The 56541-nt window shown below is 69.4% G+C and carries 54 protein-coding genes (1 of these 54 only partly in view); 12 read left to right on the plus strand and 42 right to left on the minus strand.

The features are described 5' to 3' along the window. Positions 1-201 precede the first annotated feature (201 nt). Entirely contained in the window at positions 202-1050 is an 849-nt protein-coding gene (locus Mth01_RS19125; protein WP_204017263.1) for a PP2C family protein-serine/threonine phosphatase, read from the plus strand. Positions 1051-1069: 19 nt separating this feature from the next. Here the strand turns inward: Mth01_RS19125 and Mth01_RS19130 are convergent, their stop codons facing one another. Beyond that, positions 1070-1759 (minus strand): hypothetical protein, encoded by a 690-nt coding sequence (locus Mth01_RS19130; RefSeq protein ID WP_204017264.1) that lies wholly within the window; start codon positions 1757-1759, stop codon positions 1070-1072. A gap of 129 nt (positions 1760-1888) precedes the next feature. Between Mth01_RS19130 and Mth01_RS19135 the strand changes: the two genes are divergently transcribed. Genes Mth01_RS19135 through Mth01_RS19145 form a run of 3 tightly spaced genes read left to right on the plus strand, consistent with a single transcriptional unit; the run spans position 1889 to position 5465 of the window. After that, positions 1889-3901 (plus strand): sensor histidine kinase, encoded by a 2013-nt coding sequence (locus Mth01_RS19135; protein ID WP_204017265.1) that lies wholly within the window; start codon positions 1889-1891, stop codon positions 3899-3901. Next, complete coding sequence (locus Mth01_RS19140) at positions 3894-4517, plus strand: response regulator transcription factor (RefSeq protein ID WP_204017266.1); 624 nt, start codon at positions 3894-3896, stop codon at positions 4515-4517. Before Mth01_RS19135 ends, Mth01_RS19140 begins: the two co-directional genes overlap by 8 nt. Before the next feature lie 42 nt (positions 4518-4559). Continuing rightward, a complete protein-coding gene (locus tag Mth01_RS19145) occupies positions 4560-5465 on the plus strand; it encodes a 5'-3' exonuclease (RefSeq protein WP_204017326.1) in 906 nt (301 codons plus the stop codon). Between the two features lie 16 nt (positions 5466-5481). Here Mth01_RS19145 and Mth01_RS19150 read toward each other — a convergent pair whose 3' ends face one another. From Mth01_RS19150 to Mth01_RS19175, 6 genes are all read right to left on the minus strand, one after another. Beyond that, positions 5482-8226 (minus strand): DEAD/DEAH box helicase, encoded by a 2745-nt coding sequence (locus Mth01_RS19150; protein WP_204017267.1) that lies wholly within the window; start codon positions 8224-8226, stop codon positions 5482-5484. A 68-nt stretch (positions 8227-8294) separates the two neighbouring features. Then, positions 8295-9143, minus strand: coding sequence for a twin-arginine translocase subunit TatC (tatC, locus tag Mth01_RS19155; protein WP_204017268.1), 849 nt, complete (start codon positions 9141-9143; stop codon positions 8295-8297). A 56-nt stretch (positions 9144-9199) separates the two neighbouring features. Beyond that, entirely contained in the window at positions 9200-9520 is a 321-nt protein-coding gene (gene tatA / locus Mth01_RS19160) for a Sec-independent protein translocase subunit TatA (protein ID WP_204017269.1), read from the minus strand. 9 nt (positions 9521-9529) lie between these two features. Next, a complete protein-coding gene (locus Mth01_RS19165) occupies positions 9530-9727 on the minus strand; it encodes a hypothetical protein (protein ID WP_204017270.1) in 198 nt (65 codons plus the stop codon). Between the two features lie 44 nt (positions 9728-9771). Further along, on the minus strand, positions 9772-10725 hold the full coding sequence (locus tag Mth01_RS19170) for a helix-turn-helix transcriptional regulator (protein ID WP_204017271.1): 954 nt from the start codon (positions 10723-10725) through the stop codon (positions 9772-9774). Then, positions 10722-11708, minus strand: a complete 987-nt coding sequence (locus Mth01_RS19175; protein ID WP_204017272.1) for a helix-turn-helix transcriptional regulator — start codon at positions 11706-11708, stop codon at positions 10722-10724. The genes Mth01_RS19170 and Mth01_RS19175 overlap by 4 nt, the downstream gene beginning before the upstream one ends. Before the next feature lie 38 nt (positions 11709-11746). Between Mth01_RS19175 and Mth01_RS19180 the strand changes: the two genes are divergently transcribed. After that, a complete protein-coding gene (locus Mth01_RS19180) occupies positions 11747-12826 on the plus strand; it encodes a DUF3866 family protein (RefSeq protein ID WP_204017273.1) in 1080 nt (359 codons plus the stop codon). A 27-nt stretch (positions 12827-12853) separates the two neighbouring features. Here the strand turns inward: Mth01_RS19180 and Mth01_RS19185 are convergent, their stop codons facing one another. The 8 genes from Mth01_RS19185 to prcB all read right to left on the minus strand — a co-directional run bounded on the left by Mth01_RS19185 (position 12854) and on the right by prcB (position 19586). Next, entirely contained in the window at positions 12854-13306 is a 453-nt protein-coding gene (locus Mth01_RS19185) for a DUF3291 domain-containing protein (RefSeq protein ID WP_204017274.1), read from the minus strand. A gap of 56 nt (positions 13307-13362) precedes the next feature. Continuing rightward, entirely contained in the window at positions 13363-14022 is a 660-nt protein-coding gene (locus tag Mth01_RS19190) for a helix-turn-helix transcriptional regulator (RefSeq protein ID WP_239089810.1), read from the minus strand. A gap of 29 nt (positions 14023-14051) precedes the next feature. Beyond that, positions 14052-14558 carry an inorganic diphosphatase gene (locus Mth01_RS19195; RefSeq protein ID WP_204017275.1) on the minus strand — a complete coding sequence of 169 codons (507 nt, stop codon included), beginning with the start codon at positions 14556-14558 and terminating at the stop codon, positions 14052-14054. 94 nt (positions 14559-14652) lie between these two features. Further along, positions 14653-15639 carry an FKBP-type peptidyl-prolyl cis-trans isomerase gene (locus Mth01_RS19200; protein ID WP_204017276.1) on the minus strand — a complete coding sequence of 329 codons (987 nt, stop codon included), beginning with the start codon at positions 15637-15639 and terminating at the stop codon, positions 14653-14655. Between the two features lie 72 nt (positions 15640-15711). Then, positions 15712-17070, minus strand: a complete 1359-nt coding sequence (gene pafA, locus Mth01_RS19205) for a Pup--protein ligase (protein ID WP_204017277.1) — start codon at positions 17068-17070, stop codon at positions 15712-15714. Between the two features lie 40 nt (positions 17071-17110). Then, entirely contained in the window at positions 17111-17806 is a 696-nt protein-coding gene (locus Mth01_RS19210) for a hypothetical protein (RefSeq protein WP_204017278.1), read from the minus strand. Between the two features lie 97 nt (positions 17807-17903). Then, complete coding sequence (gene prcA, locus Mth01_RS19215) at positions 17904-18743, minus strand: proteasome subunit alpha (protein ID WP_204017328.1); 840 nt, start codon at positions 18741-18743, stop codon at positions 17904-17906. 27 nt (positions 18744-18770) lie between these two features. Further along, positions 18771-19586, minus strand: a complete 816-nt coding sequence (gene prcB, locus Mth01_RS19220) for a proteasome subunit beta (protein WP_204017329.1) — start codon at positions 19584-19586, stop codon at positions 18771-18773. 195 nt (positions 19587-19781) lie between these two features. On the opposite strand from prcB, the gene Mth01_RS19225 reads away from it, so the two are divergent. Continuing rightward, on the plus strand, positions 19782-21053 hold the full coding sequence (locus tag Mth01_RS19225) for a Gfo/Idh/MocA family protein (RefSeq protein ID WP_239089811.1): 1272 nt from the start codon (positions 19782-19784) through the stop codon (positions 21051-21053). A 98-nt stretch (positions 21054-21151) separates the two neighbouring features. After that, positions 21152-21319 (plus strand): hypothetical protein, encoded by a 168-nt coding sequence (locus tag Mth01_RS19230; RefSeq protein ID WP_204017279.1) that lies wholly within the window; start codon positions 21152-21154, stop codon positions 21317-21319. 43 nt (positions 21320-21362) lie between these two features. Here Mth01_RS19230 and Mth01_RS19235 read toward each other — a convergent pair whose 3' ends face one another. Then, entirely contained in the window at positions 21363-21572 is a 210-nt protein-coding gene (locus Mth01_RS19235; protein WP_204017280.1) for a ubiquitin-like protein Pup, read from the minus strand. 215 nt (positions 21573-21787) lie between these two features. Between Mth01_RS19235 and Mth01_RS19240 the strand changes: the two genes are divergently transcribed. After that, positions 21788-22681 (plus strand): serine/threonine-protein kinase, encoded by an 894-nt coding sequence (locus tag Mth01_RS19240; RefSeq protein ID WP_204017281.1) that lies wholly within the window; start codon positions 21788-21790, stop codon positions 22679-22681. 51 nt (positions 22682-22732) lie between these two features. Here Mth01_RS19240 and dop read toward each other — a convergent pair whose 3' ends face one another. The 4 genes from dop to Mth01_RS19260 all read right to left on the minus strand — a co-directional run bounded on the left by dop (position 22733) and on the right by Mth01_RS19260 (position 28608). Continuing rightward, entirely contained in the window at positions 22733-24250 is a 1518-nt protein-coding gene (gene dop / locus Mth01_RS19245; protein WP_204017282.1) for a depupylase/deamidase Dop, read from the minus strand. A 133-nt stretch (positions 24251-24383) separates the two neighbouring features. Continuing rightward, positions 24384-25595 (minus strand): acyltransferase family protein, encoded by a 1212-nt coding sequence (locus Mth01_RS19250; protein WP_204017283.1) that lies wholly within the window; start codon positions 25593-25595, stop codon positions 24384-24386. 180 nt (positions 25596-25775) lie between these two features. Further along, entirely contained in the window at positions 25776-27539 is a 1764-nt protein-coding gene (arc, locus tag Mth01_RS19255) for a proteasome ATPase (protein WP_204017284.1), read from the minus strand. A gap of 205 nt (positions 27540-27744) precedes the next feature. After that, on the minus strand, positions 27745-28608 hold the full coding sequence (locus Mth01_RS19260; RefSeq protein WP_204017285.1) for a tRNA (adenine-N1)-methyltransferase: 864 nt from the start codon (positions 28606-28608) through the stop codon (positions 27745-27747). A gap of 87 nt (positions 28609-28695) precedes the next feature. Here Mth01_RS19260 and Mth01_RS19265 point away from each other — a divergent pair, with 87 nt between their 5' ends. Continuing rightward, positions 28696-29808: a GNAT family N-acetyltransferase gene (locus Mth01_RS19265; protein ID WP_204017286.1), complete on the plus strand. Its 1113-nt coding sequence runs from the start codon at positions 28696-28698 to the stop codon at positions 29806-29808. A gap of 22 nt (positions 29809-29830) precedes the next feature. Here the strand turns inward: Mth01_RS19265 and Mth01_RS19270 are convergent, their stop codons facing one another. The 16 genes from Mth01_RS19270 to Mth01_RS19345 all read right to left on the minus strand — a co-directional run bounded on the left by Mth01_RS19270 (position 29831) and on the right by Mth01_RS19345 (position 46800). Beyond that, positions 29831-31300, minus strand: coding sequence for an FHA domain-containing protein (locus tag Mth01_RS19270; protein WP_204017287.1), 1470 nt, complete (start codon positions 31298-31300; stop codon positions 29831-29833). 121 nt (positions 31301-31421) lie between these two features. Then, on the minus strand, positions 31422-32555 hold the full coding sequence (locus Mth01_RS19275; RefSeq protein WP_239089812.1) for a site-2 protease family protein: 1134 nt from the start codon (positions 32553-32555) through the stop codon (positions 31422-31424). Positions 32556-32641: 86 nt separating this feature from the next. After that, positions 32642-32938: a putative quinol monooxygenase gene (locus Mth01_RS19280; RefSeq protein ID WP_204017288.1), complete on the minus strand. Its 297-nt coding sequence runs from the start codon at positions 32936-32938 to the stop codon at positions 32642-32644. A gap of 1 nt (position 32939) precedes the next feature. Further along, entirely contained in the window at positions 32940-33884 is a 945-nt protein-coding gene (locus Mth01_RS19285; RefSeq protein WP_204017289.1) for an NAD-dependent epimerase/dehydratase family protein, read from the minus strand. A 101-nt stretch (positions 33885-33985) separates the two neighbouring features. Beyond that, complete coding sequence (locus Mth01_RS19290; RefSeq protein ID WP_204017290.1) at positions 33986-35209, minus strand: MFS transporter; 1224 nt, start codon at positions 35207-35209, stop codon at positions 33986-33988. Beyond that, positions 35206-36540: an amidohydrolase family protein gene (locus tag Mth01_RS19295; protein ID WP_204017291.1), complete on the minus strand. Its 1335-nt coding sequence runs from the start codon at positions 36538-36540 to the stop codon at positions 35206-35208. Before Mth01_RS19295 ends, Mth01_RS19290 begins: the two co-directional genes overlap by 4 nt. Then, positions 36537-37793 (minus strand): ATP-grasp domain-containing protein, encoded by a 1257-nt coding sequence (locus tag Mth01_RS19300; RefSeq protein ID WP_204017292.1) that lies wholly within the window; start codon positions 37791-37793, stop codon positions 36537-36539. Before Mth01_RS19300 ends, Mth01_RS19295 begins: the two co-directional genes overlap by 4 nt. A gap of 45 nt (positions 37794-37838) precedes the next feature. After that, a complete protein-coding gene (locus tag Mth01_RS19305; protein WP_239089813.1) occupies positions 37839-38774 on the minus strand; it encodes a transketolase family protein in 936 nt (311 codons plus the stop codon). After that, the gene (locus Mth01_RS19310; RefSeq protein WP_239089814.1) at positions 38753-39550 is read right to left on the minus strand and encodes a 1-deoxy-D-xylulose-5-phosphate synthase N-terminal domain-containing protein; all 798 of its coding nucleotides are present in this window, start codon (positions 39548-39550) and stop codon (positions 38753-38755) included. Before Mth01_RS19310 ends, Mth01_RS19305 begins: the two co-directional genes overlap by 22 nt. Then, the gene (locus Mth01_RS19315; RefSeq protein ID WP_204017293.1) at positions 39547-41397 is read right to left on the minus strand and encodes a M20/M25/M40 family metallo-hydrolase; all 1851 of its coding nucleotides are present in this window, start codon (positions 41395-41397) and stop codon (positions 39547-39549) included. The genes Mth01_RS19310 and Mth01_RS19315 overlap by 4 nt, the downstream gene beginning before the upstream one ends. After that, entirely contained in the window at positions 41394-42461 is a 1068-nt protein-coding gene (gene argC, locus Mth01_RS19320; protein WP_239089815.1) for an N-acetyl-gamma-glutamyl-phosphate reductase, read from the minus strand. Before argC ends, Mth01_RS19315 begins: the two co-directional genes overlap by 4 nt. Beyond that, positions 42454-43773 (minus strand): aminotransferase class I/II-fold pyridoxal phosphate-dependent enzyme, encoded by a 1320-nt coding sequence (locus Mth01_RS19325; RefSeq protein ID WP_204017294.1) that lies wholly within the window; start codon positions 43771-43773, stop codon positions 42454-42456. The genes argC and Mth01_RS19325 overlap by 8 nt, the downstream gene beginning before the upstream one ends. Further along, positions 43770-44387, minus strand: a complete 618-nt coding sequence (locus Mth01_RS19330) for a DegT/DnrJ/EryC1/StrS family aminotransferase (RefSeq protein WP_204017295.1) — start codon at positions 44385-44387, stop codon at positions 43770-43772. The genes Mth01_RS19325 and Mth01_RS19330 overlap by 4 nt, the downstream gene beginning before the upstream one ends. Before the next feature lie 29 nt (positions 44388-44416). Next, positions 44417-45262 carry a RimK family alpha-L-glutamate ligase gene (locus Mth01_RS19335; protein WP_204017296.1) on the minus strand — a complete coding sequence of 282 codons (846 nt, stop codon included), beginning with the start codon at positions 45260-45262 and terminating at the stop codon, positions 44417-44419. A 32-nt stretch (positions 45263-45294) separates the two neighbouring features. After that, positions 45295-45483, minus strand: coding sequence for a lysine biosynthesis protein LysW (locus Mth01_RS19340; RefSeq protein ID WP_204017297.1), 189 nt, complete (start codon positions 45481-45483; stop codon positions 45295-45297). 351 nt (positions 45484-45834) lie between these two features. Continuing rightward, positions 45835-46800, minus strand: a complete 966-nt coding sequence (locus tag Mth01_RS19345; protein ID WP_204017298.1) for an AraC-like ligand-binding domain-containing protein — start codon at positions 46798-46800, stop codon at positions 45835-45837. Between the two features lie 294 nt (positions 46801-47094). Between Mth01_RS19345 and Mth01_RS19350 the strand changes: the two genes are divergently transcribed. The 3 genes from Mth01_RS19350 (at position 47095) to Mth01_RS19360 (ending at position 50016) form a co-directional block, all read left to right on the plus strand. Next, complete coding sequence (locus tag Mth01_RS19350; RefSeq protein WP_204017299.1) at positions 47095-47955, plus strand: RecB family exonuclease; 861 nt, start codon at positions 47095-47097, stop codon at positions 47953-47955. A 106-nt stretch (positions 47956-48061) separates the two neighbouring features. Next, positions 48062-49336 carry a sensor histidine kinase gene (locus tag Mth01_RS19355; RefSeq protein WP_239089816.1) on the plus strand — a complete coding sequence of 425 codons (1275 nt, stop codon included), beginning with the start codon at positions 48062-48064 and terminating at the stop codon, positions 49334-49336. Next, positions 49333-50016: a response regulator gene (locus Mth01_RS19360; RefSeq protein WP_204017300.1), complete on the plus strand. Its 684-nt coding sequence runs from the start codon at positions 49333-49335 to the stop codon at positions 50014-50016. Before Mth01_RS19355 ends, Mth01_RS19360 begins: the two co-directional genes overlap by 4 nt. On the opposite strand, the gene Mth01_RS19365 is transcribed toward Mth01_RS19360, so the two are convergent. From Mth01_RS19365 to Mth01_RS19390, 6 genes are all read right to left on the minus strand, one after another. Next, complete coding sequence (locus Mth01_RS19365; RefSeq protein ID WP_275408984.1) at positions 49977-51056, minus strand: ABC transporter ATP-binding protein; 1080 nt, start codon at positions 51054-51056, stop codon at positions 49977-49979. The two genes, Mth01_RS19360 and Mth01_RS19365, sit on opposite strands and share 40 nt — an antisense overlap. Beyond that, positions 51053-52078, minus strand: coding sequence for an ABC transporter ATP-binding protein (locus Mth01_RS19370; protein WP_204017301.1), 1026 nt, complete (start codon positions 52076-52078; stop codon positions 51053-51055). The genes Mth01_RS19365 and Mth01_RS19370 overlap by 4 nt, the downstream gene beginning before the upstream one ends. Continuing rightward, positions 52075-53091: an ABC transporter permease gene (locus Mth01_RS19375; protein WP_204017302.1), complete on the minus strand. Its 1017-nt coding sequence runs from the start codon at positions 53089-53091 to the stop codon at positions 52075-52077. The genes Mth01_RS19370 and Mth01_RS19375 overlap by 4 nt, the downstream gene beginning before the upstream one ends. 77 nt (positions 53092-53168) lie before the next feature. Beyond that, the gene (locus Mth01_RS19380; protein WP_204017303.1) at positions 53169-54932 is read right to left on the minus strand and encodes an ABC transporter substrate-binding protein; all 1764 of its coding nucleotides are present in this window, start codon (positions 54930-54932) and stop codon (positions 53169-53171) included. A 56-nt stretch (positions 54933-54988) separates the two neighbouring features. Next, complete coding sequence (locus Mth01_RS19385) at positions 54989-55990, minus strand: ABC transporter permease (RefSeq protein WP_204017304.1); 1002 nt, start codon at positions 55988-55990, stop codon at positions 54989-54991. Between the two features lie 245 nt (positions 55991-56235). Next, positions 56236-56541, minus strand: the 3' portion of a protein-coding gene (locus tag Mth01_RS19390) for a cellulose synthase (protein WP_204017305.1). 216 nt of this gene lie beyond the right edge of the window; only the last 306 of its 522 coding nucleotides appear in the window; its start codon lies beyond the right edge, outside the window — the gene reads right to left on this strand; the stop codon is at positions 56236-56238.

Below are 56541 nucleotides of genomic sequence, written 5' to 3' on the forward strand. Positions count from 1 at the left end.
GTGCCACCCCGCGACGGTGATCGCCGCCGGAAGGCGACACGCGGCGACCGCCGACAGGCGGGTGTTTATTCCACCGCATAGAAGAAATCCCATCCCGGCGGTGCGGACTACTGCTACGCTCCGCGCTAGAACGATCACGTTTCGTTCCACCCCGCCCCCGTATCCGAGAGCATCCGGAGAGCGAGTTCCATGGTCGGCCTCGTGGACGGCGCGCAGCCGTCCCTCCCCCCCGCCGACGACCCCGTACCGGAGTCGTGGCGGCAACTGCACGATGTCCGGGCACGAGCCGCCGAGCGGGCCCATGTCGCCACCGGCCTGCGGGACGCGGTCCTGCCCGGGCCGACGAGCTCGAACGACCTCCCCTACGCCGGCATCGCGGTCCGCTCCGTCCCGGCCGGCGACGCCACCGGCCTGGGAGGCGACTGGTACGAGGCGGTTCAGCTGCCGGACGGACGGCTGTTCCTGGCCGTCGGCGACGTGTCCGGCCACGGAGAGCCGGCGATCGACACGATGACCCGCCTGCGACGGGCGCTGCTCGGGCTGAGCATGACAGGGGCCTCCCCGGGTCTGCTGCTCGCCCAGCTCAACGCCCTCGTGCTGGACGGGTTCGCGGACACGACCGCAACGGTGGTCTGCGGCCACTTCGATCCGGCCACGCGCCGGCTCTCCTGGGCGCAGGCCGGTCACCCCGCCCCCATCCTGGTAAGGCGCGGCGCCGCCCGCCAGCTCGCCGCCCCCGCCGGGGTCGTGCTGGGGGCGACGGCGAACCCGCCGTACGGCATGGCGGAGGTCGGGCTCGCCCCCGGCGACCTGCTGCTGATGTTCACCGACGGCCTCGTCGAACGGCGCGACCGCGATATCGGCGAGGGGGTGACACTCGCCGTCCGCGCCGCCGAGGAGGTCGCCACCGAGGAGGTGGCCGCCGACGCCGGAACGGATCCCGGCGCGGACTTCGACACGAGGCTCGACCGGTTCGTCGAGGCGGTCGGCGGGCCCGACCCCGAAGACGACGTGTGCCTGCTGGCCATGCGGCTGACCGACCCCGCGTGACACGGCCGGAGCCGGCCGTTCAGAGGGTTCGGGCGCCCGGCCGGGCGACGAGCCAGATCGACACCGCGACGATCCACAGCAGGCGCAGCTGGTTTGTGGCGAGGAAGACGGCCGATGTGTCCGGCATCAGGATGAGCGGGACGACCGCGAAGGCGGCGACGGCTCCGAGACCGAGCACGATTCGGGGCACCTGGACACCCCGGCGGCGGGCGGCGAGCCCTGCCATCGTCGCCGCCCCGATCGCCACGCCGAGCGCCAGTTGTGCCTCGACCAGTGCGACCAGCCAGCCGCGGTCGAGCAGTGCCACGAGTTCGGGTGGCACGGTCATCGCGGGCGCGGTCCGGCGGGTCAGTGGCACCGCCCAGGCGAACGCGTCGCTGACCAGCGCCCCCGCCAGGAAGAGGACCAGGGCGAGGCCGGTGACGGACGGCCAGATGCCGTCCGGGTCCCACATGCCGACGAGCCTTCGGATGCCTCCGAGGAACACCAGGAGGAGGACGTAGGACAGGGCACCGACGGCCAGCGCGGTCAGGGCGGTGGACGCGGTGGCCGGATCGGCGAGCCAGGCGGTGATCGCACCGGGCGCGTCCGAAGCCGTCACGTCCGGCAGGGTCGCGAAGGTGATGAAGTAGCCGAGCACCACTACGCCTACCAGCCCGGCGATGCCTGTGGTCAGCCGGGCGCCGCGGCCGAGGTCTGTTGAAGTCATGGCGGCAGGGTGCGCGCGGATCAGTCCCGATGTCATGAGCCGGGCAGCGGTGGGCGCCGGGAAATCCTCCCGGTCGGGCCGGGAAGTCAGCCCGTGACGAGCACCGGGGCGACCTGGTGAAATTGTGACGTGGCGGGTCGTGTGCGGTGGTGGGTGGCGGTCGTGTTCGTGCTCGGCGGCGCCCTGACGGCCCTCGCCGTCGCCGACTACGCCCACGCCGGATGGACCGGCGGCCGATGGCGGGTGCCGGCCGAGGCCGTGACCGCGATGAGCTGGCTCACCGCCGGCACGGTGACGGCGTACGCACGACCGAGGATGCCGTTCGGGTGGCTGCTCGCGGCGGGCGGACTGTGCCTGGCGGCGAGCGGAGCCTTGACCGCGCATGCGTCGCTCGCGGCGATCGACGGACGCGTCGCGGAGGCGGCCTGGACCGGCTGGGTGGGCGGTTGGGTGTTCTTCCCCCACCTCGGGGCGGCCGCCGCCGTCTATCTGCTCTTCCCTGCCGGTGACCTGCCGTCGCCCCGGTGGCGGGTCGCGCTTCCGCTTGTCGGCGCGGCCAACGTCGCCGCCGTGCTGGTGACCGCGCTGACCCCCGGTCCGCTCGCGGCCGACGGGCCTCTGGCGTCCGTCGCGAACCCGATCGGCGGCGTCGCGTGGGCGCCCTCGGCACTGCCGTTCGCGGTGGCCGCCATCAACGCCACCTTCCTCAGCTCTGTCTTCGCCATGCGATTACGGCTACGCGGCATCGACGCCCGCCTGCGGCCGACCGTGCGCCTGGTGTTCTGGCTCGCCGTCGTGAACACGGGGATCGGCCTGCTGCTGATCGAGCCGCCAGGCCCCTGGATATACGGGATGGCCGTGCCGAGCACGGTGTGCCTGACGGCCGCCGTCAGTTTCGGCATCGTCCGCGGCGCGTTGTGGGACGTCCGCGCCACGGTCGGACGCGCACTCACCTTCCTGGCGCTCACCGGCTGCGTCGTCGCGGTGTTCGTCGGCGCCGTCACCGCATCGACCATCCTTCTCGGCAACGACGTCACCGGCGTGCCGATCGCGGCTCTGATCGTGTGCATCGGGCTGACCCCCGTGCAGCGGCGGCTACGCGACTGGATCGAACGTCTCCTCTACGGTCGGCGAACCGAGCCGTACGCCGTCCTGTCGGCGTTCGGCACCACCTTGGAAGCGGCCGGCGAACCAGGTGAGGGATTGCGGCACCTCACCGAGTTGGCCGCCGCCAGTCTGCGACTGCCCTGGGTGGCCGTCGAACTGCGGGCGGCCGGTACGACCCCCGTCGCATCCGCCGGCCGACCACAGGGCAGCGTGGTTCGTCTGGCCCTGCGCCATCACGGTGAAGATCTCGGCGCCCTCGTCGTCGGGCTGCGTGCCGGGGAGACGGAGTTCGCCCCGGCCGACCGGCGGCTACTCGAGGATCTCGCGCGGCAGGCCGGAGCTGCCGCCTACGCCAGTTCGTTGACCGCCGCGTTGCGGCGGCATCGGGCGGACCTCGTGGCCGTCCGCGAGCAGGAGCGCCGACGGCTACGCCGGGACCTGCACGACGGAGTCGCCTCCACGCTGACGGCACTCGGACTGAAAACCGAGGTAGCGGCCGAGCTGCTGCCGCACCGACCGGAGCGCGGCGCGGTGTTGATCGCCGAGGTACGCGCCGATCTCGCCACGGCGCTGTCGGACATCCGCCGGGTCATCGAGGACCTCGGTCCGGCGGTGGTGACGGATCTGGGACTGCGCGGCGCGCTCGCGACGCTCGCACGGCGCTTCTCGTCGGACAACATGACGGTGACGGCCGACATCGCACCGGGAGCCGACCGTCTCGATCCCTCGGTCGAAGCCGCCGTGTACTGGATCGTCAACGAGGCCCTGCAGAATGTCGCCAAGCACGCGCAGGCATCACGGTGCGAGGTCACGATGACGGTCGCCGGGACCGATGTGGACCTGAGGATCGCCGACGACGGCCGGGGCGTCCCGCCGGACGCGACGGCCGGCGGCGGAATGCCGAACATGCGGTTGCGCGCCGAGGAGGTCGGCGGTTCCTGGTCCGTCGGCGGCCCCGGTGTCGGAACCGAAGTGCGAGCGACTCTGCCCCTGGCCGTGCCCCTGACGGCAACGGAGGAACGTCTCGATGACTGACCCGATCCGCGTCGTCCTCGTCGACGACCACCCGATGCTCATCGACGGCCTCCGCCTGGCCCTCGACGTCGAAGGCATCTCGGTCGTGGGCGTCGCAGGCACGGCCGCCGAGGCCGCGGCCCTGGTCGGCGAGCAGGCACCCGACGTCGTCGTGATGGATGTGCACCTGCCGGACGGTTCCGGCATTCACGCCCTGCCGCGTCTGCTCGCGCTACAGCCCCGCCTGGGGATCCTCATGCTGACCATGGCCGCCGACGACCACCTCATCGGTGCGGCCATGGCCGCCGGGGCGAGCGGCTACCTCCTCAAGGGAGCCTCGCGTGAGGAGATCGTGCGGGCGATCAGGGCGGTTGCCGACGGTCAGGTCATCTTCGGCTCGTCCGTCGGCCGCCGGGCGGTCGCAGGCCTGAGCTTCGCTCCGCCGTTCCCCCAGCTGACCCAGCGGGAACGTGAGGTCCTCGCACTGGTCGCCGCCGGCCACGACAACCCCGCGATCGCCCGTACCCTGCGCATCTCGGCCAAGACGGCCGCCAACCACGTCTCGGCGATCCTGGTCAAGCTCGGCGCGGCCGACCGCACCCAGGCCGCGCTCATCGCTCTCAAGGCCGGGCTGTGAACCCCGCGACACCTGCGATCGGGACACAATGGGCGGGTGCTGATGCTTCTCGACACCCCGTCGCTCTACTTCCGCGCGTTCTACGGCGTGCCCGAGTCGGTGACCGCTCCCGACGGCATGCCGGTCAACGCGGTGCGGGGGCTCATCGACATGATCGCAACGCTCGTCCGGGACCACTCCCCCACGCGGCTCGCGGCGTGCATGGACGCCGACTGGCGGCCCGCGTTCCGGGTGGCCGCGATCCCGTCGTACAAGGCGCACCGGGTGGCGACCGATGACGGGGCGGAGACCGTGCCCGACGCGCTGACCCCGCAGGTTCCCGTGATCGAGCAGGTCCTGGACGCCGTCGGCATCGCCCGGGTCGGCGTTCCCGGCTACGAGGCCGACGACGTGATCGGCACGCTCACGGCCCGGGCGTCGGGCGCGGTGGACATCGTCACCGGTGACCGGGACCTGTTCCAACTCGTCGACGACGCGAAACCCTGCCGGGCCCTTTACACAGTAAGGGGAATTCGCAACCTTCAGGTGGTCGATGAGGCGTTTGTCGGTCAGAAGTACGGAATCCCGGGCCGGGCGTACGCCGACTTCGCCACGCTGCGCGGCGACCCGAGCGACGGCCTGCCCGGCGTGGCCGGAATCGGCGACAAGACGGCGGCCGCCCTGATCACCCGGTTCGGTTCGCTGGCGGCCCTGCTGGCCGCGCTGGACGCGCCCACGACCGCGGGCGCCGCCGACACACTCCCCCGTGGCGCCCGCGGCAAGCTCGCGGCCGCCCGCGACTACCTGGAGGTCGCCCCGGTCGTGGTCAGGGTGGCGCAGGACGTGCCGGTTCCCGAGCTGGACCTGACCCGCCCGGCCAAGCCGCGCGATCCCGAGCGCCTGGTCGCACTGTCGCAGAGGTACGGCCTGGACAGCCCGCTGAACCGCCTGCTCGCCGTGCTCAGCTGAGCCGCGCCGGCCGCGCTCAGCTCACCGAGGAGTAGGCGACGACGCCGCGGCGCATGGCCTCGATCGCCTTGGCCGCGGTGTCGCCCACCTTGGCGCCGCGCGGAGAGGCGTCCTTGAGCTGGCCGAGCAGGTCGAGCAGTTGCTTGACCCAGCGCACGAAGTCGCCCGCGGCCAGGTCGCAGTCGGTGAGCACGGCGTCGAGGCTGTGGCCCTTGGCCCAGCGGAAGGCCGCCCAGGCGAACCCCAGGTCGGGCTCCCGGATGAACGACAGGCCGTGGTCCCGCTCGATCTCCTCCAGCTCACCCCAGAGCCGGACCATCTCGGCGAGCGCGTCGCGGGCCGCCCCGCCGGGGATCTTCGGGCTGCGCGTGTCGTCCGACTGCCGGGACTCGTACACCAGCGACGACACGCACGCGGCCAGCTCGGCCGGGTCGAGCCCCTCCCACACGCCCGCGCGCAGGCACTCGGAGGTGAGCAGGTCCAGCTCGGTGTAGATCTTGGCCAGGCGCCGGCCCTGCTCGGTGACCGTCTCGCCGTCCAGGTAGCCGAGCTGGTCGAGCACCCCGCAGACCCGGTCGAAGGTCCGCGCGATCACGTGGGACCGGCTCTCGACCCGGCGGCGCAGCCCCTCGGTCTCCCGGAGCAGTTTGTGGTAGCGCTCGGCCCACCGGGCGTGATCCTCGCGCTCGTCGCAGCCGTGGCAGGGATGCCGGCGCAGCTCCCGCCGCAGCCGGGCCACCTCCTCGTCCTCCACCGCGTGGTCCCGGGCCCGTTCGGGCTTGCCGAGGTCACGGTCGCCGATCTTGGCGTGCATGGTGGCGACCAGGTCGGCCCGCTCCTTCGGGGAGCGCGCGTTGAAGTTCTTCGGGATCCTGATCTTCTCGATGGGCTCGACCGGCACCGGGAAGTCCGCCGCCGACAGCCGCTTGACCTGCTTGCCGATGGTCAGCACGAGCGGAGACGGTCCCTCGCCGCGCCCGTTCACCCCGCGCCCGCTCACGCCGCGCGGGTTCACCCCGGGGTCGAGCACCACCGCCAGGCCCGCGCGGCGGCCGCCGGGCACACGGATGACGTCCCCCGGTCGCAGCACCTCCAGGGACTGTACGGCCTGCGCCCGGCGGGCCGCGCCACGCTGCCGCGACAGCTCGGCCTCCCGGTCCGACAGCCGCCTGCGCATCGCCGCGTACTCCTGGAAGTCCCCCAGGTGGCAGGTCATCGCCTCCGCATAGCCCTCGAGCGCCTGCTCGGCCTTGCGGAGCTGCCGGGCCAGCCCGACGACCGCCCGGTCGGCCTGGAACTGGGCGAAGGAGTCCTCCAGCAGCGTCCTGGCGCGGTCGCGGCCGACCTGGCCGACGAGGTTGACGGCCATGTTGTACGACGGCTGGAAGCTGGAGCGCAGCGGGTAGGTCCGGGTGCCGGCGAGACCGGCGACGCCGAGCGGATCCATGCCCGGCTGCCAGATCACCACGGCGTGGCCCTCGACGTCGATGCCGCGCCGCCCGGCCCGGCCGGTGAGCTGGGTGTACTCCCCCGGGGTGAGATCGGCGTGGGTCTCGCCGTTCCACTTGTCGAGCTTCTCGATCACCACGGACCTGGCCGGCATGTTGATGCCGAGCGCCAGCGTCTCGGTGGCGAACACGGCCTTGACCAGGCCCCTGGTGAACAGCTCCTCCACAACCTCCTTGAAGGCCGGGAGCATGCCCGCGTGATGGGCCGCCAGGCCGCGCTCCAGGCAGTCACGCCACTCCAGATAGCCCAGCACGGCGAGGTCCTCGTCGGGCAGGTGCGCGGTGCGCTCGTCGACGACGTGGCGGATCTCCATCCGCTCCCGATCCGTGGTCAGGCGCAGCCCGGCGTAGTTGCACTGCATCACGGCGGCGTCGCAGCCCGCCCGGGAGAAGATGAAGGTGATCGCGGGCAGCAGCCCCTCCGCGTCGAGCTTCTCGATCACGTCCGCGCGGTTGGAGGTGTTCACCCGCCCCGGCCTCGAATAGCCCCGCCTGCCTCGCGTCTGCGCCAGACGGGCCTCGTCCCGGGTGATCCGCATCAGCGCCGGGTTGACCCGCTGGCTGTCGTCGCCCTCGTAGACGAACAGGTCGTACATCCGCTTGCCGACCAGCATGTGCTGCCACAGCGGCACCGGGCGGTGCTCGTCGACGATCACGGTGGTGTCGCCGCGGACCTCGCCGAGCCACTCGCCGAACTCCTCGGCGTTGCTGACCGTCGCGGACAGGGCGACCACGCGGACCGACTCGGGCAGGTGGATGATCACCTCTTCCCAGACCGCCCCCCGGAACCGGTCGGCGAGGTAGTGCACCTCGTCCATCACGACGTAGGCGAGCCCGGCCAGCGTGGGCGAGCCCGCGTACAGCATGTTGCGCAGCACCTCGGTGGTCATGACCACGATCGGCGCCTCGCCGTTGACGCTGTTGTCCCCGGTCAGCAGGCCCACCCGGGCGGCGCCGTACCGGCGGACCAGGTCGTTGTACTTCTGGTTGGACAGCGCCTTGATGGGGGTGGTGTAGAAGCACTTGCTGCCGCGCTGGACGGCGAGGTGGACGGCGAACTCCCCGACAACGGTCTTGCCCGACCCGGTCGGCGCCGCCACCAGCACGCCGTCGCCCGCCTCGAGCGCCCGGCAGGCGTCGAGCTGGAACTCGTCGAGCTCGAATTCGTACAGGCCACGGAACGAGGTGAGGGCGGGCCCGGATTCGGCCTGCTGTTGACGGAATGCGGCGTAGCGTTCCGCAGGCGTACTCATACCGCCAACCCTACCGATAACCGGATTCCGGGCCGTCCCGTCTGGCGGAAAGCTCCTCGTTCAGATCCTTAGGTCTCGGGGTCGGAGGTCGTGACCGGGCCGTCGAGCTCCTCCTCGATCGCGCGGGCATGTGCCGCCTCGGCGGCGTCGCGTTTCCTGTCGCGGAAGAACATGATCGCCTGCGCGACGTAGAACAGCCCGACCATCGGCAGGGCCAGCATCAGCATGCTGATCGGGTCCTGGCTGGGCGTGGCCACCGCCGAGAAGACGAACAGCAGGAAGACGACCATCCGCTGGTGCTTGGCCACGGTGGCGAAGCGCAGCACACCGACCACGTTCAGGAACACCATCAGCAGCGGCATCAGGAACGACACCCCGAAGATCGCCAGCATGCCGAGCGTGAAGTTCAGGTAGTCGTTGATGGTGAGGAGGTTCAGCGTGTCCTCGGGGGCGAAGCCGAGGAGCAGCCCCAGTCCCTTGTCCATGATGAAGTAGGCCAGCGCAGCCCCGGCGGTGAACAGCGGCACCGCCAGTCCGAGGAACGCCACGGTGTAGCGCCGCTCGTTCCGGTACAGCCCCGGGGTGACGAACGCCCACAGCTGGTACAGCCAGAACCCGGCCGACACCACCAGGCCGAACATCAACGCGACCTTCAGGTTCACGAAGAACGAGTCGAACACCCCGTTGACGAACAGCAGGCACTTGTCCTTGTCCAGCTGGTGGGCCTGGGGGAGCCGGCAGTACGGCTGCTTCAGGAACTTCCAGATGGGTTCGAAGAAGACGAACCCGAGGACGGTGCCCGCCACCACGGCCAGGATGGCCTTGATCAACCGGTTGCGGAGCTCGCGGATGTGCTCCATCAGAGTCATCCGCCCGTCATCCGACGCGGAGGGAGTCGACCGCTTCAGCAGAGCCATCACGCTAGTCCTATGTCAAGAGACGGGTGGGAGGCCGGCGAAAGTCGGTGAGAGACTCAGCCGGGGTTCCGCTCGTTCTGCGCCTGCGCGCTGACCGGAGCCTGCGACTCCTTGAGCCGCCGGTTCTCCTCCTCCAGCGTGCGCAACCGCTCCTCGACGGACGGGCCCGCGGGCGGGAGCTGCGCGGCCGCGGCGGGCTCCGTCTTCGCCCGTACGGCGTCGTCGGCCTCCTCGTCGCTGAGCTTGCTGGTCTCCTTCTTGAACATGCGCAGCGACTGCCCCAGCGCCTTGGCGGTGTCGGGCAGCTTCTTCGCGCCGAACAGGAGGACCAGAACCAGGAGGATCAGAATCCATTCCATCGGACCAAGAGTGGGCATGTCATGTCCTTAAAGCGAGGGCCATGCTGTCTCCCCCGATCGTACGCGCAACCCGGGCGGTTCGTCCCCCTCCCGCGGCAGCATGCGCCTCGCCCGGTCCAACTCCGCGCCGAGGCCACGGGCCGCGGCGGTCATCCGTACGGCCAAGACCGCCAGGATGGCGAGCCCGGCGACCGCCAGACCACTTCCGGCGAAGATCCACATCATGCCCACCATGCTAATTGGATGCTATCGGGACGTGATGGGGGCGGTCAGCCGGCCGACATGTAGTTGGCCAGCGCCTCCTCGGCGGTGGCCGCGACCTGGTCGGCCAGGGACGCGGGAGACACCACGCGCCCGCTCTCGCCGAGCCGCAGCGCGAGCCGTACGACCCAGGACTGGTCGCGGGCGCGGAGCGCCACCCGCAGGCGGCCCTCGCCCAGCTCGGCGACCTCCTCACACGGGTAGTACTCGGCGACCCAGCGGCCGGCCGGACTGAGCTCCAGCTCGACGAGTTCGTCGCGGTCGGAGGGCCGGAAGACGCCCTCGGCGACGTCCATCGGCTCGGCCTCGGCCGGCGGATCAGCCGGCACGTCCAGGACCTCGACGTCGATGATCCGGTCGATGCGGAACATCCGCATCGCCTCGGCCCGGTAGCACCAGCCCTCCAGGTAGTGCCGCCCGTCCACCAGCACCACGCGCAGCGGGTCGACCTCGCGCGGAGTGATCTCGTCGCGCCCCGGCACGTAGTAGCGCAGGGACAGCCGCCGGCCGCGCCGGGCCGCGTCCGTGATCACCGCGTGGGCGTCGGGCGCCGCGCCGAGCTCCACGTGCACCTGGCTGCTGACCGTGGCCGCGCCCTCGCCCGCCGCCTGCTCCAGCTTGGCGATCACCCGGCCCAGCACGTCGCGGCCCTGGAACTCCGGCAGTTCGTCGAGCATGCGCAGCGCCACCAGCAGCGCGCTCGCCTCGTCCACGCCCAGCTTCAGCGGGCGGGCGATCGTGTCGGCGTTGTCGATGAGGATCTCGCCGCCGTCCCACGACACGTCGATCAGGTCACCCGGGGTGTGCCCCGGCAGCCCGCACATCCAGACGAGCTGCAGGTCGTCGATGAGCTGCTTCTCCGACAGGCCGAACAGCCGCGCCACCTCGGGGACCTGCGCCCCCGGATGCGACATCAGGTACGGCACGAGCGCCAGCAGCCGCGGCAGCCGGTCGGAACTCATCGCAGTGATTCCTTCCCCTGTGCCTCCTTCACCTGAGCCCCCTTCGACTGGGTCCCCTTCAGCCGGCGGATCACGGCCTCCCGCGCGTCCGGTGGATCGACGACCTTCGCGTGCGGGCCCAGGCTGGCGATCCAGCCCGCCAGCCGCTCGGGTTCGGCGAACATCACCTCGGCCTCGTCCCACCCGTCGGACCCGGTCCGTACGGCTCGGGCGAGGTGCCGCAGGCCCAGGCAGGTGCCCTGCCGTACCAGGACCAGCGCGACCCGCTCGACCGGCCGCTCCTGGTAGCCGACCATCGCCCGCAGATCCACGCCCTCGGGCACGGTGAACGCTCCGGGGCGGCCGACCGTCGCGACGCGGCCGGCGATCCGGCTCAGCCGGAAGACCCGGGAGGCGTCCCGGTCGCGGTCGTGTCCCACGACGTACCACCTCCCGTAGCGGCTCACCACTCCCCAGGGTTCGACGACCCGGGTGAGCACGGCCTCGCTGCCGGCCGAGCGGTAGTCGAAGGTCACCACCCGCCGGTCGCGCACCGCCTCCCACAGTGTGGGGAAGGCCGGGTCGCGGGTGTGCAGCCGCAGCTCCAGCGGGGTTTCCGCGAGGTCGGTGCGCACTCCCCCGGCCCGGAGCTTGAGCAGCGCCCCGCCGGCCGCGTCGGCGAGGCTGGCCCGCTGCCAGACCTGGGCGGCCAGGCCGAGCACGGCGGCCTCGTCCGGCTCCAGGGTGATCTCGGGCAGCTCGTAGGCCTCACGCGGGATCCGATAGCCGGGATCGTCCTCCCACGGGTCCTTGTGCACCTCGAGCGGGATTCCGATCTCGCGCAGCTCGTTCTTGTCGCGCTCGAACATGCGCTGGAAGGCCTCGTCGTTGTCCGGGTCGTAGCCCGGGACGGCATGCCTGATCTGCTCCGCGCTCAGCGGCCGGTGCGTGGCGAGCAGGCAGATCACCAGGTTGAGCAGCCGCTCGGTCTTCCGCCGTGACATAAGGCCTCCTTTCCCAGGCAGAACGCTACCCTTTCCTGGTGATCCGATGGCGCAAAGGCGAGGTGACGGGGGTCCGGCGCGAGTGGCCGGGGGCGGTGGAGCTGGAGGTCGCCACCGAGGACGGCCGCTGCCGGGCGCTGGCCTATCCCGCGCTGGTGGGCCGGCCCGAGACCGGCGACGTCGTGCTGCTCAACACGACCGCGCTCGCCATGGGCCTCGGCACGGGAGGGTACGCCATGGTGGTCGCGGTGCCCGACCGGTTGCCGGCCGATCCCACCGGTCCCGGCCATCTGGTCAAGGCACGCTACACGCCGCTGCAGGCGACCGTGGCGGGCGCGGACGAACAGGAATCGCCGTACCACGAGGCGCTCCGGGATGCGGACTCGGTCGACGGCATGCCGGTCGTGATCGCCGATCTGCACTCGGCGCTGCCCGCGATCCTGTGCGGCCTCTACTCGCATGCGGGCGATGGCGACCGGCCCCGGGTGGCGTACGTGATGCAGGACGGCGGGGCGCTCCCCGCGTGGTTCTCGATGTCGTGCGCTGAGCTGAGGGCGCGCGAATGGCTGTGCGGGGTGATCACCGTCGGGCAGGCGTTCGGCGGCGACCTGGAGGCGGTCACCCTGCACACCGGGCTGCTCGCCGCCCGCCACGTGCTCCGCGCCGACGTGGCCGTGGTGGCGCAGGGCCCGGGCAACCTCGGCACCGGCACCCGCTGGGGCTTCTCCGGCGTGTGCGCCGGAGAAGCGGTGAACGCCGCCGCCGTGCTGTCCGGACGGCCGGTGGCCGCCCTTCGGATCAGCGAGGGCGACCGGCGCGACCGCCACCTAGGGGTGTCACATCACTCGCTCACCGCCTATGGACGCGTGGCGCTGGCCCCGGCCCGGGTCGTGCTGCCCCAGCTGCCGGGTGAGCTGGGCGATCGGGTGCGCGAGCAGGCCGCGCCGCTGGCCGCGCGCCACGAGCTCGTCACCGTGCCCGTCGACGGGCTGCTCGACGCGCTCAAGGCCGCACCGGTCCGGCTGTCCACGATGGGCCGCGGCCTGGAGGAGGACACCGCCTACTTCCTGGCCTCGGCAGCCGCCGGCCACCACGCCGCCGACCTGCTCGCCCAGTGACAGCTGTCGATCAAGCCCGGGTGGCGTTCAAGCGACATCCGGGGTGGCCGGCTCGTGGAAGTCGTGGAAGGTGAACGCCTCGGGGGTCGGGCCCTGGGATCGGAGCAGGTCGAGGCGGTCCATACCCTCCTCAAGCGACGGCGTGTGCCCCTCGGGAACCCACCACATCACCGTGTACGGCTCGGCCACCCGCTGGAACCACTCCCGCCGGCGGCGGAGCACGGGCAGGTGCGGGCTGCGGTAGACGAAGTTCCACAACGCCTCGCGAGACTCCCACACCGAGAAGTTGACCAGCAGATGGTCGCCGTAGTCGTGCCTGACCGTGTCGGTCGGCTGATCACCGCCTTTGAGCCGCCAGACGAACCCGGGTGCGGCGTCGGCGATCGCGTTGATCGGTTCGAGGGCGGCGACGAAGTCGGCCAACTGGGGGGTGTCGAGGGGAGCGATCAGGTGGGCGACGTTCAACTGGGCCAGATGCATGCCTCAAGTCTAAGTCAATTTTCATTGTTTTTAGAAGACTCCTCTTCAGAAGAGCCTCAGGTGAACACGACGCAGCACTCCCCGGGGCGCGGGTCGAGCATCGCGGTCTCCTCCGCGTCCAGCGCGCTGAGCAGGCCCTGACACAGGGCGAGGTTCATCGAGCAGACGAGCAGCGGGCGGTCCTCGGACAACACATGGAAGGGGCAGTTGCGCAGCCGGATGCGCCCGTCCTCCTCGTACGGCTCGTAGCCGCGCCGCGCCAGGACCGCGGACAGAACCGCCGGCAGATCGGTCTCGGGCGGGGCATCGGCGGCCATGCGCTCCCCTGCCCGCCGGGCGGCCGCCTCGGCCTGTTCCTCGCCGCCCAGCCTCTCGACGACCTCGGCCAGGATCAGGGCCATGGTGCGGTAGTCGCGTGGCGGCAGGCTGACCGTGCGCTCGCCGGGCGCCCTCCGGTAGACCTTCGCCGGGCGGCCGCTGCCCGGCCCGGTGCGGTCGGTGAGCCGCCTGAATCCGGCCTCCAGCAGCCCCGCCTCGACCAGCTTGTCGAGGTGGAACGCGGCGAGTGTGCGCCCTATGCCGGTCGCGGCCGCCGCCTCCTCGCGGCCCACGTCGCGCCCCTGCGCGACGACGAAACGGTACAGCGCACGCCGTACGGGATCACCCAGCGCTGTGACGGAGTCGAGGTCGTCCCCGTCACGCTCATCGATCTCCACAGGCGGAGTCTAGGTCCTGCTGCAGGAGGTCACACGCTGCGAGATCGAGATGAACCGGCCGACACGAACCGGCTCAGTGCGTCCTCTATCACGGTCTCCGCGTTCGGACGAGGCTCCCATCCTCGGGTGTCGGCGCTCTTGCCGGGTTCGAGTGCCTTGTAGACCTCGAAGAAGTGGCCGATCTCGTTCAGCACGTGCGGCTGGACATCGGTGATGTCCCGGATATGGGCGAAGCGGTCATCCGTGGCGGGCACGCACAGGATCTTCGCGTCGGGACCCTTCTCGTCGTGCATCCAGAAGACGCCGACCGGTCGTACGGCGATCACGCAGCCGGGGAAGGTCGGCAGCTCGCCCAGCACCATCGCGTCCAGCGGGTCGTCGTCTTCGGCCAGGGTGCACGGCAGGAAGCCGTAGTCGTAGGGATAGGCGGTGGCGGTGAACAGCAGCCGGTCCAGGCGGATCCGCTGCCGTCCGGGATCCATCTCGTACTTGTTGCGTGATCCCCGCGGCGTCTCCACCACCATGTCGAAGCGCACGACACCCCTCCTTCAACGGAGCAAGGCCATCGTCGCCATCGTATGACCACCGCCGCCGGCACGTCCGGCGGCGGTCTTCCGCGCCTCAGAGGAGTCAGGCCGCGCCGAGGACGTCGACGACGAAGACCAGGGTGTCGGTGCCCTTGATCCCGGCGTCCTTGTTGCCGTCCTTGCCGTACCCGAGGTCCGGCGGGATCGTGAGCAGCACGCGGCTGCCGACCGGGACCCCGGCGAGGCCCTGGGACCATCCCTTCACGACCTGGTCGAGGGAGAACGACGCGGGCTCGCCGCGCTTCCAGCTGGAGTCGAACTCCTTGTCGCTGCCCCAGATCTTGCCGACGTAGTGGGCCATGATCGTCTGACCGGCCTCGACCTTGGGCCCGGTGCCCTCGATCACCGTCTTGACGACGAGCTTGTCGGACGGCTTGGCGTCGGTCTTGGTGGTCAGCGTCGGCGCCTTGTCCCCACCCGGGTTCTCCACCTTGACGCCCTTGACACCGGGGTCGACGGCGTTGCCCTCCACGGACTTCCGCACCGCCGACTCCACGTCGATCACCATCACCTGGTTGGTGGTGTCGAAGTCGACCCCCTGCTGCTTGGCCTCCTCGACCTGCTGGGGCGGCAGGACGTCCTTGGCGATGACCGCCAGCGTCCGGCTGCCCGGCTTCGCGCCGACCAGGGCCTCGTGCAGCGGCTTGGGCAGCTGCTGGCTGACGCTGACGAACTCCGCCCTGCCCTGGTCGTAGGCCGAGCCCGCCGACTTGTTCTCCTTGCCGTCCCAGGTATAGACGGTGACGCTCGCGGCGAGCACGTCCCCGTCCTTGGCCGGCGTGCCCTCACCCTCGATGATCCTGCGGGAGACCGAGGTCAGGGCGGGATTTCCGGCCGGGAAGGTGACGTCGGGCTTCTTGCCGACCTTCCCCTCGACCTTGATGCCGTCGGCGGAGGCCACCGGCCCCGACGGCGCCGCGGCACTGGCGGAGGGGCTCGCACCGGCGGTGGTCCGCTGGGCGGTGCCGCAGGCCGCGGCGAGCATCAAGGGTATGACGGTGGCGGCGGCGATTGCCGTACGGCGGCGCATGTGAGATTCCTCGGGACGACAAGTGGGTCCGGGAAACACTACCCGAACCCACCGTCTGCACGACGTAAAAGATCACATTCCTGCGATCAGCTTCTCCACTCGCTCGTCCACGCTGCGGAACGGATCCTTGCACAGCACCGTGCGCTGGGCCTGGTCGTTCAGCTTCAGGTGGACCCAGTCGACGGTGAAGTCGCGCCGTTTCTCCTGCGCCTTGCGGATGAACTCTCCGCGCAGCTTGGCTCTCGTGGTCTGCGGCGGAACCGACTTCGCCTCGAAGATCTTGACGTCGCTCGCCACCCGCTCGACCGCCCCGCGCTTCTGCAGGAGGTAGAACAGACCTCGCTTGCGGTGCACGTCGTGGTAGGCCAGATCGAGCTGCGCGACGCGGGGGGACGACAGCGGCAGATCGTACTTCTGTCTGTAACGTTCAATCATCTGGTACTTGGTGACCCAGTCGATCTCCCGCGAGACGAGGTCGAGATCGCCCGTCTCCACCGCCCTGAGCGTGCGCTCCCACAACTCCAGGACCCGCTTGCTGATCTCGTCGCCGCCGCGTCGCTCGACGAAGTCGGCGGCCTTGGTGAGGTACTCCTGCTGGATCTCCAGTGACGAGGCCTCCCGTCCGTTGGCCAGGCGGACCCGTCGCCGGCCGGTCATGTCGTGGGAGACCTCCCGGATGGCCCTGATCGGGTTCTCCAGGGACAGGTCACGCATCACGACGCCGGCCTCGATCATGCGCAGCACCAGGTCGGTCGCGCCGACCTTGAGCAGCATGGTGCTCTCGCTCATGTTCGAGTCGCCGACGATCACGTGGAGCCGGCGGAACCGCTCGGCGTCGGCGTGCGGCTCGTCCCTCGTGTTGATGATCGGCCGCGATCGGGTGGTCGCCGAGGAGACCCCCTCCCAGATGTGCTCGGCCCGCTGCGACACGCAGTAGACCGCGCCGCGCGGGGTCTGCAGAACCTTTCCGGCGCCGCAGATGATCTGCCGGGTCACCAGGTACGGGATGAGGACGTCGGCCAGCCGGCCGAACTCCCCGTGTCGTCCGACCAGGTAGTTCTCGTGGCAACCATAGGAGTTGCCCGCCGAGTCGGTGTTGTTCTTGAACAGGTAGATGTCCCCTGCGATGCCCTCCTCGCGGAGCCGCTTCTCCGCGTCCACGAGGAGTCCTTCGAGGATGCGCTCACCCGCCTTGTCGTGGGTGACCAACTCCACGACGTTGTCGCACTCCGGGGTGGCGTACTCCGGATGGCTTCCCACGTCGAGGTAGAGGCGCGCACCATTGCGCAGGAAGACGTTGCTCGATCGGCCCCAGGACACCACTCGCCGGAACAGGTACCGCGCCACCTCGTCCGGTGACAGCCTCCGCTGTCCACGGAACGTGCAGGTGACGCCGTACTCGTTCTCCAGCCCGAAGATGCGTCTGTCCATCACCCAACCCTATTCCCCGTTTCGGGGAATCGAACAGGGATCAGGCCGCGTAGATCTGCACGACCTTGACGATCTGGCGGTTCTTCACCGTGATCAGCGCGTACAAGCCGCCCTTGTCGGTCAGCGAGACCAGCCTGTCCCGCGAGCAGCGCTGGGTGCCCAGGTAGTTTCCGTCGATCGTCTGATCCTTACCGTCGCAGCCGGCGGCGCTCAGGAAGACGACGTCCTTGGCGATCGGCGCGGCGAAGGCCGTCACGTCGCCCTCGGGCGGGCCCTCGAAGTGGCCGGTCGTCGAACCGCCGTACTCCCGCACGAAGCGCACGGGAACGTACTCGGCCACGTTCGCGTCCTGCATGGCCCGCATCTCCCCGCGTACGATGCCGTCCCGGCTCGGACCGATGCCCTTGGTGAAGTCGTGCCCCGGATCGGACTGGATGACCTCGCCGTGGATCGGCGGGGTCTTGGCCGAGATCGGCGGCCGCTCATCGTCCTCCGTCGGTTGGGCGGCCGGTCCGGGACTCGCCGAGCCCTCCGGCGCCGGCGTCCCCTCGGTCGGCGCCTCCGCGGACGGCTCGGCTGACGGCTCGGCGGGCTGCTCCGACGGCGTCGCGGTCACCGTGACCGTCACGGCGGGCGCGGGGGAGCCGTCGGCGCCGGAGCAGGCGGCCAGGGAGAGGAGGGTGACGGCGGCCGCGGCCGGGACCGCCGCCCGCCGGAAGAGGTCAAATGTCGTCATAACCGGATGAGACTAGCGAACTCTCAATCTGGTTGTGACCATGAGTATGACCTCGATCACGACTCCGCACGATCCGACGGCCCCGGACTGCTCCCGGCTACTCCGGCGAGCCGGTGTCGACGTCGCCCTCCGGCGCGGTGGGCGGCGGAGCCTCGCCGCCCGCGGGAGCCGTACCCTCATCCGCGGTTCCCGGGCTCTCGGCGCTCTCGGCGCTCTCGGCGCCCTCGGGGGTCTCGGGCGGCCCTGCGGATGCCTCGGCCTCGGCCAGCAGACGCTCCAGCCGTGCGCCGGTGAGCCGGAGGAACTTGCGATGCTCCCGGCTCCGGTCCAGGACCGCCACCTCCAACTGGGCGGCCGGCGGCCGGTCGCCACCCGGCTCGGTCAGCGCGGCCAGGGCCGCGTCGAGAGCGCGCGGCAGTGGCAGCCCGTCCTGGTAGCGCTCCTTGAGCCGCCCGGCCACCGCGTCGGACTGACCGCCGATGACGGCCATGCCCTGCTCGTCGAAGACCGAGCCGTCGAAGGTGAGCCGGTAGATCTGGTCGTCGGCCGGGGCCTCCCCGACCTCGGCCACGACGATCTCCACCTCAAGCGACTTGATCGACTCAGTGAAGATCATCCCGAGCTGCTGGGCGTAGAGGTTGGCGAGCCCCCTGCCGGTCACGTCGCTGCGGTTGAACGTGTATCCGTTGATGTCGGCGTAGCGGATGCCGGCCAGGCGGAGCGACTCGAACTCGTTGTACCGCCCGACCGCAGCGAAACCGATCCGGTCGTAGATCTCGCTGATCTTGTGGAGGGCCTTGGAGGGGTTGGGCGCCACGAACAGGATGCCGTCCGCGTACTGCATGACGACCACACTGCGGCCACGCGCGATGCCCTTACGCGCATACTCCGCCCTGTCCCGCATGATCTGCTCGGGTGAGGCATATCCAAAGGGCATGGACACCGGGGGTGTTCCTCTCTATCGTCAGCGCAGCGGCGCGGTCGGGCCTTCCGGTTCGGTCATCCGCCCCTCCAGCATCGACTGGACGAGCTCGGCGACCTCCTCGTCCGGCAGGCGGCGGAACCCGTCCTCAGTGATCACGGCGACCACCGGCCAGATCTTCCTCGTGACGTCGGGCCCGCCGGTCGCCGAGTCGTCGTCGGCCGCGTCGTAGAGCGCGTGCAGGCACGCCAGCACCGCGTCCCGAGGGGTGGAGTCGGGCCGGTACAGCTTCTTCAGCGAGCCCCGGGCGAAGATCGAGCCCGAGCCGATCGAGTGGTGATCATGCTGTTCGTACGGCCCGCCGCCCACGTCGTAGCTGAAGATGCGGCCCTTGCCCGCATTCGGGTCGTACGCCGCGAACAGCGGGACGACCGCCAGGCCCTGCATGGCCATGCCCAGATTGCCACGGATCATGGTGGCCAGGCGCTGGGCCTTGCCCTCGGTGGACAGCGACCTGCCCTCCGTCTTCTCGTAGTGCTCCAGCTCGACCCGGAAGAGCCGGGCCACCTCCAGACCCATGCTCGCGGTGCCCGCGATGCCCATACAGGAATAGTCGTCGGTGCGGAAGACCTTCTCGATGTCCCGCTGCGAGATGATGTTTCCGGAGGTCGCGCGCCTGTCACCTGCCATGACGACTCCGCCCGCGCAGGTCACGGCGACGATCGTGGTCGCGTGCGGGATCTGGTCGCCCACCGGGGCCGCCAGTGCCTGCTCCCGGGTGGGCAGCAGATTCGGGGCGTACGCCCCGAGGAACTCGGTGAACGACGCCGACCCCGTGTTAGTGAAGAGGTGGTTCATCCAGGCCTGCTGAGATGCCACGCGACTCCCTCCAAGATTGCGTTGTTACGCCCGACCCTACTCATGTCTCCCCACTCGTTGCACTCTTCCCGATCAGCTCAACGCGAACCGGAGCCCGCGCCGTACGGTTTCCACCAGTTCGGGCCGGGGGACGTCAGATGCCGTGAACAGGTGATGCGGGGGGACGGTAAGGCCGTGGACGCGTTGAGGGTGGGCCTCGTAGGGCTGGGCGTGGTCGCGCAGGTGGTCTACCTGCCGCTGCTGGCCCGGCGGCGGGACATGTTCCGGGTCGCCGCGGTGTGCGATCTGGACCTCGGCCACGCCGAGGAGGTCGGCGGCGAGATCGGCGCCCGGGCGTACGGCGACCCGGTGGAGATGCTGGACGGGGACGGGTTCGACGCGGTGCTCGTGCTCACCCCCGGATGTCACGGCGGCCTCGTGCGGGCGGCGCTGGAGCGCGGCCACTGGGTGCTGTGCGAAAAGCCCCTGGCCTACAGCCACGCCGAGGTGCGCGGCCTGACGGAGCACGGGGCCCGGCTGATGGTCGGCTACATGAAGCAGTACGACCCCGCGGTCCAGCGGCTGCTGGAGTGCCTCCATGAGGCCGGGGGCCCGGAGTGCGTACGCCATCTGGACGTCACCGTGCTGCATCCCTCCGGGGAGTCCCAACGCCTGTTCGCCCGGCCCCGCGCCTCCGGCCATGCCCCCGAGCGGCTCGCGCCGTACCTGGAGGCCGAGGAGCGCTCGATCACCGCGGCGCTGGGCACCGCGCCCGATCGGGTGCGGCGGCTCTACTCGCAGGTCCTGCTGGGGAGCATCAGCCACGAACTGTCACTCATCCGGCTGTTCACCGAGCCGCCCCCTGGGCCGTCCACTGGGCCGCCCGCCGGTTCATCCGCCCGTTCGTCCCCTGGTTCGTCCTCCGGGCCGGACACCGAGGCGGTGCCGACCGTGGATCACGTGGCCGTCTGGCCGCTGGACGCCTTCCCACCGTCGGTCGAGGTGGCCGGGGTCCTGCCCGGGCCACCGGCGGGATCATCGGCAGGGTCGTGCTCCGGGAGGTTCGGCGTGCGCTGGCACTATCTGCCGAGCTATCCGGCCTACCACGAGACGGTTACGCTGCACCACGAGCACGGCTCGCTGGAACTGCACTTCCCCTCCCCGTATCTCCTCAACGCGCCCACCCGGCTCACCGTCCGGTCGCGGGTGGGCACCACCGAACGGACGATGGTCTTCCGGGATGTCGCCGAGGCGTTCGAGCGGCAACTCGTCGCCTTCCACCGGTTCGTCACCCAGGGCGAACCGCCGCTCACCGGGCTGGACGGGGCGCTGCGCGACATCGCCACCGCCCAGTTGATCGCCCGCAGATACGCCGAATCCGTCGGGATCCCCCTGGGAGGCGAGTGCGCCGAGATCTCTCCAGCCGGGATCTTTCCGGGCGGCGAGCGAACAGCGGAACGTAGGTGAACCCGCCGGGGGGCGCGCACGGCCGGAGCCGACGAGGGGGTGCTTTCCGGTGTTTCGGCTGAGGGAGTGATGGCGATCGCACAGCGGGAGAGGGGCGGATGGCTGGAGTCCGCCCGGTGGCCGCGCATCCGGTGGCCACCGAGGCCATCATCCACGGGGGTTTCCTGGCCGATGTGCTCGGCTTCCCCGCCGCCCCGCTGGAGGTCTCAGAGAATTCGGTGCGGTTCGCGCCCGTCCCTTCGAAGTCCCTTCGAAATCGCGCCTGACCGGCTTTCCCGGCTCTGACCCGCTCTCCTACTCCTGGAGCTGCTACTGCCCGCCCTTCTGCACGTAGCTGCGGACGAACTCCTCCGCGTTCTCCTCGAGGACCTCGTCGATCTCGTCGAGGATCGCGTCGACGTCGTCGGTGAGCTTCTCCTGGCGCTCCTGCACATCCGGGGACGCCTGCGCCTCGACCTCCTCGACCTCATGATCCTGACGGCCGGTCTGCTTCTGACCGCCGGTCTCCTTGGTCGCCATCTCTCCCACCTCCGGTGCTCGGGGGCCCCTCTCCCTCCATATCTTCCCCGAACCGGCCGACAATGCGCGCGAAAGGTCCCGCGATCTTTACCACAATCGCCCAGGTAGACCGGATCGTTATCGGGGTCGGGCCCCTTGGCGCCCCCAACGGTCACGCCTGGGGACCGTTCCCGGGGAGAATGTGATCCACGGGATCAGGGGACGACAGGTGGCTGATGGAGACCGGAGAACGGAGACTGCTGGCGGAACGCTACCTGCTGCTTTCCCCACTGCGCCGCGACGGCGCGGGGATCATGTGGCACGCGCACGATCTGCGCCTCAAGCGGGACGTCGCGATCAAGGAGGTGCAGCCACCGTACCGGGCGGATGAGGTCGACCTCCCGGCGGCTCGGCGGCAGGCTCTGCGCGAGGCGCGCTCGGCCGCCCGGCTGAGCCATCCGGCGATCATCACCGTGCACGATCTGCTGGAGGACCGGGGCCGACTCTGGATCGTCACCGAACTGCTGCAGGGCCTCACGCTCGCCGATACGGTACGGCACCTGGGGCGCCTGCCGATGCACTGGGGCGCCTGGGTGGGTTTCCAACTCCTGGCCGGCGTACGGCACGCGCACGCGATGGGCGTGCTGCACGGGGACATCCGGCCGGGAACGGTCCTGCTGACCGAGGACCGCGTGGTCCTCACGGATTTCGGGATCGCGGCCTTCGACCGTGACTCCTCGTCGTCCGTCACGGTCCCGATCGCGCGGACCGGGGTCTACCTCGCGCCCGAGCGGCTGCACGGGGCGCCGGCCTCGGCCGCGGCCGACCTGTGGTCGTTCGGCGCCACGCTGTATTACGGCATCGAGGGCGCGCCCCCCACCCCCGCAGACGAACCCGTCCCGCCGCGGTCGGCCGGGCCGCTCACCGGCCTGCTGACGGCGCTGCTGCGACGTGATCCGCGTCGACGGCCGACGGCCGAGCAGACGGCAGCCGTGCTGATCGAGTTTCTCCGGCGGCGCGGCATCCCGGCCGCGCCGCCGGGCCGACGCGCGCTGAGCGCCGCTCCCCACGGCCCGGCGCCCCACAGCCCAGATCCCCACGGCCCGGCGCCCCACAGCCCAGCTCTCTGAGCCCCGGTCTGGGAACGGGCCCCTGTAACGGGGCCTGGGAACGGGACTCGGTCAGCTCTCCCCGGTGAGCGCGGCGACGAGGTCGGCGGCGGTGCGGCACCGGTCGAGGAGGCCCCCCACGTGCGCCTTGGTCCCGCGCAGCGGCTCCAGGGTCGGCACGCGCTGCAGCGACTCCCGGCCCGGAATGTCGAAGATCACCGAATCCCAGGAGGCGGCCGCCACCGCGTCGCTGTACTGGCGCAGGCACCGGCCGCGGAAGTAGGCGCGGGTGTCGGTGGGCGGCAGCTCGACGGCACGGTCCACCTCCTCCTCGCTCACCAGCCGCTGCATCCGGCCCCGCGCCACGAGGCGGTTGTAGAGGCCGCGGTCGGGGCGGATGTCGGAGTACTGCAGGTCGACGAGTTGGAGGCGCGGGTGGGACCAGGGCAGACCGTCCCGGGTGCGGTAGCCCTCCAGGATCTCCAGCTTGGCCACCCAGTCGAGCTCCCTGGAAAGTTGCATCGGATCCTCGGCGAGCCGGGTGAGCACGGACTCCCAGCGGGCCAGCACGTCCTTGGTCATCTCGTCGACGCCCGTGCCGAACCGGTCCTCGACGTACTTGCGTGCCTGCTCGAGATACTCCATCTGGAGCTGGACGGCCGTCATCTTCCGCCCGTTGCGCAGGGCGATCTCGTACCGGCAGGTCGGGTCGTGCGACACCGCCCGTAGCGCCGCGACCGGCGACTCGGGCGTGAGGTCGACGGTGAGGAAGCCCTCCTCGATCATCGCCAGCACCAGCGCCGTGGTCCCCAGCTTCAGATATGTCGAGATCTCCGACATGTTGGCGTCGCCGATGATCACATGCAGGCGGCGGTACTTCTCGGGGTCGGCGTGCGGTTCGTCCCGGGTATTGATGATCGGCCGCTTGAGCGTGGTCTCCAGGCCGACCTCGACCTCGAAGAAGTCGGCCCGCTGGCTGATCTGGAAGCCGTCGCCGCGCGAGTCCTGGCCGATGCCGACCTTCCCCGCGCCGCAGACCACCTGGCGGGACACGAAGAACGGCGTCAGGTGGCGGACGATGTCGGCGAACGGCGTGGCCCGGCGCATCAGGTAGTTCTCGTGGCAGCCATAGGAGGCGCCCTTGGCGTCGGTGTTGTTCTTGTAGAGCTGAATGGGGGCGTTGCCGGGCATCGCCGAGGCGCGGACCGCCGCGTCGTACATGACCCGCTCCCCCGCCTTGTCCCAGATCACCGCCGCGCGCGGATTGGTGCACTCGGGCGTGGAGTACTCCGGATGGGCGTGATCCACGTACAGCCGGGCGCCGTTGGTGAGGATCACGTTGGCCAGGCCGAGGTCCTCGTCGGTGAGCTGGCTCTGGTCGGCCACCTCACGGGCCAGGTCGAAGCCCCGGGCATCGCGGAGCGGATTCTCCTCCTCGAAATCCCACCGCGCGCGGCGCGCACGCGCGGCCGATGCCGCCAGGTAGGCGTTGACGACCTGTGAGGAGGTCACCATCGCGTTCGCCCCGGGCTGCCCGGGCACGGCGATGCCGTACTCGGTCTCGATGCCCATCACCCGCCGTACCGTCATTCGCACCCCGCCCGCTCAAGGCCGTCATCACTTATATCCCCGAGCCTAGGTCATGTTTCACAAACCATGCCCTGCCGGACGCGGGCCGCGTCAACACTCCCTGGCCCTTTCTCTATGCCCTGTTGCCGGACACTTACGGCACAGATGCCCGATGACTTCGCCCGGACCCTCCGGCGGGGCGGACACTGCCGCGCAACGCCTCCAGCGCGGCCCTGAGCAGCCGCTGGCCGGGCTTGTCGACGATTCGGTAAACCAGATAGGCCAGCACCGCCGAGACGCCCATCGTGATGGCGGTGAGCAGCCATGGGTTGAGATCGTCCCGGTAGCTGGGGATGAGGACCGCCGAGACGTTCTGATGCAGCAGGTAAAGCGGGTAGGTGAGCGCCCCCACGGCGATCAGGGGCCGCCAGCGCAGCCACCGCAGCCAGCCGAGCGCGACGCCGGCCATCAGTAGGTAGATCAGCGCTATCGCGACGATCACTCCCTCCGGCGGCGCAGGGAAGTGCTTGAGACCGATCGCGTCCACCCGCGACCCCACACGCTCCTGGGCCGCGTAGAGGGACATCGCGAAGGAGGCGGCCACGAACACCCACGGCGCCCAGGCCCGCGCGCCGAACCGGTAGATCAGGTAGAAGGCCATTCCGCCGATGAAGTAGGAAGCCTGCCGGGGCAGGAAGACGAAGACCAGCACCTCGTTCTGGGTGATCTCGGCTGCCAGGGCCAGCAGGAGCCAGGCCCCCATGAAGACCAGGCACCGCCGTACGGTGATCCCGAACAGCGAGAACACCGCGACGAGGACGTAGAACCGCAGTTCCACCCACAGCGACCAGAAGACACCGCCCGCGTGTCCCACCCCGAACGCGCCCTGCAGCATGGTCAGGTTGAGCAGGTATTCGCCGTCGTCGAGTTTGGGGTCGAAGCCCGCGACGCCGCTGAAGCGGTAGAGAATGAAGATCACCAAGACGGCGAACCAGTACGCCGGGTACAGCCGGGCCACCCGGGAGATCGCGAACCGGCCGACCGTGCGGCCCCACACGCTCATCAGGATGACGAACCCGCTGATGAGGAAGAACAGCTCCACACCGAGGATGCCGAGCGTCGTCAGACGGCTCACCTCGGGAAACACCGTGGTCGGGAACTGGTTCCACAGGGAGCGGCTGGCCGCCATGAAGTGGAACGACATCACGGCGAACGCCGCGACGAATCTGAGGGCGTCGAGTTCGATGAGGCGGGGGCCCTTGAACACCTGGGCGCCGCCGCCCCCGGTGGCCGTGTCTCCGGTGTCCCTGTCCGCGGCAGCCCGGCCCCCCGCGGCCTTGTCCCCGGCAACGCCTAGGTAGATCACTCCCCTTTGACGTGATCACCTCCGGACTGGTTCCCCGATTTACGAATCTCGTCCATTCGGAGACGCGGCCGATATACCGCCGAGACATCGCGTTCGAGGAGATTCGACAAGAAGGCGGGGGCGCGATCCGGCCGGATCGCGCCCCCGCCTCCCATCACGTCGCGGACAGGCACCGGGTGGTTACAGGTACTGGCCCGTGTTGGCGACCGTGTCGATCGACCGGCCGGCCTCGGTGCCCTGCTTGCCCTGGACGAGCGTGCGGATGTAGACGATCCGCTCGCCCTTCTTGCCGGAGATGCGGGCCCAGTCGTCGGGGTTGGTGGTGTTGGGCAGGTCCTCGTTCTCGGAGAACTCATCGACGCACGCGGCCAGCAGGTGCGAGATCCGCAGGCCCTTCTGCCCGGTGTCGAGGAACTCCTTGATCGCCATCTTCTTACCGCGGTCCACGATGTTCTGGATCATGGCCCCGGAGTTGAAGTCCTTGAAGTACAGGACCTCCTTGTCGCCGTTGGCGTAGGTCACCTCCAGGAAGCGGTTCTCCTCGCTCTCGGCGTACATCCGCTCGACGACCCGCTGGATCATCTCCAGGATCGTGCTCGCGCGGCTGCCGTCATGCTCGGCCAAGTCGTCCCCGTGCAGCGGCAGTTCGCTGACCAGGTACTTCGAGAAGATGTCCTTGGCCGCCTCGGCGTCCGGCCGCTCGATCTTGATCTTCACGTCCAGGCGGCCGGGCCGCAGGATCGCAGGGTCGATCATGTCCTCGCGGTTGGACGCGCCTATGACGATGACGTTCTCCAGGCCCTCGACGCCGTCGATCTCCGACAGCAGCTGAGGGACGATGGTGTTCTCCACGTCGGAGGAGACGCCGGATCCCCGGGTCCGGAAGATCGAGTCCATCTCGTCGAAGAACACGATCACCGGGGTGCCCTCGGACGCCTTCTCCCGGGCCCGCTGGAAGACCAGGCGGATGTGCCGCTCGGTCTCACCGACGTACTTGTTCAGCAGTTCGGGGCCCTTGATGTTGAGGAAGAAGCTCTTGCCGGACTGGCCGGTCTTCTCCGCGACCTGCTTGGCCAGGGAGTTGGCCACCGCCTTGGCGATGAGCGTCTTGCCGCAACCGGGCGGGCCGTACAGCAGCACACCCTTCGGCGGGCGGAGCTGGTGCTCCCGGAACAGGTCGGCGTGCAGGTAGGGCAGCTCGATGGCGTCCCTGATCTGCTCGATCTGCCGGCTGAGACCGCCGATCTCCTCGTAGGAGATGTCCGGGACCTCCTCCAGCACGAGCTCCTCGACCTCGGCCTTCGGAATCCGCTCGTACACGTAGTTCGACCGGGGTTCGAGCAGGAGGGAGTCGCCGGCGCGCAGCGGCTGGTCCAGCAGCGAGTGCGCGAGCTTGACCACCCGCTCCTCGTCGGCGTGCGAGATGACGAGGGCGCGGTCGCCGTCCTCAAGGAGCTCCTTGAGCATGACGATCTCGCCGACATCCTCGTAGCCGAGGGCCTCCACGACGTTGAGCGCCTCGTTCAGCATGACCTCCTGGCCACGCCTGAGCGACTCGACGTCCACGGCCGGGCTCACGTTCACCCGGAGCTTGCGGCCGCCGGTGAACACCTCCACCGTGTCGTCTTCCCTGGCCTCGAGGAACACCCCGAAGCCGGACGGCGGCTGTGCCAGCCGGTCGACCTCCTCCTTGAGGGCGACTATCTGGTCCCTGGCCTCCTTGAGGGTGGAAACCAGCCGCTCGTTCTGGCTGGTGAGGGCGGCCACCTGGGCCTGCGTCTCATGGAGACGCTCTTCGATGATCCTGGCCTGCCGGGGAGACTCGGCCAGCTTCCGCCTCAGCGCGGTGATCTCCTCCTGCAGGAAGGAGACCTGTGTTGTGAGATCCGCGACCTCCCGTTCGCGCTGCGCGGCTCGAGCCTCGGCGTCGTCGCGAGCTGCCACGCCCCGTCACCTCCTTCCCCGTCGAGAACGACTACTCAAGACCCTACCTATCTTGGCGCTGTACGTAACCTGGCCGGGCAGTGTTCGTGTAGTTACGTTGGGTGTTCGGCGTTTGATACCTAATGGACCGTTTAATCGGCTCAGCATTAGGAACACACCCTTATGGTCCCATGTCACGCGGTTTTGCCGGTTTGTGGCTGAATCGTCACACTAGTTCGGCCCCTTCTCCGTACGCCCCCTTTGCCGGGCGCCTCCTCCTCGGCGGCGGGGTGACCCCCTCCGCCATGCGACGGGCCGTGACGAGAAAGCCGGTGTGGCCGACCATCCGATGATCGGGCCGTACGGCGAGGCCCTCGACATGCCAGTCGCGAACCAAGGTCTCCCACGCGTGGGGCTCGGTGAAACTCCCGTGCTCGCGGAGGGTTTCCACCGTTCTGGACATCTGGGTGGTTGTCGCGACATAACAGCAAATAACGCCACCCGGAGTGAGCGCCTTGGCGGCGGCGTCGACGCACTCCCACGGCGCGAGCATGTCGAGGATCACCCGGTCGACGTCCGTCTCGTCGAGCGACGCCACGAAGTCGCCGACCACCAGCCGCCACTGGTCCACCGGGCCGCCGAAGAACTTCCCCACGTTCTTCGTGGCCACCTCGGCGAAGTCCGCCCGCCGCTCATAGGATGTGACCGACCCCTCAGGCCCGACCGCGCGCAGCAGGAAGCACGTGAGCGCGCCCGACCCCACCCCGGCCTCCACCACCCGGGCGCCGGGGAAGACGTCCGCCATCGCGACGATCTGCGCCGCGTCCTTTGGATAGATCACCGCAGCGCCGCGCGGCATCGACAGGACGTAGTCCGGCAGCAGGTGCCGGAACGCCAGGTAGGCCGTGCCGCCCGAGGAGCGCACGACCGAGCCCTCCGGCTGGCCGATCAGGTCGTCGTGCGGGATCGACCCCTTGTGCGTGTGGAAGACCCCGCCATCTTTCAGCGTCACCGTGTGCCGCTTGTTCTTCGGGTCGGTGAGCTGAACCTGATCTCCGGCCTGGAACGGCCCGTGCCTGCGAAAACCCATGCCGAAAACACTAATGCCCCTCCCACCGCGGTTTGCCCGGACGGGAAATCCATCGCAGGGCGGCGGCGCTACCGGTAACAATCGAGCATGTTTCCCCAAGAGGTCATCCCCGCCGGACCGGTCGTCCTGCGACTCCCCGTCGAGGCGGACGCCGACGCCATCGCCCGGGCCTGTGCCGATCCGGCGTCGGCCCGGTTCATCCCGGTCCTTCCTTCGCCGTACACCCGGGACGACGCACTGGCGTGGATCACTGTGACCACACCGGACACCTGGAAGGCCGGCGGGGCCTACTTCGTGATCGCCGACCGAGCGGCCGGGGAGGTCCTGGGCGCCATCGGCCTGAAGCCGCCGGATCGGTTCGGCAGCGCCGATGTGGGCTACTGGCTCGCGCCGTGGGCGCGCGGCCGGGGCATCGCGACGGCCGCGCTGCGCGCGCTCGCCGACTGGGCGTTCGCCCACGGACTGCCGCGCCTGACGCTGCTGGCCGACGTCGAGAACATCCCCAGCCAGCAGGTCGCCTGCCGCGGCGGGTTCGCGCGTGAGGGCGTGCTGCGCGGAGCGGGGGGCAACCGGGACGGATCGCGTGCCGACATGGCGGCGTTCGCCCGGCTGGCCACGGACTCCGGCGACCCGATCAAGCCCCTCCTGCCGTTCCTCCCCGGCGGCTTCCCGCACGGCTCACTCGGCGACGGCGTCGTACGGCTCACGCCGCTGACGGCGGCCGACGCCGACGACTGGCACGCGCTGACGAACATGCCGGACATCATCCGCTACCGCGTGCCCCCGGAAGCGACCGTGCGGGCGGAGGCCGAGGAACGCTGCCGGTACGCTGGCCACCGGTGGCTGGCCGGGCAGCGGGCCGACATGGCGATCAGAGACGCCGCGACCGGTGCGTTCGCGGGGGACGTCCAACTCGCCAACATCATCCCGCCGCTGGGCCAGGCCATGGTCGGCTACAGCCTGCACCCGGACTTCCGCGGACGAGGCCTGGTCACCCGGGCCGTGAACCTGCTCGTGGAGTGGGCCTTCGCCGACACCGCCCTCGGCAGGATCGTCGCGGGCACCGACCCGGGCAACACGGCCTCGCACCGCGTGCTCGAACGGGCCGGTTTCACCCGCGAACACCTCGCGAAGGGCCTGCTGCCCGGCCCGGACGGCACCCGCCTCGACGACCTCCAGTGGGCGCGCCTGCGCCCATGAGGGTCAACGGGACCCGTAAGGGTCATCCGCCGCGGCGGGCCTCGTAGCGCATGGTCCGGGAGACGCCGACCCGTACGGTCGTGCCGGGCAGGATCGGGACCGGCTCGTTCGGCGGGATGTCGTAGAAGTTCGGGTCACCCGGCGGCTGGATCTGCGTCCCGTTGACCGAGCCGAGGTCGATGAGGTTGACGTCCCAGCCGATCAGGGACACCCGCAGGTGCCGCCGCGACACCGAGCCGTCAGGGCTGGTGACCCGGGCCGGCCTGGCCTCACCCGACTGGACCTCGGAAGCGCGCTCGGGGTCACGGCCCAGCACGTAGTCGCCGTCCAGCGACAGCGCCACCCCGTCGTCGAGCACGAGCGCGCCCAACTGCGGGCGGGGCCCCTTGTAGGGCACGACGGCCCGCTGGTCGATCCCGACGCCGCAGACCGCGCAGTACGGCGCGCGCGGATCGTTGAAGTGGTCGTTCATGCAGTCGACGCCGTAGACCATGAACAGCCCCCCGGAGTCGGAGGGAGCCTCGAGCCGCGTGATCTCTCCCGGCTCCTCGTCCGCGGCGGCCAGGTCCGGCGGCATGTTTTCCGGCAGTGCCTGCTCCTCGGACGGCGCGCGGTCTCCCGGCCCCGCGCCGGGCCCTGAAATCGGGCCCGGAATCGGCTCGGAGATCGGTCCGGGTACGGGTCCCGGGATCGGCTCAGAGATCGGCCCGAAGAACGGTCCCCCATTCGGACCGGATATGTGGCCTTGATCGGGCATGGGGGGCATGGGCTCGGCCAGGGGCTGGGAGGCCTGCGGCGGAGGCGCCGGAAGCGGAGGCGGCAGGGGCGGGGACGACAGCAGCGGCGGGGGCGGCGCGGGCGGCGCTATCGGCCCGGGGGCGACGGGCGCCGGAACCACCGGCTCCTGTGCGGCGATCGGCTCGGGCGGGCCGGGCAGGGAGGGCCGCACCGGCTGGGGCTGGTGCTGCGGCACGGCGGACGGCTGCGGAGGGAACGCGCGCTCGCCGCCCTGGGTGAGGTCGCATTCGAGGCCTGCTCCGGTGACCACGCCGCCGTCGAGTCGCGCGTACGGGGCCGCCGGTCCGGCTCCCGGAAGCCGCAACTCGATCTTGGCGACCGGGCCGGCCACCAGCCGGTCGGTCCAGGTGAGCGCGTCCCGCCCGGCCAGGTGGACGTCGCCGTCCGGGCCGCCCGAGACGGTCGCGAGCGCGGCGCCACTCACCAGCACGGCCGCGCCGCCGTCGACCGGGCCGGCCACCGCGCAGGCCACCGGCTCACTCATGACCTGGCCGCCCATGGCCCGGGCGAGGACATGGGCGACCCTGCGGGCCAGGGCGCGGCCGTCCCCGCCGGCCACGGCCGTCTCGTGCAGCGCGCCCAGCAACTCCTCGACCGGCTGGCCGGTCGCGCACACCAGCAGTAAGCCGTTCAGATGAGCGACCACGCCCTCCCCCGGCAGCGGGCGGACCACCCCCACGCCCTGTTCCGTCACAGAACTCTCCCTCCCGGAAACGCCACCGGATGAACGGCGCCGCGGCCGATACCGTTCGCCCCCCAGAACGTAGCAAAAGTGACAGCCAATGGTCTCCTGGGACCGACCCCAACCGGAGCGTTCAGACCCCGCTGAACACGCGGTTGACGTCGGCGGTGGCCAGCACGCCGTAGATTTCGCCGCCCCGCTCGACCAGCAGGTACTCCCCCGCCGGGGCATCGCGCATGGCGTCGAGCAGCGACTCCCCCTCCAGATCGGCACCGAGCACGAGCGACGGCTCCAGGCTGCGCGTCACGGAGCCGACGTCGACCCACGGCCTGCGATGCTCGGGGGTGGCGTTGACGGCGGCCTCGTTGACGATCCCGGCCGGCCGGCCGTCGTGGTCGACCAGGACCATCGCGCCCGCGCCCGCCTCGGCGGCGCGGCGCAGCGCCTCGGCCAGCGGCGTGCCCGCGGTGACCGGGATCGCCCGCCGGGCCAGCAGCCGGGCCCGCAACCGCGGCAGCCGGGCCCTGACCCGGGCGACTCGCAGAGATTGGGACGCCCCGACCCAGATGAACGAGGCGAGCACGACCGACCACAGCATCTGGCCGAGCCTCGGCTCCTGACCGGCCATCAGGTTCAGCAGCAGCGGCACCGCGACCACCGCGACGGCCACGCCGCGGCCCACCCAGGCGGCGGCGAGCGTGCCGGTCCCGGACCGGTTGGTGACCTTCCAGACCGCGGCGCGCAGCATCCTGCCGCCGTCGAGCGGCAGCCCCGGCAGCAGGTTGAAGATGCCGACGATCAGGTTCGACACCCACAACTGCCAGACCAGCACGGTGACGATGCCGGTGGGCGGCACGAGGAACTCATACGCCAGGAAGCCGATCCCGGCCAGCCCCAGTGACAGGAGCGGACCGGCGAAGGCGACGTTGAACTCGCGGCCCGCCGTCTCCGGCTCGCGCTCGATCTCCGAGACGCCGCCCAGCATGTACAGCGTGATGCGGCGCACCGGCAGCCCGTAGTGTTTGGCGACGACGCAGTGGGCCAGTTCGTGCAGCAGGACCGAGAGGTACAGCAGGACGGCGAAGACCAGCGCCACCGCGTACGTCGCCATCTCGTCGTAGCCGGGCAGGCTGTCGGCGACCTGCGGCTGGAAAGTGATCGTGATGAACGCCGCCACGATGAGCCATGTCGGTGAGACGTACACCGGAATACCGAACGGGCGCCCCATCCGCAGCCCGGGGGACGACCCGTTGACAGGTGTGCTCATGCTCGCCGCCCTCCATCCCTTGACCCCGATGCTACGCGCCGCGAGGTGAGATCAGCCTAAGAGCTTTCCGGAAGGCCGCCGACAGTCTAGGGGCCCCCCTCCAGCCGGTCACTGGGGTGAACCTCTCTGGTCACCCTGGGCAGGATCTCCGGCAGATACACCTTCTGGATGGCGTCCAGCTCGCCGTGGGCCTCCCAGTGTTCACGGCTCTCCCAGCGCTCCACCAAGGTGAACTCAGCCGGGTCAGCCGTGGAGTGCAGAGCCTCCCAGCTCACGCAGCCCGGTTCAGCCAGACAGAGTGGACGCATCCTGACCAGGGCGTCGACGACCGCCGGTATGTCCGCCGCTTCCTTCACCGTGAGCAATACGATCAGGTCGAACATGTCATCTCTCCGCATCGATGGCGGCCCGGGTGATCTGGGGCAGCCAAGTGCTGATCCGGGTGAACTCGAAGCCGGCGGCCATCGCCGACGTCACCGACAGTCCGAAGTCCGCCGGGCAGGAGAACGCGGACAGGTCGGGGTCGCCCGGAGCGTCCCCGACCTCCTCGATCACGACTTTGCCGCCGATGACCTCGGACATCATCGCGGTCATGTCGTAGAGGCTCGCCGGGTCCGGTGAGGCGCCGTTGACCGCCCCGGTCAACGGCGCCTCACCCAGCCATGAGAGGAAGGCCGCCGCGTCGGAGGCACTGACGAAGGACGTCCGGCCCGGGGTGGGGAACGACGCCATGCGCCTTCCATCCCGAATACGATCGAAATGAAACCGGAAGCGCCCGGTGAACTCGTCCTCGAAGGCGAGCACGTGCGCGAGGCGGGCGAAGGCGACCGGGAAGGTCGCGTTCCGCGACAGGTACGCCTCCGCCTGACGCTTGCCCTCTCCGTAGTTGGTACCGGCGAAGTCCGGGTCCGACCACGGCAACTCGACGTCGTAGTCGTAGGACGACGGGTCGAGCTCCGCCTCCTCGGCGAAGGCGCTCATCGGCGGTGCCGACATCCTCCAGCGGAAGGTGTCCTTGTTGTACACCTCTAGGCTGGAGGTCATCACCAGCTTGCCCGCACGCCCGTCGAATGCGCGGACGGCGGCCAGCGCGGCGGCCGGCGAGTAGCACATCTGGTGGTAGACCACGTCGAACGCGCTGCCGGTGACCGCGGCCGTCAGGCGGTCGGCGTCGTTGGCGTCGGCCCTGAGCCGGGTCACGGTGTCGCCGAAGTCGTCAGGGGCCAGACCTCGGGTGATGATCGTGACCTCATGTCCCTGAGCGAGCAGATCACGCACCAGAGTCTTGCCGAAGAACCGTGTGCCACCGACCACGGCGATCGTCGCCATCGCGGGCTCTCTCCCTTTCTCCAGAGATTTCAAACGGAAGCGGACCAGGTACCGGCGAACCGCTTCCCACCTGGCCCGTCGCCGATTCCGCCCAAGCCTCCCTAGCTCTCCACGGGTTCGGCCCGCGGTTCCGCCACCACCCCGGTGACTCGCTTTCCCGCCGTCTCCCTGTTGGCGTTGACCATGGAGAAGAGAGCGCACAGCAGGGCGACAGCGCCCGCGATGTACCAGTTCAAGCCAGGAATCCCGGCCTTGATCGCCAAGTCGAACAACAGGCCGGCGGTCAGGCTGCCGACCATGTTGCCGAAGCTCCGGAAGAAGTGCATGGCGCCCATGGCCTTCGCCAGTCGATCCTTGGGCATCTTCTTGGACACCCACAGGTCGAACGACGGGGTGAACAGGATGTCGCCGAACACCACGATGACACAGCCGATCACCACCCACGTGGCGGAACGGCCCGCGCCGAAGAGCATGTGGGCGGCGAACACCGAGCCGAATCCGACTGCCATCACGTGTCCGGGTTCGAAGCGTTTGATCATGAACTTGAACGTGGGGAACTGCAGGACGAGCAGCGCGACCCCCGTGATCCAGAACGGCACCGACGGGAACCACTCCGGAACGAACTCGGACATGTGCAGCGGCATACCGACGAAGAACGTCACCGCGAGCACCCAGAACACGCTCGACAGCAGGAAGTACTGCGCGCCGCCGCCGACTCGCAGGCCCTTGAGCACCGCGGCGCTGAACAGCGGCGTGGCTTCCTCGGGCCGGTCCTCGAGATCCACGGGGATCATGGAGAACGCCGCCAGGCAGTAGACCAGGAACAGCGCGAAGACCACCGTGAACAGCACCCGCAGGTCGACTCCGGCGAACACGCCGCCGAGCATCGCCCCGCCGAGCAGACCCAGCTGGCAGGCCATCTGGAACGAGGCGAACGCCTTGGGCCGGTACTCCTCCGAGAACTTGCCGATGATGTTCTTCAGGCCGGGGAACGACATGCCCGAGCCGAACCCGACGAAGAACGCCAGGACGCTGAAGAGGGGAATTCCAGAGACGAAACCCATCAGGCCGATGGCAAAGGCCTCGATCAGCACGCCGACGATGACGCCGTTGCGGTTGCCGAGCCGGGCGGTTACGCCTTCGTAGAAGAACGTCGACAGCAACCTGCCCACATAGGTCAGGAAGATCACGAACCCCGCCCAGAAACCGCTGTGGGCGGCGGCGAGCGTCGGCACCAGAATGGGGAGGTAGATGTAGTTCCCCACGTGCGCCAGGGAGATCCCGGCGTTGATGCCGATCAGCGTTCTCTTCTCCGTGGCTCTCACAGCGTCACCTTGCCCGTCGTATCGGACGTGCGGAAAGCGCGGATCTCCCGCTCGATCGCCCCGCGGTCCACGGTCGCACCGTCGATCACGGTCGTTTCGGGCAGCGCCGACAGCGCCGTACCGGGATTGGTCCGGAACAGGTTGAAGGTCGCGGGTTCGCCGACCGCGATCGGCGGCCCACCCGCCGGCCGTCCGGACAGTTCCTCGAAGAACCGCCGGCCCTCCACGGTCGCCGTCCTGCGCAGCGCGTCACCCAGTCCCGGCGCCCCGGCGCCGTCACTCAGAAGGAGATCGAGCTCTCCGAGAAGACTGTAGCCGTGGAACGCGCCGGTGTTGCCCGAGTCGGTCCCCACCAGCAGCACACCACCCTCCAGCGCGGCGAGCGCGTTGGAGCGCATCACCTCCAGCGCCACGGTACGCGTCTCCTGGCAGCCCAACTCGATGCCGTACGGCTCCGTGCGCTTGGCCACGAAGTCCAGATTCGCGGGATCCTGGGTCTCCACGAAGCCGGCCCTGCTGTAGTCGGCGAGGAAATCCCGCGGATACATGATCATCGGCCGCAGGCCGCTGAGCGTGGAGATGAACCTCGCGCCGTCCAGCGCCGCCCAGTCGTCTTCGGAGAGCACGTGGTCCCGTACCGAATGGGCGAACAGCCGGAACCCGCATTCGTACGCCTGCAGCACCTCCTCCCGGGTGTTGCAGTCGATGACCGCCGGAATGCCCCTGGCCGCGGTCGTCCGCGCCGCGTGGGCGAGGATCCGTTCGGTGAGCCTGGAGAACCGCACGGCGGCTCCCGGCTGCTCCGTGCCGTCCGTGAACATGACCTTGAGGAACTTCGCGCCCCTGGCCGAGTTCGCCGCCAGCACATGCTCGACGTCGCCCTCGACGCCGAGCATGTGGACGGGCGCGGGGAACTCGACGCCGTGGCCGGTGCGGCCGACGTTGTCGCGCATGGACGTCGCCGCATAGCCGCAGTGCACCAGGTTCGGGTACGGCACCGCGCTCTCCGCGCGGCCCTGCTCCCACAACGCCTCGACCAGTGGGAAGCCGAACATATCCACGACGTGTGTGACGCCGTGGTACAGGTACTGCAACGCCGTTACGCGCGGATCGTCGAGCGAGTCGTCGAAGTTCGCGGGGAGTGCCAGATGGGCGTGGGTCTCCACGTAGCCGGGCCACAGCTCCGGCGTGCCTGCCGCACGGGCGCCGGAGACCGGCTCCACACGGGCGATCACCCCGTCCTCGACGGCGACGTCGAAAACGTTCTCGGGGTCGATGACGGGGATGGCGACCCGGCTGAAGGTCCTGTTCCGGTCGATCACTCTGGTCATCGGGCGACGTCCACCGCTACTTCGAGAGTGATCAGGTCGAGCGCCCGCTCGGCGCGCTCCGCCGCCTCGTCCCGGTTGGCGCCGGTGAAGATGAGGTGTCCCAGCCAGTCGAAGTTGCTGGTCGCGAGGCGGGTGATCGAGGCGCCGCGCTTGCGGTAGCCCTGCGCCTCGTGGAATCCGGGGAGGCCGTCGAGCCTACTGAAGTCCAGGTTGGTCACCGTGCCGGCCACGGGGGAGCCGAACCACCTGCCGGTCGCGATGACCTCCCCCGGGACCGGCAGCCTCGGCGTCTCCCCGAGCGCCTGCCGGATGACTTCCAGGTACGGGTCCACCCCACCGCTGGTGATCTTCATCAAGCTGGGCACGATACCACCGGTGAGCCTGCCGTTCACCTCGCACAATACCGGGCCGTCCGGTCCGAGGATGTACTCGACGTGTACGAAGCCGAAGTCGATGCCCAGTTCCTTGAGCACCACGCTGTTCAGCGCGTACAGCTCGTCGCGCAGCGGGTGGTCGTCGAAGAAGGTGAGGCCCATCTCCAGGAAATACGGGAACCCGCTCATCACCCGGTCGGTGATGCCGAGGTTGACGACGTCACCACCCTGGAGCACGCACGCCTCCACCGAGACGATCTCGCCGGGCACGAACTCCTCGATCAGGACGTCCGGGATGCGTACGACACCGCGGCCGTAGTCGGTGACCCCGGACAGCGTCTCGAGATACCCGGCGAGGTCGGTCTCGTCCTTGAGATGCAGCACGTGCAGACTCGCGGTGCCGTCGGAAGGCTTGACCACACAGGGGAAGCCGATCTCCCGGATCGCGGCCTCGACATCGGCCTCGCTCTTGACGTGAACGAACTCGGGCTGCCTGACCCCGCTGCCCTGGAGGGTGAGCCTGGTGCGGTGCTTGTGCCGGGCGTTGAGCGCCCCCTCCACGCTCATGCCGGGCAGTCCCAGCACCCGCGCGACGTGAGCGGCGTGCACGGTGTGGTACTCGCTGTAGGTCATGACGCCGTGCACCGGGCGCTCAGCATGCACGTTCCGGACGATCTCCTCGAGCGCGTCGAGGGAGAAGGCCGTGTCGCTCTTGAGAACGTGGCAGCGCTCGTGCGCGAAGGCATCCTTGGCCAGCGGCGACACGGTGAGGTAGAAGTCCGGGTCGGCGGTGACCAGTGTGACCTCGTGCCCCAGATCGAGGGCGTTGGCGATACCCGCGATCCCGTTGGGATTGCATTCGACCATGAATACGTGCATCTGAACTAGCTCCTTAGATTTCTCTGTGCCGTCGGACGGTGCCGGTCACCCTCCGAGCTCGGCTCGGTCGACAGCGGACCGCACCGCATCGAGGTCGAGCCCGAGCTGGGCCATCACTTCGTTGTGGTCACCGCCCTGGACGGGCCAGCCGTGTCCCGCGTTGACCCCCACCACGATGCGCCCCGGCAGCAGCAGGGCAAGTGCCTCGGCCACGCCCCCCTCCGCCCGGTGCTCCTCGACGACGACGAACCTGGAGTGCCGCTCGGCCAGCTCCACCGCTGCCGCCGCCAGGTGCGCGTGGTCCAGGTAGCACAGGTGCGCGTGCCCGAGGCCGGGGCGTTCCAGGCGGGCCTCCAGAGCCATCCGCGTGCCCTCCTCTCCTACCGAGACCAGGCACACCGCGCCGGAATCAGCCGTGCTCTCCCAATTGACCGCGGGCGGAGACTCGCCCTCCCACGGAAGGCTCTCGTACGCGGCGTTGCGACCGGTGCGAATGTAGTGCGGCCGCCCGGAGATCGCGGCGGCGCCGACCACGGCCCGCATCTCAGCCTCGCCGTACGGAGCCGCGATCACCACGCCGGGGATGCTCCGCAGCACGGCGAGATCTTCCAGGCAGTGGTGAGTGGTGCCGAACCAGGCTCCGGACACGCCCGCATAGGGCGCGACCACGGTCACGCCGGCCGAGAGGTAGCCGAGGGTCAGCTTCAGGCTCTCGGCAGCGCGTAGTGCCGCGAACGGCGCGAACGTACTCAGGAACGGCTTGTAGCCGCCTGCGGCGAGGCCGGCCGCCATGTCGACCATGGCCGCCTCGGCGATTCCGAAGTTGAAGAACCGGCTCGGGTGGGCGAGGGCGAACGGATGGTTCTTACCGCCCAGATCCGCCTCGATGCAGAGGATCCGTTCGTCGTCATAGGCCAGGCGGGTCAGCGCGTCCCGGTAGGCGTCACGGCCGGAGAGGGTCATCTGATCGTTCGCTTCCACTTCTCGGCGCGGTCCTCGCCGATCGTCACGTAGTGCGCCCCCGCCCTGCCCTGTACGGCGGGCACGCCCATGCCCTTGACCGTCGCGGCGATCACCGCCAGCGGCCGGTCGGCGCCTTCCCTGTCGTCGGCGAACACCGCCGAGAGCTCGGCGAGGTCGTGTCCGTCCACTTCGAGGACGTCGCAGCCGAAGGCGGTGAACCGCTCGGCCAGTTTGGGCAGCGGGGAGATGTCGGCGACCAGGCCGTCGTTCTGGCCGCCGTTGCGGTCGACGACGATGACGAGGTTGCCGAGCCGGCGGGCCACGGCGACCTGGACCGTCTCCCAGACCAGGCCCTCCTGCAACTCGCCGTCGCCCGCGATCGCGACGCCCAGCCCGTGGCGGCCGCCGAGCTTGAGCGCCATCGCCCATCCGGCGGCGTACGGCACGCCGTGGCCGAGGCTGCCCGTCGGGAACGCGATCCCGGGCACCTTCGGTCCGGGGTGGCCCGTGTAGGGGCTGCCCGGCAGTCCGTAGACCGGAGCCGGGTTCTCCTCGATGACCCCGCTCACGTGCAGCGCCGCGTACAGCCCCGCGGCCGCGTGTCCCTTGCTCAGCACCACCCGGGTGCCTTCGTCGCGGTTCGCCCGCTCCAGCGCCGCGATCAGGATGTCCATCACCGATAGGCTGCCGCCGAGGTGACAGCCACGCGGGCTCGCTGCCATGTCGACCACGAGCTCACGTGCACGCCGCGCGCGTTCGGCGAGCACCCGCGTCGCGTCCAGTACCGTCGTCACGACTTTCCCCCAGTGATCACAAACCAGTTGGCGACGGCCTCGGCGAGCACGCCGACCGCCTGGCGGTACTCCGCGACGCCGATCCGCTCGACGTCGGTGTGATCGAGTGAGGAGTCTCCCGGGCCATAGGCGACCATCGGCACGCCCGTCCACGTGGTGGCCAGCGTGTTCATGTCCGACGTGCCCTTCTTCACCACGAACCGCGGGCGGATCCCGGCTTTGCCGAACGACCGGGTGAACGCCTTGGCCAGCGAGGTGGTGCGGCTGCCGGAGAAACCCGGCGTCGCCCGCTGTACCTCGATCGACGCATCCGCGCCGGCGTGCGCGAGCGCCGCCTCCTCGATCGACGCGAGGTCTGCGTCCGGCGGGACCCGGAAGTTGAGCACGGCCACCGCCCTGTTCGACCGGCTGCCCGGCTCGGTCCACATGTCGATGACCGCGCTCAGCGCCTCCGGCGCCTGCTTGAGCACGGATTCACGGATGGCCTGGGTCACCTCGATCAGCCGGTCGGGCCCGGAGACCGCGTCCATCCCCGCTGAGTGCCCACTCGAGACCGTCGCGGTGATCTTCAGCTTGAACAGGCCGAAGTACCCCAAGGTCAGCGTGGCCGAACCGCTGGGTTCACCTATCACCACCGCGTCGGCCGGGTAGTTGTCGCGGACATGGAAGGCGCCCTTGCTGGACGAGATCTCCTCCTCCACCGCCCCCACCACACGCAACTGACCGTCCGGTGGCACCTCCGCGACGCTCAGCACCTCCAGGAAGCCGGCCAGGCAGCCCTTGGCGTCGACTGATCCCCGGCCGAAGAGGTGCTCGCCGGCCTCCCAGCGCACCGGCCAGCGGAACGGGACGGTGTCCAGGTGGCCCAGCATCATCAGCCGCCGGGGTCCGCCGCCCTTCACCGCGACCAGGTTTCCCGCCTCATCGATCCACGCCTCGATGCCCCGTTCCGCACACCATCGGACGAGGTACCGGGCGAGCTCGTACTCGTCCCGTGAGACGGAGGGGATCGTGACCGTACGGCTGAGCAGGGCCAGATCCTCGGCGGGAGGAGGCTCCGGCCAGAACCGCGTCCATCCGCCGTCGTCGGCCATCGTATGCGGACCGGTGATCGCCACGTCCGCGCTGCCCGCCAGTGCGATCTCCGCGGCCCGGACCTTCTGCCGCATCCGGCCACCGGCGAACTGCCCGCCCTCCCCCGGGTGGAGATGACGCAGTGTGGACGACGGATCGGCCGGGTCACGCAGCAGCCCGGGTGTTCCGGTGACCAGGCGCAGATGATCGGCGTCCAAGGCGTTGGCCAGGACAGCGGCCAGCACGTCGGCGTCGACGTTCAGCGGCGCCTCGCCGTCCGCCCCGGCGACCGGTGGTGACAGGCACACCACGTCGTAGGCGTCCAGCAGCGCGGTGAGCCGTCCAGTGTCCACCGCGTCCGGCACACCGGCGCGATGGTCGCGCACCACGCTGATCCGGCCCTCGTCGGACACCACCCGGATCGGTTTGTTCGGCGTGCCGGAGACCAGTGCGGCGCGGCCGGCGACGGAGGCGAACACCGCCAGCCTGTGGGCGCCGAGGCCCGCCTCCACCACCGGCAGGGCCACCTGCTCGTACGCGGCCACCACGAATGGCATCTCCTCAGCCGGGCAGTAGCGGAACTCGTCCCCGCCGGCCATCCGGCGGATCGGCACGGCCCGGTTCAGTGATTCGTAGTGGCGCTCGATGAACACCGCGCCGCCGGCGACCAACAGCACCCGTGCGCCGCGCGCGCTCAGCTCCGCGATCTCACGGAAGATCGTTTCGTGGTCGAGTGTCGCGCTGCCCGCCTTGACCACGTAGAGCGGCCTCATGGCGCCGACGCTGTCAACGGGAGGCCGAGGGCCTCGTCGAAACCGTACGCCAGGTTCATCACCTGAACCGCCTGGCCCGCCGCGCCCTTGATGAGGTTGTCCAGCGCGGCGACGGCCACGACCCGCTCACCGCGCACGCTCACCGCGATCTCGGCCACGTTCGAGCCCACGACCGCCTTGAGCATCGGGAAGTCCTGAGGGTGCCTCGGCGTGGTGCGCACCCGCACGAAGCGCTTTCCCACGTACGCCTTGCCGAAGGCTCGTTTGACGTCCAGCGTCGACACACCGGGCAGCAGCGTCGCGTACGCGGTCACCATGATCCCGCGGGGCACGTCCAGGCTGAAGGTGGAGAAGTGCAACTCCGGTGCGCTGCCGGTGACCTCCGCCACGGCCTGCCGGATCTCCGGAGTGTGGCGGTGGCCGTGGAGCTTGTGCACCCGGAAGTTGCCCGCTCGTTCCGCGTGGTGCTCGCCAGCGGTGCGGCCGGCGCCGGTCGACCCGGTCTTGGCGTCCACGACCACCTGCGGACGCACCAGCGGTGCGGCGAACAGCGGGTACAGCGCGTAGATCGTGGTGACTGCCATGCAGCCGGGCAGGTTGATCAGACGTCCCTCCGGCACAGATGCCGCCAGTTCCGGCACGAAGTAGTCGAACTTCGCCGGATTCTCCGCCGATCTCGGGTAGTGCTCACGCAACTCGGCCTCGTCCCGCAGGCGGTAGTCGCCTGCCAGGTTGAACACCCGCTTGGCCTGTTCGGTCACCTGAGGCAGCACCCCGGGCAGCGCCCCCGTCGGCAGGCAGGCAAAGGCCACGTCCACGGGGCCGACATCGGACAGTTCGGCCAGCGGCCGGAACTTCAGCCCGGTCACGCCCGGATGGTTGCGCAACCACGGATGGACCGCACCGACGATGGAGCCGGCGTTACGCTCCGCCGACAGGAAGGTAAGCTCGACCATCGGGTGATCGAGCAGCAGCCGGATCAGCTCGCCGCCGGAGTAGCCGCTGGCCCCGATCACGGCGACCTTGATCTTCTCACCGGCTCCGGTGTTCCGCGTCTCAGCCAAGGCGCGCCGCCTTCTCCCACGGACGGCGGTAACCACCGTCGGCGACGAGCTTGCGGATCACGTCCGGTCGCCGGGCCACCTTGCGGAACGCGTCCGCGTAGCGGAGCACGCGCTCGTACTCCACAGGCGACCGCAGCTCGCGGCAGAGCGTCAGCGTGCTCTCCAGCATCCGCAGTGTCACCGGGAAGTCATCCGGGGTGTGGTCACGTACGGCGTCGGGGTTGAGGGTGAACGGGTAGGAGCCACCGAACCCCGCCCGCTTCCGGAACGGCAGATGGCACGGGATGGGGGTGTTCTGCCACTCGCGCGCCGGTACGCCTTCGGCGACCAGCAGCTCGTGCACCGCCTCCTTGACCGCGTATACGGGCAGGTCCTCCAGCCCCACGGCCTCAGGCACCAGAGTGATCCGGTACATGTTGTACGCGTGTACGTATCCCGCTGGCACGTACGGCGGGCGGAACAGGCCGGTCTCCGCGAGCGCATCGCCCAGGAGTTCGGCGTTGCGGGCGCGGATCTGGTCGTAGTAGGGCAGCCGTGCCAGCTGGCTAGCGCCGAACGCGGCGGCGATCCACGACATGCCGTAGTCGATGCCGTGCCGCTCCAGGTAGTCCCTCGCCCGCCGGTAGGCCGCTTCGGTGGCGAAGAACGCGATGCCCCCCTCACCGCCGAGTGGGAAGTTCTTGTCGGCCATCAGGCTCTGGCCGGCCGCGTCGCCCAGCGACCCCGCGACGGCGCCGTCGATCCTGGCCGAGTGGGCGTGCGAGGCGTCCTCGACCAGGCGCACGCCGCACCTGTCGGCCAGCGCACGCAGGGCGGGAACATCGGCGGGCAATCCATGCACGTGCACCGGCATGATCGCTTTAGTGCGCGGGGTGACGGCCGCCTCGGTGGCGCCTGGGTCCATGCAGTACGTCTTCGGATCGATGTCCACGAACACCGGCACCGCGTGCGCGGCCACCACGGCCTGGGCGGTGGCGATAAACGTGAAGGCGGGCACGATGACCTCGTCGCCGGGCTCGACGCCCGCCCCGGCCAATGCCATGTGCAGGCTCGCCGTTCCGCTGGCCGTGGGCAGGGCGAACTCAGCGCCGACGTAGGCCCGGTAGGCCTCGGCGAAGTCGGCGACGACCTTCTCCGGAGCCACGCGTTGCGAGAGCAACATCGTGAACACGTCTTCCTTCGTGATCACCGGAAACACCGTGCGCCCCAGCCCCTTGGGGATCATCGGTCGACCGCCCAGGACGGCCAGCTCGCCGGCCGCCTCCTCCTCGCGGGGAAGGGGAAGCGGCGACGACGGGAAGTCCGTGATCATGATGCGGCTCCTGCGGGCTGGGCGGCTTTGGTCAGGGCCATCCGCACGCACGCGGCGACCAGTGGGCTGAGTCGGTAGTTGAACTGGACACCCGGCACGAGATCGGGATCGGCCTCCTCCTGGGTCCACATCGTTCTCAGGTCGAAGGCACCGAAGATCTTCAGACGCTCGCCCCTGGCCCAAGCCTTGGGGTCGTCGGTGAGAACTGCGGCGGCCGGGCCGAACCCGAGGCCCGTCAGGTTCACCACCAGCGCGGGCGCACCGGTGGCGGCCAGCTCCCTCAGCCTGCCGGCGTTGCCGCCGTCGACGCCGATCGAGTCGAAGGTCGCCGGGCTCCCGTCCCGTACGGAGACTCCGAGCCACGCGAGGAAGGCGGCGGTCCTGTCATCGAGGCCCGGCTGGGTGATCTCCGCACCGTGACCGATGCCCTGAGCGACCAGTGCGGTGTGAACCGCGGCCGTGTAGCTGTTGACCAACACGGCATTGGATCGTCCGGTGAGCTTTTTGAGCGCACGTTCGAGACCGGGCAGTTCCCGGTCGTTCTTCTCGATGCTCATCACCACGCCCGAGGTGAGGACGCGGGTGAGCACCGTGGCCGTGTCGTACGGCTCCATAGAACATCCCCTAAATGAGCTGATCCGCTTCAGGCGGCTGAAGGTTGCGACCTCTCCCTGGCCCTCTCCGCGAGGTATTCGGCCAGGTGCCGTGCGACGTCCACCCCGTGGACCGCGGAAGATCTGGCGAACTCCGGGTTGGCGTTCACCTCGAGAACCTTCAGTTCCCCGGTCGTCCGGTCGGCCACCAGGTCCACGCCGTAGAAACCGTCTCCGAGCACGTCGACGACCTGGGCGCAAAGCTTCTCGATCTCGTTGGTGATCTCGGTACGGCGGACCTCCGCCCCCAGATGGGTGTTGGTGCGCCATTCCTTGGAGATCCGCTGTATGGCCACGATCGGGGTTCGCCCGACCACGATCACCCGCAGGTCGTGTCCCGGCTTCTCGACGTACTCCTGCACGAGCACCGGAAAGAGCTTGCCTGCCGCGTCAGCGGATTCGCGTCCACCGATCCACGCATCCAGGCAATCGAGGTCGAGCAGCCGGGTGACCCCGCGCCCCCATGAGCCGCTGACCGGCTTGACCACGGCCGGCCACCCGAGCGTGTCGACCGCGTCGCGCACCTGCTCGAAGCTGAAGGCGTGGTATGACGCCGGATGCGGCACACCGCTGCGGGCGAACACCAGCGCCTGCAGGCCCTTGTCGTTGCAGACCTCGATGGCGGAGGAGGTGTTGACCGTGCGCACCCCCGTGCATTCAAGCCTGCGTGCCGCGTCGACCGCGTCGCGGTGGGAGAGATTGCGGATGACGGCGAGCGCCGGAGGATCCGTTCGCAGCGCCACCACCTCGGCCAGGTCGCCCATGACCGCGACCTCCACGCGGAGGTCCTGATCACGAAGTGCCCCCAGCAGCAGCTTCTCGTCCGGACGAAGCATCGTTAGGGACAAGACGACATCTGGCACGCGGTTCACTCGCCCCAGTCCTCTTCCACCTCGGGGGCGAGACCGACGCTGACGCTGGTGCCGTTGATCTCGGTGACCTCGTGCTCCTGGCCGCAGCCAGCACACTCGATGATCTCACCTTTCTCCCAGTCAGCGGACACCTCGAACGCCGTGTCGCAAACCAGGCACTGTGGAGCGGAAACACTCACAGTCATCTCACGTCCTCCTGTTCTAAATATCCAGGCGAGCTCACACGCACATGAGAGGCAGGTGAGAGCCCGCGCACGCGAAAAGGCCGACGGCCTCGCGTACCACCGAAGAAGACCATTACCGGACGAAGGACGAGCCTTTCGGGCATGTACCGGCTGTGGCCGCCGAACACCATACGACGCCCATCAGCCGTCGGCGATCGGCCACCGCACAGGACCAGCCAATGCCCAACCCTCCCCAATGAGCGGCCGAAAACGGCGGCATGTCGGAAGCGCACACCTGCGACTGACCGAAACAGACATACTGCTCCGGGCCGGATTGGTGCAAGCTGCGACTGCAGTCCCAATCATGGCCAATCACACCTGGGAAGTCTTTGGTGTTCCCTGCACAGCTGTTGACGATGTCTGCATTCCCGGACGCCGCCGGGTCAGCTGACGGTATTCACTGGGCGACAGTTCGTACACGGTCCGGAACGCGCGGCTGAAATGCGCGCTGTCGATGAATCCCCAGCGAGCCGCGATCGCCCGGACCGGTACCGATCCGAGATGGGGGTTGGCCAGATCACGCCGGCAGCGCTCGAGCCTGAGCTGTCGTATCCAGCTGGCGATCGGCAGGCTCTGCTCTTCGAACAGCTGGTAGAGGTAACGCGGCGAGATCTTGTGAGCAGTGGCGATGGTGGCGGGTGAGAGTTCCGGATCGCCGAGACGTTCCAGGACGAACCGGTGGATCTGCGCCTGCAGGACCCGTCGGCGGCTTTCAGGAGGCAGCGAGGAGGCGGCCTCGAGTTGGTTGGCGCAGAGGGCCGCGACCAAGTCCAGCGTAATGGTGGTCAGCCGGTTCACGTCGGCCTCCGTGTACGTGGTGGCCTGGCGGACCAGCTCGCCGAGGTGGCGGCTCACCAGTTCCGTAAGCCCGTGCCCGCCCGGCAGGCGCACGGCGACGAGCCGGCCGAGGCCGTCGGCGGACAACGGCAGCAGGGTCTTGGGGATCTGCACGATCACGCACTGGGGCGGATTGTCGCCGTCGGTGTCGGCCCAGCCCTGGAAAGGGGATGAGGTCTCGTAGAACATGAAATCGCCGGGGCCGCAGGCGGCCTCCCGGCCGGACTGGGCGATTCCCCTCCTCCCGCTGACGGTGAGTGACAGGCAGTACATTTCAGGGTCGAACCGCCAGATCAGCTTCCTGCTCCGGTGCACATGCAGCGGAGAGTATGTCTGCGAACACACCCGTATCGCGCCGAAGTCCAGTGCGTACGCCGTCGCCTGGAAGTTCTCCTTGTGGTCGCTGCGAACCACGGCGGGTGTGAGCATCTTGCGGGACATCTCATGCCACGCGGCAAATCGGTCCGCTACTGGGAAATCGTCGGTGCGAAACTCGAACGTTATCACTGAGATCCCTCCGGCAACTCACGGCAGGTCACACCGAATGATATCAACCGCCATTTTCACAACTCTGTGTACATCCCCGCCAAGGCGAGATCAGCCCAGCGGGTCAGGCATCTCTCTCCGCCGGCTCACGTTCTCACTGGTGGCGGATCCGCGTCCGCGCCGCGACGTGCCGCCTCTGCCCTGAGACTGAGGGGCGTTCTGTCGGCCCGGTGCCCTACAGTTCGGGACATGACCCTCGCCGAAGAGCGCTCGATCGTCGGCGCGCTGTCCCCCTCCCGTGCCGGCGACTTCATGACCTGCCCCCTGCTCTACCGGTTCAGAGTGATCGACCAGCTTCCCGAGCGGCCCTCCGCCGCGGCGGTACGGGGCACGCTCGTCCACGCGGTGCTGGAGCGGTTGTACGACCTGCCGGCGCAGGGCCGTACGGTCGCGGCGGCACTCGACCTGCTGGAGCCGCAGTGGAACCGGCTTCTGGAGGAGGAGCCGGAGTACGGCGGGCTCTTCTCGGCCGACGAGGAGCGGGACGCGTGGCTGGCGCAGGCGCGTGGCATGGTCGAGCGCTACTTCACGCTGGAGGACCCGCAGCGGCTGGAGCCCGCGCAGCGGGAGATGTACGTGGAGGCGGTGCTCGACAGCGGCCTGCTGTTGCGCGGTTACATCGACCGTCTCGACGTGGCGCCCACCGGCGAGACGCGGATCGTGGACTACAAGACCGGCGCCGCTCCTGGGCGCGACTTCGAGGCGAAGGCGCTGTTCCAGATGAAGTTCTACGCGCTGGCGCTGTGGCGCAGCGGCGGCGCCGTGCCGCGGATGCTCCAGCTCATGTACCTGGGCAACGGCGAGATCCTACGCTACGTGCCGGACGAGGCCGACCTGCGGGCCACCGAGCGCAAGGTGCAGGCGCTGTGGACGGCGATCGAGCGTGCGGTCCGCACCCGCGAGTGGCGGTCCCGGCGCTCCCGGCTGTGCGACTGGTGCGACCACCAGACGCTGTGCCCGGAGTTCGGCGGCACGCCGCCGCCGGTCCCGGACCGGGAGCCGCGTCTGTCGGCGCGGGTGAGCAGGCGGGCCGCCACCGACGAGATGTGACCCAACCGTGACCGGCAGGTCCTCAGGTGTGCCTCATCCGTTGGGAGGAGCCCGATATCCCTCCCGAGCAGGGTGGACTGCCAGATCGACGGCCTAGATTTGGAACGTGCGCACCACCCCCGCCGGTCTCCGGTCCTGGTTCAGGTCTCATCCCCTGTTCGGCGACTCGCTCCTCGCGGTGGTGCTGACGACCTGTTCACTCGCCATGATCGTGCTGATGGGCCCGGAGGGGGTTGCGCGGTTACAGGCGGCCCTGCACGTGGAGATCCGCCCGCCGGACGCGCTGAACCTGATCCTGGCGGCGCTGTGCACACTGCCCGTGGCGCTGCGGCGGCGCTGGCCGTTCATGCTGCTGGCGCTGACCACGGTCCCGGAGTGGGCGCTCGACTCGCTCAGTTACCACACCGGGCTCAGCGAGATCGCCGGCCTGATCCTGCTCTACACGGTGGCCGCGCACCGGGGGCTGGCGCTGAGCCTGGCCGGCCTCGCCGTCACCATGGTCGGTTACGCCGTCGGGACCGGCCTTTCACCTCTCCCGCTGGCGTGGCCCGACCACGCGGTGATCATTGTGATCATCATGCTCTGCTGGGTGAGCGGCCGGGCCATCCGGCTGCGCCGCGCCTACCTCGCCGAGCTGGTGCAACGGGCGGACCGGCTCGAGCGTGCCCGCGAGGCCGACACCCGGGCGGCGCGGGCCGAGGAGCGCTCCCGGATCGCCCGCGAGCTGCACGACGTCGTGGCGCACCATGTCAGCGTGATGACCGTCCAGGCCGCGGCCGCGCGCAAGATGCTCGACAGTGATCCCGGCGTCACACGCGACGCGCTGACCGCGATCGAGGAGATGGGCCGTACGGCGATGGCCGAGATGCGCAACATCGTGGGCGTGCTGCGTACGGACGGCCCGGCCGAGCGCGGTCCCCAGCCGGGCATGGCAGATCTGCAGACGCTGGTCGAGCAGATGCGGGAGGCCGGCCTGCGCATCCGGTTGCGCGTGGAGGGCGACCGGTGTGCGCTGCCGCCGGGCATCGACCTGGCCGCCTACCGCCTGGTGCAGGAGGCCCTCACCAACAGCCTGCGTCACGCCGGGCCGGCGGCCGGCGCCTGGGTGACCGTACGGTACGAGCCGGACCGGCTGACGGTCCACGTCGAAGACGACGGGCGCGGCGCGGCGGCCGATCCCGCCCGCCCCGACGGGAAAGGGCACGGGCTGGTGGGCATCAGGGAGCGCGTCGCGCTCTATGGTGGTGTCCTGCGGATCGGCCCCCGGAGCGGGGGTGGATTCGAGGTCCGCGCTCAGTTCCCCCTCACACACAGCCCCCGCACACACAGCCCCCGCACACACAGCCCCCTCGGGGGCGGCCCCCTCAAGGAAACAGCATGACGATCAGGGTGTTACTGGTTGACGACCAGCCGCTGCTGCGTACGGGCTTCCGGTTCATCCTCGAGGCAGAGCCCGACATCACCGTCGTCGGCGAGGCCGGCGACGGTGCGACCGCGATGGACCAGTCCAGGGCCCTGCTGCCCGACGTCGTGCTGATGGACGTGCGCATGCCGGGGACCGACGGCATCGAGGCGACCCGGCGCATCGTCAAGGAGGCGGCGCCGAGCGCGCACGTGCCGAAGGTGCTCGTGCTGACCACGTTCGACCTGGATGAGTACATCGTGGAGGCGCTGCGCGCCGGCGCGAGCGGGTTCCTGCTGAAGGACGTGCCGCCGGACGACCTGGTGCAGGCCATCCGGGTGGTGGCCGCCGGCGACGCGATCGTGGCGCCGAGCGTGACGCGGCGGCTGCTGGACAAGTTCGCGGCCCGGCTGCCCTCGGCGCACCAGCAGGCGACCCCGGCGCGGCTCGACCGGCTGACCGAGCGCGAGCTGGAGGTGCTCCGCCTGATCGCCAAGGGCATGTCGAACGCCGAGATCGCCGCGGGGCTGGTGGTCAGCGAGACGACCGTCAAGACCCATGTCGGCAACGTGCTCACGAAGCTGGGGCTGCGCGACCGGGTCCAGGCGGTCGTCCTCGCCTACGAGACCGGGCTGGCCGTTCCCGGTTCCTTCTCCTGACCGTCCGCCGGCGCCGACGGCGCGTTCCCCGAGGGATTTCCGGCGAAGTTCTCGGGGAAGTGGCAGGCGACCTGGTGACCGGGGGCGAGCGCGGTCAGCGGCGGCTCGACCGTCCGGCAGATCTCCTGTGCCTTCCAGCACCGGGTGTGGAACCGGCACGCCGGCGGCGGGTTGAGCGGTGAGGGAACGTCACCCTGCAGGCGGATGCGCTCCCGATCGGTGCGGCGCTTGGGATCGGGGATCGGGACCGCCGACAGCAGCGCGTTGGTGTACGGGTGCATCGGCGTCTCGTACAGGTCCTTGCGGTCGGCCATCTCGACGATCTTGCCGAGGTACATCACCGCGACGCGGTCGCTGATGTGACGGACCACCGACAGGTCGTGCGCGATCACCACATAGGTGAGATCGAGCTCGTTCTGCAGGTCCTCCAGCAGGTTGACCACCTGGGCCTGGATCGACACGTCGAGCGCGGAGACCGGCTCGTCCGCGATGATCAACTTCGGTTTGAGCGCGAGCGTCCTGGCGATGCCGATCCGCTGCCGCTGGCCGCCGGAGAACTCGTGCGGATAGCGGTTGTAGTGCTCGGGGTTGAGGCCGACCAGTTCCAGGATCTCCTGCACGGCCTTCTTGACGCCGTGTTCGGTCTTGATCCCCTGAATCCGGAACGGCGCGCCGACGATGGCGCCGACGGTGTGCCGGGGGTTCAGCGAGCTGTAGGGATCCTGGAAGATCATCTGTATGTCGCGGCGGAGCGGGCGCATGCGGCCCTGCGACATGTGCGTGACGTCCTCGCCCTCGAACGCGATCTTTCCGCCGGTCGGCTCGATCAGCCGGGTGATCAGGCGGCCGGTGGTGGTCTTGCCGCACCCGGACTCCCCCACCAGGCCCAGCGTCTCTCCCTTGACCACGTCGAAGCTGACGCCGTCCACGGCCCGGACCGCGCCGACCTGCCGCTTGAGCAGGCCGGCGGTCACCGGGAAGTGCTTCTCCAGCCCCCGGACGGACAACAGCGGCTCCGTCAGCAGCGGCTCAGTCGTCACGACGCCTCCAGGTTCGGCTTGATCTCGTTCTCCCAGATGCCGCGCCTCTGGTCGCTCGGCAGGTGGCAGCGCACCCGGTGGCCGCCGTGGGTCTCCAGCAGTTCGGGTACCTCGGTCTGTGAGCGGCCCGCCGTACGGTCGGCGTAGGGACAGCGCGGATGGAAGGCGCATCCGGGCGGCACGTTGATCAGAGACGGCGGCGACCCCTGGATCGGGAGCAGCCGCTCGGTCGGCTCCCGGTCCAGGCGCGGCATCGAACCCAGCAGTCCCCAGGAGTAGGGGTGCTCGGGCCGCTCGAAGATGTCCTCGGCCGAGCCGTACTCGATGCACTTTCCGCCGTACATCACGAGGATGTCGTCGGACAGCTCGGCCACGACGCCGAGGTCGTGCGTGATGATGATCAGCGCCGCGTTGAAGTCGCGCTGCAGGTCGCGCATGAGATCGAGGATCTGCGCCTGCACGGTCACGTCGAGCGCGGTGGTCGGCTCGTCGGCGATCAGCAGCTCGGGGTCGCAGCACAGCGCCATCGCGATCATCGCCCGCTGCCGCATGCCGCCGGAGAACTCGTGCGGGTAGGAGTCGACCCGCCGGTCGGGCTGCGGGATTCCCACCCGGGCGAGCATGTCGATCGCGTGCTTGCGTGCGACCTTCTTGCTGACGTCGTGGTGGATCCGGTACGCCTCGATGATCTGGTTGCCGACCGTGTAGTACGGATGCATCGCGGACAGCGGATCCTGGAAGATCATCGCCATCTTCTTGCCGCGCAGCTTGCGCACGTGCTCGACGCCGGCGCCGACGAGCTCCTCGCCGTCCAGCCAGATCTCGCCGGAGATCCGCGCCCGGGTGCCCTTGTGCAGGCCCAGGATGCCCAGGCTGGTGACGCTCTTGCCCGACCCGGACTCGCCGACGATGCCGAGCGTCTTGCCGCGCTCCAGCGTGAAGGACAGTCCGTCGACCGACTTGACCAGTCCGTCGTCGGTGGGGAAGTGGATCCGCAGGTCTTTCAGTTCGAGGAAACTCATCTCAGCCTCACCCTCGGGTCCACCACCGCGTACAGAAGGTCGACGAGCAGGTTGGCCATGACGACGAAGAAGGCCACCAACATGGTCACACCCATGATCTTGGGAAGGTCGTTCGCGGAGATCGCCTGCACCGCGTACTTGCCGAGGCCGGGTAGCGAGAACGTGGTCTCGGTCAGGATGGCGCCGCCCAGCAGCAGGCCGACGTCCATGCCGAAGATCGTGATAATCGGGGTGAGCGCCCCGCGCAGACCGTGCTTGACGATCACCGTGGGCTCCCGCAGCCCCTTCGCCCGGGCGGTGCGGATGTAGTCTTCGCCCATGGTCTCCAGCATCCCGGCGCGGGTCAGCCGCGCGTACACGGCGGCGTAGAGGAAGGCCAGCGTGATCCACGGCAGGATCAGGTTGTACGCCCACCGCACCGGGTCATCCACGAAGGACGTGTAGCTGCGGCCGGGGGCGGTGATACCCAACTTGTAGCTGAAGAACACCAGGGACATCATGCCGGTGAAGAAGATCGGCAGAGAGACGCCCGCGAGCGCGACGCCCATCGCGGCCCGGTCGAAGAAGCTGCCCCGGCGCAGCGCGGACAGCACTCCGGTTGACACACCGGCCACAAGCCAGATCACGGACGCGCCGATGGCCAGCGACACCGTGACCGGCAGCCGATCCAGCAACTCCGGCCACACCGGTGTCTTGGTGATGAAGGAGTAGCCGAAGCAGGGGGCGGGGCAGTGCTCGATCGAGGCTCCGGTGTCGAAGTCCGAACCGGCGACGATCCCCTTGACCCACCTGCCGTATTGGACGGTGAGGGGGTCGTTGAAGCCCAGTTTGTCCGCGAGTGCCACTACGGTCTCCGCGGTGGCGCCCTTGCTCCCGACGTAGCGGTTGGCGAAGTCGGTGGCGGTGACCCCGGCGAGCCGCGGCACCACAAAGAAGATCGAGAATGTGACGATGCTCACCACAACCAGCATGAGCACCGCGGCGATGAGCCGCCGGATGATGTAAGTGACCACTGTTCCCCCGGCTCCAGGGGTCGGCCGGACCGTCCGGCCGACCCCCTTGCGCCTAGCCTGTCGGCTTCTCGACTCGGTTACTCGACGCCCAAGTTCAGGTAGTCGTACATGTCGTAGGCGCCGGTGACGAACACGTTGGTCAGACCCTTGCCCCGGAGGGTCAGGCCCTTCGCCCACACCGCGGGCAGCACGTAGGCGCCCTCCATGACCTTACGGTCGACCTCGCCCCAGATCGCGTCACGCGTGGCGGCGTCCTGCTCGAGGTTCGCCTTGTCGATCAAGGCGTCGATCTCGGGGCTTTTCACGCCGAGGTTGTAGTTGCCGGCCTCCCGGATGACCCGGCTGTCCACGATCTGTGAGAAGAAGCCGAAGCCGTCGTTCCAGTCGGCCGCCCACCCGTTGGTCGCGATACCGATGTTGTTCTTCTTCGTGTACGCCGGCTTGCCCGCGTAGCTGGGGAAGTACTCGCTGGTGGGGAAACCCTTCAGGGTCAGCTTGATGCCCGCCTTGGCGAGCGCCTGCTGCATCGACTCGGCGGCAGCCTGCTCCTTCGGCCGGTCGGAGCGGAAGGTCATGGTCGTCTCGAAGCCGTCCGGCTTCCCGCAGGCCGCCAAGGCCTCCTTGGCCTTCGCCACGTCACCGGTGCCGGTCGGGTAGAGGTCGAGCTTCTGCCAGCCACCGATCGACGGCGGCATGAGACCTGAGGCGATCTCTCCGGCGAGCTGGCCGCCGTAGGCGTTCTGCAGGCCCACCCGGTCCGCGGCGTAGATGACCGCCTTGCGGCACTCGACGTTGTCGAACGGCGGGGTGTCGCTGAGGAGCGAGATGTACCAGGTGCGGGCCGCGGTCGGGTTGTCCGCCCGGGCCTTGAGCTCGGGGTCGTTCTGGACGGTCGCCGTCGCCGCGGCCTGGACACCGGTACCCGCGAGGTCGATGTGCAGGTCCCCCGACATGATCCGGTTGTCCAGGTCATTCGCCTCGACGCCGAGCTGGAGCTCGTACCGGTCCGGCAGCGCCTTGCGAATCGGGTCGGTCGCCGGGTCCCAGTTGGGGTTGCGCACCAGGGTGTACTGCTTGCCCTCCTCGACCTTCTCGAACATGTAGGGGCCGGAGGCGATCGGGTGCTGGCGGTACTTGATGCCGCTGTCCTTGTCCTTTGGCACCGGCACCGTCGCGGGCGTCGCGGCGAAGTTGTCGAAGCCCGCGTAGGGCTTCTTCAGGTGGAAGACGATCGTCTGGTCGTCCGGCGTCTCGATCGCGGAGTCGGTGTTGACGTCCGGAGTCTTGTAGACGCTCTTGAAGTCCTTCGGCAGGTCCAGATAGTCGCCGAAGTAGGTCGGGCCGTTGACGAACGTGTCCTTGTCGAGTTGGCGCAGCACGGCGTACTTCACGTCCTTGGACGTGATGATGGTGCCGTCCTCGAACTTGACGCCCGGCCGGATCTTGTAGGTCCAGGTCTTGCCGCCGTCGGACGCCTCGCCCAGGCTCTCCGCCAGGTCGGGTACGAGCTTGCGGCCCTCCGCCCCGGGCGCGGGGTTGTAGGTCACCAGCGGCCGGCCGTAGATGCGCGAGAAGTTCCAGGACAGGGCGTAGTAGGTGTCACCCGGGTCGATGGAGTCCCACGCCTCGGTGATCGCCATCTTCAGCGTGCCCCCCTTCTTGTCAGAGGGGTTCACCACCTTCTCCAGCGCCGCGTTGAACCCGGCCGCATCGCCCTGGCCGGCCGCGCCGCCGGAGTCCGCGCTCTGTCCGCCGCCGCCACCGCCGCCGCACGCGGACAGCCCGAGGCAAAGCGCGACGCCGGTGGCCACGAGGGCCGGCGTGGCGTATCTCTTTCTCATTGCTTGACACCCCTTGTAGGTAGGAGTTGGGGAGGATAGGTGATCTACTCGGGAGATCAGCGGGATGACCTGGGGTCGAGCGCGTCGCGCAGCCCGTCACCGAAGAGGTTGAAGGCCAGCACGGTGATGAAGATCGCCATGCCCGGGAAGAACATGAAGTGCGGCACGGTGTAGTACTTCACAGCAGCGGCGAGCATTCCACCCCAGGTCGCCGTCGGCGGCTGAATTCCCACTCCGAGGAAGGACAGCGCCGCCTCGAAAAGCACGTTGCTCGGGATCAGCAGCGTCGCGTAGATGAGGATCGGCGCGATGAGGTTCGGCAGGATCTCGCGGAACAGGATGTAGGGGCCACGTGCACCGATGCTGCGCGCCGCGTCCACGAACTCCCGCTCGCGCAGCGAGAGCGTCTGCCCCCGGATGATCCGCCCGATGTAGGGCCAGTTGAAGAAACCGATGATGAAGACCAGCAGCAGGATCCGGAGTGTGTCGCCCTTGATCGCGAGCTGGGTTTCGAACTGGCCGAGGACGCCGACCAGTGAGAGCGCGAAGACCAGCAGCGGGAAGGCGAGGAAGACGTCCATGAGCCGGCTGATCAGGGCGTCGACCCAGCCACCGAAGTAGCCGGCGACGACTCCCATGATCGAGCCGATGACGACCGACAGCAGCGTGGCCAGGAAGGCGACGAGCAGCGAGATCCGCGCCCCGTACACGACGCGACTGAACAGGTCCCGGCCGTTGACCGGCTCAACACCGAACAGGAAGTCGGCGCTGATGCCGGTGCCGCCCTTGGGCTGCATCGTCAGCGTGTCGATCATCTCCTGGTGGAACTCGTTGGGCGGGTGGCCGAACCAGCCGACGACGACGGGTGCGAAGACCGCGGCGAGGATCAGGAAGACAACGACGCCGGCGCCGCCCATCGCGACCTTGTCGCGTTTGAGGCGCGTCCACGCGATCTGGCCGAGCGAACGGCCCTGGATGGCTTTGGCGCCCGCGCCCTGGGAGACGGCTTCCGGTGCGGCGTGCTGCTCGTCACCGGAGACGTCGAGCGGTGCGGTCATGTGCTGTCAGCCCCCTGGATCCCAGACGACGTTGTCCAAGAAGGTCCACTGGGTATGCGGACCCCCGGAGGCAGAATCTATGGCCTGAGCTGGGATGACCAGTCCCCAGGGACGCGCTGTGGCTCAACTGTGATTGACGCGAAACTCATTCGTGTTGATCTTGAGTGAACTATCTGGGCTTGATCTCGGTTGTGTCCCAGAACCGTGACATTGCACAAGATCTGTAACACGGCCCCAGAATGCGGTCAGCTGATGCCACGCCGCTTGAGGATCTCCTCGATGTCAGAGAAGTCGTCAGAGGGCGGCGCCGACTTGGCGGCCCCAGACTTGGCGGGCTCGGACTGGCCCGTCCCGGACTTGCCCGAGCCGATGCTCCCGGCGGTCGCGGGTCCGGCGGTCGCGGGCCGCTCCACCTGACGCGGCTCGGTCTTCCCCGGCGTGCCCGCGCCGCGGGCCCGGGACAGGGCGCGGCCGCGCATGGCGCCGGAGACGACGAAGAGCACAGCGGACAGCCCGGCCAGGACGACCCCTGCCCAGACCACAGGCGAGAG

The organism is Sphaerimonospora thailandensis, from assembly GCF_016863115.1.
GTDB lineage: Bacteria > Actinomycetota > Actinomycetes > Streptosporangiales > Streptosporangiaceae > Sphaerimonospora > Sphaerimonospora cavernae.

What these genes read in the sequence shown, in the direction of transcription:
- Mth01_RS19150 (WP_204017267.1), bottom strand. Translation starts at nt 8,226, where the DNA reads ATGAGTACGCCTGCGGAACGCTACGCCGCATTCCGTCAACAGCAGGCC.
- pafA (WP_204017277.1), bottom strand. Translation starts at nt 17,070, where the DNA reads ATGGACAGACGCATCTTCGGGCTGGAGAACGAGTACGGCGTCACCTGC.
- tatA (WP_204017269.1), bottom strand. Translation starts at nt 9,520, where the DNA reads ATGCCCACTCTTGGTCCGATGGAATGGATTCTGATCCTCCTGGTTCTG.
- Mth01_RS19275 (WP_239089812.1), bottom strand. Translation starts at nt 32,555, where the DNA reads ATGAGCACACCTGTCAACGGGTCGTCCCCCGGGCTGCGGATGGGGCGC.
- Mth01_RS19340 (WP_204017297.1), bottom strand. Translation starts at nt 45,483, where the DNA reads ATGACTGTGAGTGTTTCCGCTCCACAGTGCCTGGTTTGCGACACGGCG.
- Mth01_RS19175 (WP_204017272.1), bottom strand. Translation starts at nt 11,708, where the DNA reads ATGTCACGGCGGAAGACCGAGCGGCTGCTCAACCTGGTGATCTGCCTG.
- Mth01_RS19140 (WP_204017266.1), top strand. Translation starts at nt 3,894, where the DNA reads ATGACTGACCCGATCCGCGTCGTCCTCGTCGACGACCACCCGATGCTC.
- Mth01_RS19295 (WP_204017291.1), bottom strand. Translation starts at nt 36,540, where the DNA reads ATGACCAGAGTGATCGACCGGAACAGGACCTTCAGCCGGGTCGCCATC.
- Mth01_RS19170 (WP_204017271.1), bottom strand. Translation starts at nt 10,725, where the DNA reads ATGAGTTCCGACCGGCTGCCGCGGCTGCTGGCGCTCGTGCCGTACCTG.
- Mth01_RS19345 (WP_204017298.1), bottom strand. Translation starts at nt 46,800, where the DNA reads ATGTCCCGCAAGATGCTCACACCCGCCGTGGTTCGCAGCGACCACAAG.
- Mth01_RS19280 (WP_204017288.1), bottom strand. Translation starts at nt 32,938, where the DNA reads ATGTTCGACCTGATCGTATTGCTCACGGTGAAGGAAGCGGCGGACATA.
- Mth01_RS19130 (WP_204017264.1), bottom strand. Translation starts at nt 1,759, where the DNA reads ATGACTTCAACAGACCTCGGCCGCGGCGCCCGGCTGACCACAGGCATC.
- Mth01_RS19300 (WP_204017292.1), bottom strand. Translation starts at nt 37,793, where the DNA reads ATGCACGTATTCATGGTCGAATGCAATCCCAACGGGATCGCGGGTATC.
- Mth01_RS19330 (WP_204017295.1), bottom strand. Translation starts at nt 44,387, where the DNA reads ATGGAGCCGTACGACACGGCCACGGTGCTCACCCGCGTCCTCACCTCG.
- Mth01_RS19265 (WP_204017286.1), top strand. Translation starts at nt 28,696, where the DNA reads ATGTTTCCCCAAGAGGTCATCCCCGCCGGACCGGTCGTCCTGCGACTC.
- prcA (WP_204017328.1), bottom strand. Translation starts at nt 18,743, where the DNA reads ATGCCCTTTGGATATGCCTCACCCGAGCAGATCATGCGGGACAGGGCG.
- Mth01_RS19145 (WP_204017326.1), top strand. Translation starts at nt 4,560, where the DNA reads ATGCTTCTCGACACCCCGTCGCTCTACTTCCGCGCGTTCTACGGCGTG.
- tatC (WP_204017268.1), bottom strand. Translation starts at nt 9,143, where the DNA reads ATGGCTCTGCTGAAGCGGTCGACTCCCTCCGCGTCGGATGACGGGCGG.
- Mth01_RS19370 (WP_204017301.1), bottom strand. Translation starts at nt 52,078, where the DNA reads ATGAGTTTCCTCGAACTGAAAGACCTGCGGATCCACTTCCCCACCGAC.
- Mth01_RS19200 (WP_204017276.1), bottom strand. Translation starts at nt 15,639, where the DNA reads ATGCGCCGCCGTACGGCAATCGCCGCCGCCACCGTCATACCCTTGATG.
- dop (WP_204017282.1), bottom strand. Translation starts at nt 24,250, where the DNA reads ATGACGGTACGGCGGGTGATGGGCATCGAGACCGAGTACGGCATCGCC.
- Mth01_RS19385 (WP_204017304.1), bottom strand. Translation starts at nt 55,990, where the DNA reads ATGACCGCACCGCTCGACGTCTCCGGTGACGAGCAGCACGCCGCACCG.
- Mth01_RS19335 (WP_204017296.1), bottom strand. Translation starts at nt 45,262, where the DNA reads ATGCTTCGTCCGGACGAGAAGCTGCTGCTGGGGGCACTTCGTGATCAG.
- Mth01_RS19350 (WP_204017299.1), top strand. Translation starts at nt 47,095, where the DNA reads ATGACCCTCGCCGAAGAGCGCTCGATCGTCGGCGCGCTGTCCCCCTCC.
- Mth01_RS19380 (WP_204017303.1), bottom strand. Translation starts at nt 54,932, where the DNA reads ATGAGAAAGAGATACGCCACGCCGGCCCTCGTGGCCACCGGCGTCGCG.
- Mth01_RS19240 (WP_204017281.1), top strand. Translation starts at nt 21,788, where the DNA reads ATGGAGACCGGAGAACGGAGACTGCTGGCGGAACGCTACCTGCTGCTT.
- Mth01_RS19315 (WP_204017293.1), bottom strand. Translation starts at nt 41,397, where the DNA reads ATGAGGCCGCTCTACGTGGTCAAGGCGGGCAGCGCGACACTCGACCAC.
- Mth01_RS19285 (WP_204017289.1), bottom strand. Translation starts at nt 33,884, where the DNA reads ATGGCGACGATCGCCGTGGTCGGTGGCACACGGTTCTTCGGCAAGACT.
- Mth01_RS19185 (WP_204017274.1), bottom strand. Translation starts at nt 13,306, where the DNA reads ATGCATCTGGCCCAGTTGAACGTCGCCCACCTGATCGCTCCCCTCGAC.
- Mth01_RS19260 (WP_204017285.1), bottom strand. Translation starts at nt 28,608, where the DNA reads ATGGGTTTTCGCAGGCACGGGCCGTTCCAGGCCGGAGATCAGGTTCAG.
- Mth01_RS19360 (WP_204017300.1), top strand. Translation starts at nt 49,333, where the DNA reads ATGACGATCAGGGTGTTACTGGTTGACGACCAGCCGCTGCTGCGTACG.
- prcB (WP_204017329.1), bottom strand. Translation starts at nt 19,586, where the DNA reads ATGAACCACCTCTTCACTAACACGGGGTCGGCGTCGTTCACCGAGTTC.
- Mth01_RS19165 (WP_204017270.1), bottom strand. Translation starts at nt 9,727, where the DNA reads ATGATGTGGATCTTCGCCGGAAGTGGTCTGGCGGTCGCCGGGCTCGCC.
- Mth01_RS19210 (WP_204017278.1), bottom strand. Translation starts at nt 17,806, where the DNA reads ATGACGACATTTGACCTCTTCCGGCGGGCGGCGGTCCCGGCCGCGGCC.
- Mth01_RS19235 (WP_204017280.1), bottom strand. Translation starts at nt 21,572, where the DNA reads ATGGCGACCAAGGAGACCGGCGGTCAGAAGCAGACCGGCCGTCAGGAT.
- Mth01_RS19230 (WP_204017279.1), top strand. Translation starts at nt 21,152, where the DNA reads ATGGCTGGAGTCCGCCCGGTGGCCGCGCATCCGGTGGCCACCGAGGCC.
- Mth01_RS19325 (WP_204017294.1), bottom strand. Translation starts at nt 43,773, where the DNA reads ATGATCACGGACTTCCCGTCGTCGCCGCTTCCCCTTCCCCGCGAGGAG.